Raw genomic sequence first — 45,073 nt, 5'->3', positions numbered from 1 at the left:
ATTTTTCATGACTCCCCAACGTTTTCTGGGACGGATAACCATGGCCGTCCTGTTCATACTGCTGCCGGCTGTCTCGGCACAGGCTGCAACGCTGTCGCTGGATGATGCGCTGCAACTGGCTGAACGCAACGCTCCCTCTCTACAGGCCCGCCAGGAGCAGGCATCAGCTGCGCGCAGCGCAGTCATTCCAGCGGGCGAACTACCCGATCCGCGCCTGAATCTCGGGGTACAAAACCTGCCGATTGAAGGCACCGATCGCTGGAGCATGAACAGAGACTTCATGACCATGCAGGTGGTTGGCCTGTCCCAAGAAGTACCGAACCGGGACAAGCGCAAAGCTCGCATAGAGACAGCGCAGGCCACGGTCGAGCGAGCCGATGCCGAGGCGATCTTCGAACGCTTGAAGGTAAGGGCGGCAACCGCACAGGCTTGGATTACTGCATACACCGTGCAGCGAAAGCTTGAGCAGTTCGACGCCTTCTACAAAGAAAACCAGCTGCTGGCTTACACGGTGCGGGCACGCCTTGCCGGAGGCGCAGGCTCCAGCGCCGATACGCTGGTTCCCAAACAAGAAGCCGCGCAGTTGGACGAGCAGAAAGATGTTCTGTTGAGTCAGTCAGCGCAGGCGCGAGCCGCGCTGAAGCGCTGGATTGGGCAGGACGCCGAAGTGGGCGCGCCGACCTTCCCTGTCTGGCCTGTAGACGCAGCTGAATACTTGCACTCCGTCCATGCCCATCCGGAGCTCAATACCTACAACGCCATGACACGCGAGGCCCAAGCCCAGGTACACCAGGCTCAGGCGGAAAAGAAATCGGATTGGTCCTGGGGGGTGGATTATCAGCGCCGTGGCCCGGATTTCAGCAACATGGTCAGCCTGCAAGTCAGCTTCCAGTTGCCGTTGTTCACCAGCTCACGGCAAGACCCGATGATTGCGGCACGACGCGCACAAGTTCGCCAATTGGAAGATGAGCAGGACGCTGCCCTGCGCGAGCATCAAGCCCAGCTTGAAACAGACCTTGCCGAGTACCAACGCTTGCAACGGGCTGTACGGCGCAGTCGCGAAACGCTTCTACCTCTGGCAGAGGATCGGGTACGCCTCGCTCTGGCGGACTACCGCGCCGGTAAGTCTCCCTTGAGTGAAGTGCTGTCGGCACGCCGGCAGCGTGTGGAAGCACTGCTACAGGATGTGGACCTGCAAGGACAGTTGGCGGCAACAGCAGCACGTCTGCATTTCGTTTATGGAGAGGTGCGGGCATGAGAAATAGGTCGATTGGTTTGCTCGTGGCTGCTGCCCTTGCTATTGGGATAGGCGCGGGCTTCTGGATAGGTGGAAGAGGTGCGTATTCGCCATCGCAGCCAGTAGGTGAGGAAAAAAAAGCGCTGTACTGGTACGACCCGATGTATCCCCAGCAGCACTTCCCGGCGCCCGGAAAATCGCCGTTCATGGACATGCCGCTCGTGCCCAAGTATTCGGATGACACGGCTGGCGAGGAGCAGCCTGCGGTTCAGGTCTCGGCTGGGCTCCAGCAAAACCTTGGCATTCGATTGGCAACGGTGACGGCTGGCCGGCTGGAACGGACCCTGAGTGTGAGCGGCGTTCTGACGTTCGACGAACGCGACTTCAGTGTGTTGCAGGCCAGAACTGGCGGTTACGTCGAACGCGTCTATGGCCGAGCGACGGGCGACATCGTTGCCAAAGGCGCTCCTCTCGCCGATGTGCTGACCCCGGAGTGGGCTGGTTTGCAGGAGGAATATCTGGCGCTGCGGCATTCCGGTGACGCTCAGCTGACGGCGGCGGCACGACAGCGGCTCGTGCTCGCCGGCATGCCGGCCGACCTGATCAACCGGGTCGCGAGCACTGGGAAGGTGCAGCTCTCGGTCACACTCTCCGCACCCACTGCCGGTGTAATCCAGGCTCTCGATTTGCGACCCGGCATGACGCTGACGCCGGGGGCTACTTTGGCAAGGATCAATGGAGTGGCCAACGTCTGGCTAGAAGCGGCTGTGCCGGAAGCCCAGGCTCAAGGCCTTCGCGAAGGCCAGCCTGTGCAGGCGCAATTGCCAGCGTTCCCAGGCGATCCCATACCGGGCAAGTTGACTGCGCTATTGGCCGATGCCGATTTGCAGAGCCGCACGTTGCGCCTGCGTATCGAGTTGCCCAACCGAGATGGGCGGCTTCGTCCTGGGATGACCGCTCAAGTGGCTCTCCATCCCGGCGAGTCTGCCGAGCAAAGCCTCTTGGTGCCTGCCGAGGCGGTCATCCGCACCGGCAAGCGAGACCTGGTGATGCTGGCTGAAGACGGTGGTCGCTTCCGGCCGGTGGAAGTCGTGTTGGGCCAGGAGAGCAAAGGCCAAGTTGCGGTGTTGCAGGGTCTTCAGGCAGGACAGCGCATCGTCGCGTCCGGGCAATTCCTGTTGGACTCCGACGCTAACTTGAAAGGCATCGAGGCGGCAACGGTGCAGGATAGTCAGCCTAATGCGGGGCCAGCCCTGCATGAAGCGGATGGCCGTGTCGTGCAGATAGACGGCACCCAGCTCACCGTTGCCCACGGTCCTTTCATCACCCTGGGCATGCCAGGGATGACCATGACCTTCCCTGTGGCTGAGCAGTCTCTCCTTGATGGCCTCAAGATCGGTGCGCAGATTCGCTTTGGCATACGCGAACGCGACGAGGGCATGGTAGTTGAGCAGATCAAAGTGTTGGAGGGCCAACCATGATTGCCAAACTGATCCGCTGGTCGGTAGGCAACCGTGTGCTGGTGCTCCTCGCCACGCTGTTTCTGGTGGCATGGGGCTTCGTCTCGGTACGTAGCCTGCCAATCGACGCCTTGCCCGACCTGTCGGACGTGCAGGTGATCATCCGCACGTCCTACCCAGGCCAGGCTCCCCAAATCGTTGAGAATCAGGTGACCTATCCGCTGACCACTACCATGCTCTCGGTTCCGGGGGCCAAAACGGTACGCGGCTTCTCTGCCTTCGGTGACAGCTTCGTCTACGTGCTGTTCGAGGACGGCACCGATCTTTATTGGGCGCGCTCACGGGTGCTTGAGTACCTGAGCCAAGCGCAATCGCGATTACCTGTGGCAGCCAAGCCGGTACTGGGCCCGGACGCTACCGGAGTGGGCTGGATTTATCAGTATGCGCTGGTCGATCGCAACGGCGGCCATGACCTGTCGCAACTGCGCAGCCTGCAGGATTGGTTCCTGCGCTATGAGCTCAAGACCCTGCCGGATGTCGCTGAGGTGGCCACTATCGGCGGTATGGTCAAGCAGTATCAGGTCGTGCTCGATCCGCTGCGTATGGCCAGCCTCGGTATCAATCAGGCTGAGGTGGTGGAGGCTATAGGCAAGGCCAACCAGGAGACCGGTGGCGGTGTATTGGAGCAAGGCGAAGCGGAATTCATGGTACGTGCGGCCGGCTACCTGCGATCGTTGGATGATTTCAGAGCGATACCCCTGCGACTGGCTACCAAGGGCGTGCCGGTGACATTAGGCGACGTCGCTATGGTGCAGATAGGTCCGGAAGCCCGCAGAGGTATAGGCGAACTGGACGGTCTCGGCGAAGCCGTAGGAGGTGTGGTGATTCTACGCAGCGGGAAGAATGCTCGTGAGGCCATCGGGCACGTCAAAGCCAAGCTCGAAACCCTGAAGAAAGGCCTGCCAGCCGGGGTGGAGCTTGTCACCGTCTACGACCGCAGCCAGTTGATCGACCGTGCCGTGGAGAACCTCAGTCACAAGCTGATCGAGGAATTCGTGGTCGTGGCGTTGGTCTGCGCAGCGTTTCTCTGGCACCTGCGCTCGTCGTTGGTGGCCATCGTGTCGCTGCCCGTGGGAGTTCTGATTGCGCTGATCGTCATGCGTCATCAGGGCATCAACGCCAACATCATGTCCCTTGGCGGAATCGCTATTGCCATCGGTGCAATGGTGGACGCTGCCGTGGTCATGATCGAGAACGCCCACAAACGTGTGGAGGCCTGGCATGCCCGGCATCCTGGTCAACCTTTGCGAGGCGAAGCGCATTGGAAGGTAATGACGGAGGCGGCCGTCGAGGTAGGGCCGGCACTGTTCTTCAGCCTCATGATCATCACGCTTTCGTTCATCCCGGTGTTCACGCTGCAAGCCCAGGAAGGGCGCCTCTTTGCACCCCTGGCCTTTACCAAGACCTACGCGATGGCTGCGGCAGCTGCGCTATCGGTGACCCTGATACCGGTGCTGATGGGGTACTGGATCAGGGGGCCACTGCCTGCGGAACAGCGCAACCCGCTCAACCGGGGCCTCATCCGGCTGTACCGTCCGGCATTGGAGGTTGTCCTGCGCCGGCCTCTGGTTACCCTCGCTGGAGCATTGCTCATCCTGCTCAGCAGTCTGTGGCCCTTGAAGCATCTTGGGGGCGAGTTCCTTCCTCCGCTCGATGAAGGTGATCTGCTCTACATGCCTTCAGCCTTGCCTGGACTCTCGGCGCAGAAAGCTTCAGAGCTCTTGCAGCGAACGGATCGGCTGATTCGAACCGTTCCCGAAGTGGCCACTGTCTTTGGTAAAGCCGGCCGCGCCGAGACGGCTACCGACCCCGCACCGCTGGAGATGTTCGAGACCACCGTTCGGCTCAAGCCCAAGAGTGAATGGCGTCAGGGAATCACAACGGAGAAGCTCATCGAGGAGCTTGATCGCACTGTGCGTGTGCCTGGGCTGACCAACATCTGGATACCGCCCATCCGCAACCGCATCGATATGCTGGCCACCGGCATCAAGAGCCCGATCGGGGTCAAGGTTGCCGGCAGCGACCTGGACCAGATAGACCGGGCTACCCTTGCTGTAGAGCGGGCAGCGAAAAAGGTGCCTGGAGTGACTTCGGCGCTGGCAGAGCGTTTGACTGGCGGCCGCTACATTGATCTGGATATCGACCGCCATGCCGCAGCCCGTTACGGCCTGAACATCAACGGCGTACAGGCCATTGTCGCCGGCGCCATCGGTGGCGAAACCATCGGGGAAACAGTTGAAGGATTGGCCCGCTATCCCATCAGCGTGCGCTATCCACGCGAATGGCGTGATTCGGTGGAGGCGTTGCGTCAGCTGCCGATCTACACCTCGCAGGGCGGCCAGCTGACGCTCGGCAGCGTGGCCCGCATACGTATTGCCGATGGTCCGCCCATGCTCAAGAGCGAGAATGCTCGCCCCTCGGGCTGGGTGTACATCGATGTGCGCGGCCGGGACCTTTCGTCCGTTGTGGCAGACCTACGTCAGGCGATCAACAGCGAGGTAAAGCTCGATCCAGGCATGAGCTTGAGCTACTCCGGCCAGTTCGAATACCTGGAGCGAGCGAACGCCCGTCTGGCCTGGGTGGTGCCGGCGACGCTGGCCATCATCTTCGTGCTGCTCTATCTGACTTTTGGCCGCCTCGGTGAGGCGCTGCTCATTATGGGCACGTTACCGTTCGCGCTAACGGGAGGCGTTTGGCTGCTGTACCTGCTGGGCTACAACCTGTCGGTGGCCACAGGCGTTGGCTTCATTGCCTTGGCCGGCGTAGCGGCGGAGTTCGGAGTGATCATGCTCATCTACCTGAATAACGCTTGGGCTGAGCGTCAGGCCAACGGCGAAACCACACGAGCAACGCTGCTCGACGCGATCCGTGAGGGCGCGGTGCAACGCATCAGGCCCAAGGCAATGACTGTGGCGGTCATCGTTGCAGGCCTGCTGCCCATTCTCTGGAGCAGCGGTACCGGCAGCGAGGTCATGAGCCGCATCGCGGTGCCCATGGTGGGCGGCATGCTCACCGCCCCCTTGCTTTCCCTTTTTGTAATCCCTGCGGCGTACTGGCTGATCCGTCGCCGCGAACTTGCTGTAGCTACCCCCAACCTCTCAGGAGAAATCCAATGAAAAAGCTAATTGTCATCGCAGGCCTGGTCACCGCTTTCGCTGTCAGTGTGCATGCCCAGGACATGGATGGTATGGACATGAAGAAAATGCCAGCTTCCGCCGAGGGTGGCCAAGGCAGCCAGGCGGCACCCACTGCGCATGCTGAAGGGATAATAAAGGCGCTGGATCCGCAAAGCGGGAAAATCACCTTGGCGCACGGCCCGGTAGCAGAGCTCAAATGGCCGGCGATGACCATGGGATTCCAAGCTGAGCCTGCACAGATGAAGGGCTTGAACGTAGGCGACAAGGTGAAATTTGGGTTCCGTATGGAGGGAAGCGTCGCGAAAATCGTGAGCATCCAGAAGCAGTGATTGAAAAGCCTTGAATGATCGGGCACGCCTTCATACTGAGATGATTCGGACAAGCTTACAGAAATGTAATCAATCTTCAGGAACCCCTCAGGTCGAACGCTACATACCGTCATGAGACGGTGCACTGGCATCACATCGACCCGATACCGGAGATATGATCATGAACAGTAGCTTTGATGAATGCATCTCGGAATGCCTGCGCTGTGCGCTGGCCTGTGAAGGCTGCGCGTCAGCTTGCCTGCAAGAGCAGGACGTAAAAATGATGGCTGACTGCATCAAGTTGGACAGGGATTGCGCAGATATGTGCAGGCTGGCGGCTACCTTGATGGCACGAGAAAGCATGCTCGCCAAGGAATTTTGTGCGTTGTGCGCAAGGATTTGCCGCGCCTGCGGGGAGGAGTGCAGTAAGCATAAGGCAGACCACTGTCAGCATTGCGCACAAGCCTGTTTGGCCTGCGCACAATCCTGCGAAGCAATGGCTGCCTAATTAATTTCGACCGACCGTCGTTCTTTTGCAAAGTACTTAGGGAAGACCTCGGTCGGTCGATCACAAGCCCCTTGGCGGCCGATCAGCTGTGGCGCTGCTGGTGATCAGCTGACTTCAAGAATTAACTTGTGCTTCGGTCAGTTTTGACCCCTGCAGTTAATTCCGGCAGTGCGATATTCAAGGATTTTCAGCTCTCCTGTTGAGTCCTCGTAATTCATCTGTGCCGGCATCACGTCGCAGCTGCCGTTGGTCGAAGTCCTGCTGATGACTCTCGCCACGTCCAGCTTCATTCCATAGCGATAATGGATCACCTCAGGTGGCTTTTTTCCATTGGCCGCTGCGTATGCACGCATAGCCTGCTCATTCGCCTGAATCATTTTTCCGTGCAAACGATCAGAACCTCCTTCGGAAAAAGCGGATGAGGAGGCGATTAAGAGAAGTAGGCCGGCGATGCATTTGGCTTTGATCATTTCAGTTACTCCATGAAAACATGACTGCAGCCTAAGGCCCGGTAGCTGTCATCCATGTGATCCAGGCATTACATCTTTGTAAGGCTGTGCTGGGTTGACAGCGCTACGCGGGTATTTCTTTACCGAACGAAGGAAGCGTGGGTCTCCATGAGCGACTCGGCTTTCAGCACATCGGTACGTTTTCGCAGGTCGGGTTCAAACTCGATGCGTGGCATGACGTGGGATATTGGCGGTTTGATTTCGGTGGCGAGGGTTGTCGGCCTGAGGCTCCTACAAGCTTCTTATCCCAAATCCCAATGCCGCGTTAGAGCATGAGGTCCATTTTGAAAGGTCCATTTGAGCGGCCGCTGAGCGTTTCGTCACCAGGGCTTGAATCTGAGCTAGCGTGTTGCGAAGACACGTCGGCGGCCTAGAAGACTCGATGGAACCATCAGAGATATGATCCTGCGATCACAACTCGAAGGTGGCCTCTATGCCATACCCCGTAAAGCCATGGGCAGAAATAGCTCAGAATTATCAGCGCGGTACCATCTTGTTGGGCAACGGCGCGAGTATCGCTGTGTCGCAGAGTTTTGCGTACCGCTCACTGCTAGAACATGTCAGGGAAAATGAGCTGCTCCAGAACGACGTGGCGCGTCTGTTCGAGTTTTTTGAGACAGAGGATTTTGAGCTAATTCTGCGGGTCGTCTGGCAAGCATCCAACGTCAACAAATCGTTGGAGATCCCAGATCAGCGTACCCACGAAGCCTACGTGCGCGTCCGGGATTGCCTGATCCAGGCAGTGCGGGATGTTCACCCTGAGTATCACCAGATCACCGATCATCTGCCGAACATGTACCGGTATCTGAAGGAGTTCGACACGGTCTTGTCGCTAAACTATGACCTGCTGGTTTACTGGACGGTGGCCTATGGTCTCAACATCCCGGACGGTCATATGTTCAAAGACTGCTTCGTCGATGGCGGGGTATTCGATGACGACTGGCGTCGATTCCGGAAGCTGTACAAGGAGCGAGTGAATACGTTGGTGTTCTACCCCCATGGCAGCTTAGCTTTATGCCGCAACAACATAGAGGAAGAGTTCAAGATCCGCGCATTGGGCGGCGGCTTGCTGGAAGCCATTCTTCAGGAGTGGAAAAACGAGCGTGTGGTACCGCTGTTTGTCAGTGAAGGAACCATGCGTCAGAAGGTAGCTTCGATTCAAAATAGCTACTACCTGTCGACTGTCTATCGAGAGGTGCTTACGGCGCCCCGGAAGACACTGACACTGTTCGGTTGGGGCCTGGGGGAGCACGACAGGCATTTGCTCAAGCGAATGAAGGGGACGGGCATTGAGCGCGTAGCCGTCTCAGTCTTTCGGGGATATCAGCCTTATTGCAACATGGCTTACCAAGTCATTCAGGATGACCTGGGGCCAGTTGAGGTCGATTTCTTCGACAGTGAGAGCCCGGGCTGCTGGGTTCAACCCGAATAGCGGGCAGGACATCCACTCCTGAAATCTCAGAGGTGGCTGTAAGGCCCGTCATTACTGGGCTAGACAGTTTTTATTCTCTGGCGCATTTGTCCGAGTCAACGGTTTTGGGGGCTCGCGACAGTTTTGCGTTTCCTCCGAATCGGGCTGAAGGCCACGGAAACTGGGCCTCTTTGCGACAGTTTTAATTCTCTAAATCCACCCGGCCATGCCTACACTTTTCTCTGCTAACGACACCCAGCTGAGCTTTCAGGTGCTGCGAGTGGCTGAAATCTGATGCGCGCTGTCGACGAGTTGAAGGCGGTTAGGATTCGAGTCACCGAGTGCCTGGAGATGGCCGCATCCTACTTTTCCCGTGACATTCCCGAGATACCGGTCCTGTTTGACCTTACTGGTAAAACAGGTGGCATGTTCAGGTACCGCCAAAACAAGGAAACTGGCCGGTGCTACGACCTGCAGTTCCGATTCAACCGTATCCTGGCCCGAGAGAACCTTTCGGAGTACCTCAATAATATCTGCCCGCATGAGGTAGCCCACTACATCACTTATTTGATTTGGGGGGCGAAGGTTGAGCCGCACGGTGCTGAGTGGACCCAGGTCATGGTCGAGGTATTCCAGATCCGGGCCGATAGGTGTCACCAGCTCGACACGTCGCGATCGGTCAAGAGAGAGTTTCTGTATCGGTGCGGGTGTGAAGGAAAGCGCTTTCGGTTGTCGACGAAAAGGCACAACCGCATGGTCCAGAGGAAAGCGTTCTACAGCTGCAGAACATGCGATCAGGTCGTTGTGTTTCTCCGAGAGGCTGATAAAGCCGAAGCCCAGGTCATACCAAAGCTTTTCATCAGCACCGCAGGCCCCACGATCGATAAGGCTCAAGTCGACCGAATCGCCAAGTTCATCCTCGATCACCAGGTAAAACAGATCGTCCTTGACTGCTTGATCACGGGTGAGCGGCATCGTGAGCTGTTGAGCAAGAAGCTGAAGGTCCCGTCGAGCTCGGTGCTCAGGCATTTGAGCCCAGAAACTCTGCCAGGTGGAGTGACCCACGCCATTGTCTTCAGCGATGGCAAAGATGAGCGTCAAGTACGCGTAGCCAGGGCTTTCGAGCAACGAGGGGTGAAAGTGCGAATGGTGCGAGCGGGTGTTGGCTGACGTCATCCGCCTTCGAGACCCTCCAATTACCACCCAGTGAATTTGCGTAGAGCCCCAACATGCAACAAGTCGAGCAAACCAATCAACGCCCCGCAGTCGCGGAGACTTTCCGCTTGAAAGCATTCCGAGTGGTCACCGGCGAACTGTTCGCTGCGGCCACCGCGCAGCATGCGCTCGACATGGCCAAGTCAGAGCTCTCTCGACCCCAGCTCAGCCTGAAGGATGTCGTCGCGGTGAGTCACAGCGATCTGGTGGTAGCGGAAGTGAATGGAGCCGAGCACGCAACTGGCGCTTCAGTGCTCCTCGCACGAGCAACCGCTCCGGGCTTGCTGGGACGTTGCCGAACTGACCATACCTACCAGACGGTGTTTGTCGAGGCGCTGAGCGGACCAAGCTTGGAGTGGGCCGTGCGCGAGGCGAGCTTCAAGGCTTTTGGATTCATGATGAGCGCTGAGCCAGGGTGCCCTGAAGATACCCTGCGGAATGCCGTGCGGCGATGGCTTGGGGATGTCGTAAGTGTCCCTGCAGATCTTCATATCCTGGACACACAAGCGGCCTGAGTTGTTTGCCCGCCGGCGCCGGGCATCCCATTGGGAGAGGGCCGCGAGGTCGTACATAACCGTGTGCGCCATAACCACCCACAAACCTAACGCACATGAGGTGCCGCGATCATGACCAATCCAACCCACGCTGTAGCAGTCTCCACTGAAGGCCGTGTGCCTGCTGATTGGACGGCTCCTGATTTCTATCAGCCGCTGGACCTTCTGCGCGCCAAGCTGGCGTTCCAGTTCGGCAATTTCGCTCATCTCATGCTCAGTGGGTATGAGAAAGCGAAGAAAGCCTACCTTGACCGCGACTTCTCGCAAGTACAGTTCCCACGAGCTGGCGAAGAGGCGATGGTCGAGCTTGAGGTTCGAGCTGAGACCATGCAATGGGTCGTTGAGATGGCTGGCCTGACAGGCAAGGCTGCAGACTATGCAGCCAATCGTTATCACGAGGACACCGCATTTTTGCTGGTCTACTCGGTGCCAAACGAAGATTCGCTTCAGACGTTCCGTTGTGGTGGTGGTAGCCCGGGCGCCGCCCTTGCTCAATTCGCGCAGCAGAATCCAGACCGGGTTCATCTCGTACAACAGATCTACGTAGATAAACGGAGCCTTCAGCCGGCAGCAGCATAACGATTCACCCAAACCCCACCGCTCAGCGCTGGGGTTTTTTCTTGCCCAACGGAAAGCCAGGGCGGTCGAGATGAAAATTTTTTCTGTCGCATGAATAACACGTATGTGTAATTTTGTGTTGTGCGTTTCAGATACTGGTCGTAATATCGATGCGTGTGAAAATGACAGCATGGTGCCATCAACCTGTCGTATCGATACCCGAGACGCTGGCGCGAGGCACATTGCCCCAACTAATCACGAGGCCCAACTGATGACCCCTGAGGAACTGTTGCAACAGCCCGAAGACCAGTACATGAACCCTGACCAGGTAGCGTTCTTCAAAAGCCTGTTGGTGGGTGAAAGTGCTACCGCAATGGGGCGCATCGATCAGCTGCGAGTCGACCTGACGGGTTTGGAAAAAGCCCCAGACGAAGTTGACGCAGCGCTGATCGAGCAAGAGCGTCAATCAATTCTGGGCAGCATCGAGCGCGAGAACCAAAGTCTGCGCGACATCAAACTGGCGATGTCGGCAATTGCCGACGGCAGTTACGGCTATTGCATTGATACCGGTGAGCCAATCGGCTTGCGGCGCCTGCTCTCCAATCCCCGGTCTTTGCTCACGGTCGAAGCCAAGGAGAGCCGCGAGAACAAGTCCCGGCACCTTCGCGCCGCATAATCACATTTCACCTGAAGCACCGACAGCCGGTCATTCCTGAGGTTATCCCCATGCCAAAGTCCCAGCCTCGCAATAACTCCCGCACAGCTGACAAGTTTGTTGTCCGCCTGCCGGATGGCATGCGAGAGAAGATCGCAGAAATTTCGAAAGAAAATCACCGCAGCATGAACTCTGAAATCATCGACCGCCTGGCTTTGAGCATTGAGCGGGATGAGCAGGGCGATCTGACGGTTCGTGCACTGGCTCAGGTTACCCGGCGCTGTGAGGAGCTGGAGCAAGAGCTGGCGGAACTCAAGGCAGCTCTGGCCAACGAAACCTCGAAGCCTGCTCTGCAGCAGGCACCAAGACTGTCGATCGCAAGCGCCCAGTGAGAGACGGACACCATGGGGAATTTGCTTGATGTAGGCCCCGGCGCTACCAGCGCCGGCACTGCTGACATTGCAGCTGTGCTCTTGAAGGCCGCCCAGCGGTATTTCTACTTGCGTGGTCCAGCCCTGCGGACTGGGAAAGCCAATGCCCCAATGGTGCGTATCGGCATCGACGCTCTTCTGGGCGGTGAGTCTCTCGATATGGCGCTCGACCAAGCAATGATCGAGGCGCATGTAACGGGGCTCAGTGTTCCGTCGGGCGCCATTGGCCATGTCGGCAGTCACCAGTTCTCCGCCGCTGAAGCGGTGTTTCTGCGAAAGCTGCTCACAGCGCCACAACCATCACAGGCTGCTCAGCTCTTGAAGTACGCGACGGCCGTGGGGGTGCGTGACACGGCCAATCTCTTCGCCAACTACATCGCGTACATGAACTCGCCAATGCCCTGGCTCCAACAGGTGGGTACTGAAGGGCTACTCACGCCCTGCAGTGGGTCGCCTACGTGCCCGGTGGAGATCGTGCATGAAGACCGGCCGCAGGATTCTGAAGGCCGTGCACGCCGGATTTGGTCTCAAGTGGCCCCCGAAAGTGCAGGCCGTTACTGGAACTGGAGCGGTAAGGACGGAATTGAGGCCTCCCTGCTGGCGGTCACCTGGTCGTCGGACGTAGGCAAGTTCTGCGTAGAGGGGGCGCCCGGCACATCGCGACCAGTCAGCTGTGAGGAGTGGGGAGGATGGTGGGCAGAGCTCGATCGGCCAAACCCCCGCGAAGAGATCGCTTGCCTTCGCTACACGGCAGCCAGCTGATCGGCATAGCACCTAGCAGCATCCCGAAGCACGTAGAAGCTTCAACCTCAAGCATCCAAGACAGTGCTCATGAGGGCACTGTCATCACCCAAATCACCTAACAAGGCATGACCATGTGGTTTAAGAACCTGACTGTTTATCGTCTGACTCAAGATATTGAATTTGCGGCGGAGGCGCTGCAGTCCGCCCTGGCGTCGAAGCCCGCCCGTGCGTGCGGTTCGCAAGAGCTGGTCACTTTCGGCTTTGTCGCGCCGCTGGGCAAGGGAGAGGAGGCTCCGCTCGTTCACCAGAGCGGTAATTTCTTCCTGATCAGTGCTCGGAAGGAAGAGCGCATCCTGCCAGCAAGCGTGGTGAATGATGCTGTGAAGGAAAAGGTCGAGGAGATCGAGAAAGAGCAGCAGCGCAAGGTGTACAAGAAAGAGCGCGACCAGATCAAGGACGAGACAATCCAGGCCATGTTGCCGAAGGCGTTTATCCGCCGCGGCGTGATCACGGCAGCCATCGCGCCAAAGCTCGGGCTGATCATCGTCAATAACGCGAGTGCCAAACGAGCCGAGGATCTGCTCTCCACGCTTCGTGAAGTGCTCGGTTCGCTGCCGGTGCGGCCGGTGACGGTCAAGATTGCTCCGACTGCAACCCTCACTGACTGGCTCAAGAACGAGCAAGCGGGCGAGGGCTTCCACGTCCTGGACGAATGTGAACTGCAGGACACCAGTGACGAGGGTGGGTCGGTGCGCTGCAAGCGACAGGATCTCACCAGTGGCGAGATCAAGAATCATCTTGCAACCGGCAAGCTTGTGACCAAGCTGGCGCTGGCCTGGCAGGACAAATTGTCGTTCATGTTGGACGACAAGCTGGTTATCCGGCGCCTCAAATTCGAGGACCTGCTCCAGACCCAGGCTGAGCAGGATGGGGGCGATGACGCCTTAGCGCAGGCAGATGCGACGTTCGCGCTGATGATGATGACCTTGGCCGAGTTTCTCCCGGCGCTTTACCTGGTGCTGGGTGGCGAGGATGTGCCAGCGTCGATCTGAGCCATGCTGGGTACCCAAGCCTCCGCGTTGACGGGGGCTTTTTGTTGCCCGAGAAAAATATCGGTCTCTGTTACGCATTCCAGGAAGTACAGACAACCAGTTTGTCATTTCCCCCAATCGGGCTCAGTCCCCGCCAGGGGAGCTGTGTCGACTACTTGGAGCAGCACAATGACCACCATCATCAACGCAAAAATCGGCGAATCGAAGGGCGTTTCACGTGTCTTTATGGAAGGCCGTCACCTCCTGACAGCCGGTATTCAGATTGGCAAGAAGTACTCGATTAAGTCAGACAAGATTGCACGGCGTCTCGAACTAATTGAGGTTCCAACTGGCTTTGCCGGGAAGTGCATCAGCGTATCTAAGCGTGAGCGTAATGGGGTTGTACATCCAGTAATCGACTTGCGCTCTGAGAAAATCCGTGAAGTCTTTGAAGATGACCATAAGGTCCGAGTCGCGATTCGTCGTGGCCGGATTGTGATTACTGCTTTGCAGATTCAGACAAAGATCCGCGAGCGCCTCAAGCGCATGAAGGAAAAGTTGGAGCGTGGTCAAAAACTCGCCGTAGCGTCGCTCTTCCACGGTGGCGGGGTGCTTGACCGAGCTTTGCACTCAGGCATGGTTAAGTCCGGTGTCGGCTCATTTGTGCAGGTTGGCGTTGAGATGGAAAGTGATTATCTCGACTGCTCAATTCGAAACAATGGCGATATTTGGACAGAGGACTCGATCGCTATTCATTCTGATGTTCGGGACGTATATCTGAGTGAAAATACACCTTTGTGCGAGATACTTGTCGGAGGTATCCCTTGCGTAGGAGCGAGCAAGAGCGGCAGGAGTAAAAACAAACTTGCATTTGCAGAGAGTCATAATGACGCCGGCGCACTGTTCGTCGAGTATCTGAACTGGCTGCGTCATGTAAATCCATGTATTGCCATCATTGAAAATGTCGGGGAGTATGCTAACACTGCATCGATGTCGGTTATTCGAAGCGTTTTCACGCATCTGGGCTATGTGGTGCATGAGGCTGTTCTGGACGGCTGGGATTTCGGGACACTCGAACATCGTAAGCGGCTTGTGGTGGTAGCAATTACGCCCGGGATTGGAGATAGTTTCTCATTCGATAATCTCAAGGTTAACAAGGTGCGTGAGTCATGCATCAACGCCATCATTGATCAGGTTCCTCTCAATGACGGATCTTGGAAGGAATACTCATACCTTGCGGAGAAAGAAGTTAGAGACCTGGCTGCAGGGAAAGGGTTCGCCCGCCAGCTTTTAACTGGTGAAGAAGATGGTTGCGGGACATTGGGCCGCGGATACGCCAAAGCCCGGAGTACCGAGCCGTTCCTGGTGCACCCAGAGGATCCAAAGCTCAGCAGGCTTTTCAACACGGCCGAGCACGAGAGGCTGAAAGGAATTCCAGCTGGATTAACCGATGGTGTTTCTGAAACTACTGGGCATGAGATCTGTGGTCAAAGCGTAAGCTATCCAAAGTTTGTCTCTGTAGGTGAAGAAATCGGCAGGGCTGTCATGGCCTCACGCAATAACGTAGTCAACTTTCCCATTCGATCTGCTCACGCCTGCAAGGATGAGTCCGTCGGTGCGGATGTCGACAAAATCCAAACTGGATCATTGGCTTTGCTGATCTGATTGGTAGATTTTCCGCTTCTAACGCAACACAAACCCGGCTCGCTTATGCGAATCGGGTTTTTCTTTGCCTGATGAAATTTTTTCAGGCGCTTGATGGAGGTCACTTAATTTGCTATACAGAAGTCACTAGTTTTCCCATGAGGGGCAAGCACATGAAAACAACCACTTTCACTTCTGAATTTCTGAGTGCGGCTAAGCAAGCACCTCGCATATACTTTGCGCCTGTGATTGGTGCCTATAAGGCCATCAAGGCTGAAATGGCTAAGGCTGGCGGCGGCGACCGCTCAACCAAGACCACCCCCAAGCACTGACCTTCCCAAAGAACCCGCCGATCGAGCGGGTTTTTTGTGCCTGTGGTTTACTGGTTTCTGTGAAGCATCCCCTTGGAGCAAGTTAACTTTCAGGGGGCCATCATGCTTCTCGCAATCAACGATCCAGCTGTGCAATCCGCTTTGATAAATGCTTTCGCTGCTGTAACCAGCACTGTCCTGGCAGCGGCGTCAGCTGCACTGATCGGAAAGAAATTTTCAGACCGGAAAAAGCTGGAGCAGTCGCTGGAGCTGTGCCAAAAGGACGTCGAGTTTCTGCTCCAGGTAGAAGCCGAGCATGTCGAGCTCCACAAGGAGCGGGGCGACAAATCCAACAAGCTGAAGGTCCGTGAGCGAGTAAGGGATCTCGGCTATTCGTTCTCTGGGAAATTCACGCCCGGCCGGCTGCGGCAGGCACGGCAGAGCTAAGCGAATTGTTCCACCAAGCCAGGCACTGCCTGGCTTTTTTGCGTCCTGCAGATTACAGGCCCGCGTTACGCATCTCCAGGGGCTAGGTCTACCGCAAGAAGGCCTATGGGATTTCTCAACGACCGCCCCAGGTCCTTTCAGGAGTAACAGATGTCAAAAACGCACAAAAAACCTTGGTGGAACCCGATCGCACACTTCGCAGCCCATGGCTTCGTTGGTACTGTCATCTTTTTCATCATCATGGTGCCAGCAGTTCTGCTCAACCATTTAGTCCACTACCTTGCTGATTTCGGTATTAGCAAGTTCACGCTGGATATACTGACGCTACTCGAACAAGCCTTGGTTTTGGCTGATGCGAGTCTCTTCTTTATATTTATCTGCATTGGCGCATATCGTGCCGTCAGGGAGTTTGCTGAATGAATTCGACATTTGGGTCTGAGTTTGCTAACGCTGCAAGGCAAGCACCGCGCATCTTTTTCGCGCCCTTGATGGGAGCTGTTGCTGCCATTAAAGGTGAGTTCAGACGCGTAAAATACGGTGCAAACCAAAACAGCAAGCCGCTGCAATCCAAATAAACGCTCAGCAGAGCCACCTATAAAGAAACGCTAAATCCGACCCACCATCCTTGATGGTGGGTCTTTTTTTGGGTTCGATTTCCGGGACCCGGCGTGGGCCTCCTGAACCCTGTCACCTACTCCTAGGGAAACGTGTAGATTTACATTGATCTCTATCGCCGTATGCGTACGCGTTATGTATTATTGATGGCGCCCATTTTTGGAACCGATAGGAGCGTTCAAATTGGCCAACTCCCACGAATTCGAGGTCGGCGCCGGCTACGAGGTAGCCAACCCGCCCATGCTTGCTGTCGGCGACGATGAAACCCACCGACTCTCCCGCTTTTTTACCGTGCTCACTACCGATGAGCACGGGGTGACAGTTTATGACGGTTGGTATGGTGACGGCCTTGCGAGCTTGCATCTCTCACATGAGGTCCTTGCTCAGCTGGATGTGACCAGGCTGCCGCCCCGTGGTGAAGCGGTGGCCGCAGAGCTGGCCAACGCTATTGCCACTTCTGCTGCCGCTGCCATCGAGAGACGAAACCAGGTGAAGGAGCATGGCGACTCTGTACAGAGCGAGCACGCTTCCCAACGTTTCTTCGTACAGTTTTTCTCTGGCCAGGTCAGGGGGCTCGCGTCGAAAGGACTGATCAACCCAGATCTCGCAGTTCAGATGATCAGCCTTTCGACCGGTTTGGAGTTTGCCGCTGGTGCGTAATCCAAGGCGTCTCCGCTCCTGGCGTACTGCTCTTGCCGCCTTTGCCACGGTAAGCGCTGCTGCTGGCCTGATCATGTTCAAGCCGGTGGCCCAGCCTCACTTCGGGGCAGCAGTCTCCAAGCCGTTAGGGCGTTACTGCTTGATCAAACCAGGTGAGCGCCATACCCATTGTGAGGGGCAAGATGCTAGCCCCAGGGATCCAGTGCTCGCAGCCATTAAGACCATGCGTGAACAAGGGAATCGGCAACCTTGACGCCGTTTCTCGCTGACTCACTCGCTCTACCTGTTCTGTATTAAATCCAACCTGAGGAAACGCAATGACTATCACTCCTGACATGCTTGCTCGTATCGCTGTCGTGGTGCTGGCTGTGATCATTTCGATCGCGATCAAGCGCCGCAAAGCCCTTTTCACCGTGAAAAATGCCTCCGGGCCTGAGCAGATCCAGGCAATGCAAGGCTTTACCGATCGCTCGCTGCGCGACGTAAAAATTCTGATCTGGCTGTGCTCGGCGCTTTGCGCGGCTGCATTGGCGGTGTGTATCTACTCGATTTTCTACCCGCTGTGAGGCTCTCCCGGCCGTAGATCAAGGCCTCTGTCCATCCCTGTGGACAGAGGCCTTTTTTGTGGCGCTATCATGACATCGCATGGCTGGCAGGCGTGCAAATCTTCTGGTATTATGCGTACGTGTTATCAATCATTCTGAGGAGCTTGTAATGCCGAAAATTCAATTCTGGGCCATGCGGACTTTGAACATTGTTGGTCAGTTGCCGGCGGCTTTGGCCCTGGCAGCCTTCGTATTCGTGTGGGCGAAGATTGGTCACATCAGTCCCACACCCGCGTTTATGCTGATCGCGATTCTGGTCATGGTTGTGCTCTTCGTGCAGCTGCTGAAAGTGGCCGATCGTAAAAAGGCCAAGGCCAGTGCGCAGGGCCGTGTTGGTACCGGGCTGCGCTGAGCTGCATCATGCCTGCCGGCCTAACGCAAGTGTCGCGGTGTCGTCCGCATGTGCGGAGCCGAATAGATACCGGCTTCTACAGCGAAATTCCAATGCATCACGGCCTGGTTGAGCGCATGGAGCTCGCAGGTGACTACTCCGTAGAGCTGAGCCTTTCAGGGGATGTGTTTGATGGCTTTGCGGTATGTGAAGGGCGACTGGTTACAGCCTGGCTTCGGTTACAGTCAGAGGCTGTGCCAGTCGCTGTCCTGGACGCGGTTCTGTTGTCCAGCGGCGATGGAAAGCGATATTCCTTGGCTGATGCTTGCGACCTGGTAAGTGAGGCTCTCCAGAAGGCTGTGCAGGAGCTGGTCTGGACCTGCCGGAATGACTTCTCTGCTGTGCTCGAAGCTGGCAGCGTACTTTTCATTAGAAGACTTGAAGTGAGGGATGAATTCAGGTCATCACAACTAAGCCAAAATATAGTAGACGCTGCCTGCGTCTGGCTGACGTCGAAGTGTCGACTCGCGCTTCTTACCCTTAAGCCGTTTCCTCTTCAATACGAGAATATAGAGCCTGTGCTGGGTAGTCGCCATTACGAAGCGTATTGCCGGGGCTTACGAGAAGATTTGGAAAAGCTTTCTCTATATTACAGCTATCACTTCGGGTGCTTAGCTGCGTCACTTGAATCCACATTGTTGATCAAGCCGTTGAACGGACACCGATGCGCGCTAAGCCGGGCAGGGTGGTCGTTTATTGCCGCGGAGTAACTATGCTAGCGACACAGAGCCGGTCTAAAGGCGTGAAGTATAATGTACAGCTGCTTTTGAATGGTTGGGTATTTGCAGCGCTCCTCTGGGCTCTTGGATCTTTGATTGAATTCCTTTTGGAAGAGCTAGAAGTTTCCATTCCCCATAGTTACGGCCTGTGGGTCAAGGCTTCTGGCTGGGGTTTGGGTGGTATATTCTTTCTGCTGTTCGTTGTCCGTATCGCTATCTATGGCTACAACAGAAAATCAGGTAAGTATCTATGAGCCTGTTTTGGGTTGGGCTTGGTTTAACTGCGGCTGCTCCAGTGCTTTGCAGCAAGAGGTACCGGTTACACGGGCCTGCCTGGATGTACTCTTTAGGGTGTGGGGCCGCTGTCCTTGGTCCATACATCTTGCTGTGCACCTTTCTGGATGTTGCTACCTTGCTCGCCGCTGCTGCGATCATCGGAGTGCCTTTCTGGGGCTATGAACGGTATCGAGCAGCTAAGGGTCAGCAGCACTATACGCAAGGCATTATGGGCTACATGGTGGAGCTGACCCCGGTTGCCGTGTTCCTGCTCTTATTCCGATCCTTCGTAGCAGAACCCTATCTTGTTCCGTCCTCCTCAATGCGTCCTACTCTAGAAGTAGGCAGCGTGGTTGTCGTAGACAAGTTCAGTTATGGTGTGAGGTTGCCTTTCGTTTCAAAACCGATCTCGCATGGGGGGGCGCCGAAGTTTGGTGATGTTCTGGTATTCCGTTTTCCTCTTGACCCGGCTAAGCCTTACATTAAGCGAGTGGTCGGCGTCCCGGGCGACAATATCACTTATCAAAGTGGTGAGTTGTCTATCAATGGTGCCCCGGCGGTGCGCGAAATGGAAATGCCATATGATTACGAAGATGAAGCCAGCGGAAAGCTTAAGCACGCCACCTATACGTTGGAGCGAATTCAAGGCTTGCAAATTGATACTCTGCAGGACAATGGCAGCAGTGATTTTGGTGTGAATACAGACTTCCCTGCCATCCCAGGCTGCGTGAGGAATGTTTCAGGGATTTCATGTGTTGTACCAAAAGGCTCTTATTTTGTGCTGGGTGACAATCGCTCCAATAGCCTGGATAGTCGCTATTGGGGGTTCGTAACAGACAAGGAAATTATAGGTCGGGCCATTTTCGATATAAATATCGATAACGGCAGTTTCCAGTTCAGCCGGCTCTCACGATGAGTGGCCACCAAAAGGATGCCGCCATGGAGTGCCGATCCAATACAAGTCCGTGTTTCTCATACCTCCTCTGTAAGGCAACGCAAGGCCTTGCACCCATCATTCAGGAGAGAAACGCATGAACTTTCATGAAACAGCCATCAAGTACGCTCAACTAGCAGCTGCACCGGTCGATTCCCTCGGCAACCTGGTACAGCAGGTGGGCTCGTATCCTGTTGGAACAGTACGCGATGCCGAACTCGCAGAGCTTGAGCAAGCGTATCGATCGACAGTCATCGCCCAGTTGGTCAGCTCCAGCGAGCTGAAGGCCACTGCTCACGTTGTGTTGTCCCAGGACGATGATGAGTCTGGCGCGGATGCCGAGGTGATCGGTATCTGTTTCGACTCCGCTTCGGCTGAAAGTCTTGCCGACGAAGCTGCAGCTGAAATGGCTGCACGCATCAACAAACTGCTGGCCAATGACATGGGGGCGGATTTCGAACCTGTCGCAGTAACGCAGACTGCCCAGGAGCGCATCGTCCACAATTCCAATGTCGGAATCTTGGGTGCGATTCGCGTCAAGACCGCATCGGTAAGCGTCGAAATGAACGGATTCGGACTGCAGAACGTTACCTCGCCAATCATCCCGCTTGGGGTGCCCGGCTTGTAAACCTGCTACACGCCCGGGCCAAGTGCCCGGGTTTTTTTGCCTGCTGATTATTAGCCTCTGTCTTTCCAAACACGACATTGTGCTGATCTATAGTCATCCAGTATTATCAGTACACGTTACGTATCGATAAGGCGCTTGTCATGGATACCCGTCCTTCACACTCTCTGATCACCCGCGTCGTTGTTGCTCTCTGCGTTGTCGTCATGGGCTTGCTGGCCACCATGGCTGTTGGCGCTGGCCTGGTGAAGATTTCCCCGGTCCTCATTTTCAAGGGGGTTTTTCTCTGCCTTGTCGGCGGAGCCCTCTACCTCATGATCCGCGCCTGCGTCGCAGCTCACATGGAGCAGGACGAGCAGGGTGCGGCAGAAGTTGATGGAAGCAAATAGATGTTCGACATTCATGCCGGGGACGGCAATCCCGAGGTGCCAGCCGACCTGAGCTCTCGAAATCTCTTTTTTGAATCTGCAGACACCGGATTGAGCAGTGTCGCCTGGGCCCAGCTGATGGACCGGTTCCGCGAGGAGCAGGGCTGGGCGGATACTCGGCTTAGCAAGGAGATTGGCATCAGCATCTCCATGATCCGCCAATGCCGAGTGAACATGCGCCCGTTGCCGCCCCCGGCGCGCATACGCACGCTCGGTGCGATGGGGGTAGAGGTGACCCTGTCGACTCTGCTCGCTGCATTGCCTGAACCAATTCGAGAGGCGGTTGAGGCGGCCAATCAGCAGTCGCAGGTGGTCCGTGAGACTTTGCTCTACGGATTCTTCGATCGTCTGGATGCTGGCGGATCACCAGATTTGGTCAGCGCCTTCTTTGATGGTCTGGCAGAGATCTCAGGCCTCAGTGAAACTGAGCAAGCGTCCCGGATAGGCCTATCCCTGGAGGATTTCACCTCTATCCGAAAAGGACGAAAACCCATCCCGTTTCGAGTCAAGATGGCTATCTCTGGCTCTTACACCGCCAACGAGTTAGGTCCCCTGATCCTATCGCTGCTGCCGGCCGCATAGGAATAGCGAAAAATGTGAGGACGATTGCGCCTTTAAAATATACATACGTGTTATGCTTCATTAAGATTCTGAATGCGTTTACTGGTGTGTATTCTGGAGGTGTCCATGGGGGCTCACATTACCGCTCCAACCAAGTGCCTTTGTGGGCACCTTGATCTGTTCAGCTTCACCTCGCCAGGGATGGGCGGGCGCAGGCAGGATCGCCTCTACGCCAGTAGCACGATCTGTGGGGAATGCAGCGCCCATATCCGCGAACTCGTTGCGCCGCAAGCCAAAGGCTTCTATCAGATGAGCTTGCCCCAGTTGGCGGGGCACCCTCGCTCTGTTTCTTGGGCTCAATCTCTTCGTCTAGCTCACATACGCACCCTTGGCCCTATCATGGCTCATCTCAAGTGCAGCACAGATCCTGTGGCCGTCGCTGCGCTGGCCGTCTTTGAGATGCTCTTCAAGATCACTGATGCGCAGTACTGGATTGCGGGGAGAGACCACGCGTTTGGCGCTGGTCACTGGGTGGTCTCGGAGATCGAGCACCTGATGCGCAAGCGTGACCTGGCCATGCACGAGAACTCTCGATCGGCCTACTGCTACTGGAAGAGAGTCAATCCCGCAGTGATCGATCAAGCGAAGCAGGATGCGGCTGTGCTGCTGTCTTCATTTGCTTTGGCGCCAGGCAAAACGACGACACCGCAACCAGCACAGGCAAAGCCCTCTGAGGCTGGCACTTCTGTGTTCCTTTGATCAGTGATTCAGGTGGATTTGTGCAAGTAGAGAATTCGAGTGCGCACCTCGACTCAGGTGCGCGTCCAGCGGGCAGCGCTACCCAGCTGGCAGGGGCCTCGCCACAGGATGCGACTGGGGGCTGCATGATGATCAGCGGGACCCTTCATTGTGAAGGATTCGGCTTCATGGCGAGTCAAGGCAGCATTCCCAGCTACAACGAGTCAATCCCTTGTCCTGCTTGTAACACGATCTTGTGGCTGGCCAACGCGAAGAACCAGGCCTCTGCCCCCATGGGAGCCGGCAGCGACATGCCAACCGAACAGATCTGGTTGGAGGCACTCCGGGTCGCTCACCGAGAGAACCCCGGCGGCGTGCACGCTGCTTTGGAGGCGGTCGGTGAGGTCCAGGTCAGAGTGCAGGCTCAAGAACAAACGGCGCTTGTTGTTCGTACCTACAACTCACCGAGCCAGTTCGGCGAGGCTGTGCTTGATGATGCGGCCGTCGACGCTATCGCACTCAACATGAAAGTGAAGATGGCCCGAAACCGGGCAAAAGGGCGGTCTGGCTGGAATGACGAGACCACATGCACTGCTGATTTCCTTTCAACGGAGCTGCGCGAGCACGTCGCAAAAGGAGATCCCCTTGATGTCGCTATCTACGCAATGATGCTGCATCTACGCGGGGAGACCATTTCTGCACCGGCCTGCAGCACTCACTTACCAACTGAAAATGACCCCGCTTGAGTAATCCTCCCATGATCAAACTGACAAAACTGGCCCTCCTCGCAATTATGGTCTTCGGCTCTAGTAGTGCCTCTGCTGTCGAGCTCGTGCTTTCTGCACATGCCGCTGAGATCTCCCAGGATCTGATCAAGGAGACGATTTCATCTCACCTGCCAAAGCAGGTTGTGAAGCTGGATGGCGGCTACAAGATCTACGCTTACCTGGAGACGGCCGACTATCAGCCGGGGGAGCGTCTTTTCAGCTACTCGGTTCAGCTTCACAAGCGTGTTGTAGAAGCCGGTACGGGGAAGGTGTATTGGGTCAGCACAGGCGGCGTCCGCGGGCACGGGGTAGCGGTTTCTGGGGATACGATTCTAGCCAACCTAGGCAATGATCTGGTTGCCGGCGCCGAGTCATTTAAGCTCGATCAGATGTAGTGCAATCGTCGAGGCGTAATTCTCAGCCTTTCGGCCAGTTGGGGCTACAGGATTCCAGAAGCGGCGCCGTCCGAACATAGCCAACGCCCCTGCCACAGCGAGGCCAGGGCGTTTTCTTTTATGCATTTCGGAACGCCGCAGCAATGATCAACTGTTAGCTTTGGCCTCTAAAGCGCGAAGTTTTTCATCAACTTTCTCATTAAGTTCGGAAACTTTAGCTTTGACCTCGGGCGTATAGGTTTGTTGTTGTGTTTCGTAAATTTTTATAGATATACGCCTTGCGTTATCTTCGCTTCCTGCAATCGATACGGCATTAGCAGGATTTTGAATCATTCGCGCTACTACCTCTAGCTCTTCATCTGACCAGTTCAATTCACTCCATTGCTTTTGCACTAGCTCTCTATTCAAGGTCTCATTGGCCCTAAAACTTTCCTCAATGACAGCCTTGGCTTCAAGAGGAGCAATGTGAGGGTAGCTAACAGCATAGACTTTATACAACTGCTCTGTTCCGCTCTGGATGCGTTTCTCGGCCGGAAATAGGCGGTCAATTTTATCTTCACGACTTTCCTTACACCCAGTCAGCGCAAAGGCTGCAATGAAAATACAAAAAAACGAAGTAACCGAACGCATGATACTCTCACCTCATGATTGAATATTGAAATCATCGGAATAGAATCCAGGGAGTCATTATGCCATTATCTCGTTTAAACAAACAATGATTGCTGGCAACGGTCTGGTTTAGAACCAACTGATTGTGCAATTGAATTATTTGCTGCAAAGCTGCAGCGTAGCGATCGAACTCTCCCCCCGCTTATGTGGGAAACCGCTCATCGACGGTGGCTCCGTTGAGGGGGCTCCGATTCAGTGCGGCTCAGGCCGGTTTGGCCTGCGCTGAATTATGCCTCCGTTCAGCCTCCCCAATATTTCAGTGTCACAACAAGGCGCCAAGAGATACTATCTACGTACGTGTACGCGTTCTGTATCCCTAACGCAAAGTGATGCTGTCTGCGCTGGAGCCTGAAATGACTGCTAAACGTCAATTGCTTTTGTCACTGTCAGGGGCAGTAGCGCTGCCCCTGGTCTCAGCTGACTCGTTCAGTTTCAATCTCGTGCCAGCCCCTCCCGCAAGCCAACTGCCAACGTACCTGGTTGCATCGGCGGCTGGCCTTGCCCTCCTTGGTGCCTGGTACTGGTTCAATCGGTCTCGAACCACGGCACAAGCGGCTGAGTTGCGGATCGAGCGCCAACTGCAGGCTCTTGAGAAGCTGGCGACCCAGGTCGGAAGGGCGGAGCAAGTACTCTCCTTGAAGTGTGAGTTCATGACGCACCAGATGCGGACCGAACTCAAAGACGCCCTGTACGCCATCACCACTGACACCATCCGCAACATGGGCGGGTTACGCCGCAAGGAGCCCATGTCAGACAAGCAGTTCAGCAAATTAATGGCCAAGTCTGACGAGTTCTTCAGCAGCCTGGAGAGAGCGCAGGCGAGCGAGGTCACACTCAACCTGGATGATGACGTGCCGCTGCTTATGCCGGAGCGGGGTAACCCACTTCCGAAGCCAGTTCCTCAACGGCGCCCTGCGGAGCCCATGATACTCCAGGCCCCTGCACCTTCGTCTCCCGCGAGTATCCCTATGCCGGTGAAGCCTAGGCCCAAGGGCGCCAACGCTGATGCTGGAGATTCTGATGGGGTTCCGGCGCTGGGGCTTAACTCAGCTCTGGTTCTGGGCGGTGGTTTGCTTTCCGGCAGTGGACTACTCCTCGACCGAGATGATGGTCCGGACCCAGATCAGTCCGATTTCGCGACGGACTGAAGTCCTATGGATATCCCAAGCCTGCAGCCTGCCACCTCCACCTCTACAACTAGGCGCATTTCGGACACTGAGATGCAGGGCATTACTCGTGACAATCGACCGTCCAAACCTTCGGACGCGGGCTGGCGTGTGCGGTTGATGAAGGCTGGAAAGTTTGTCGCCGATCGCCATTTTCGCGACTTGGCCTACCACGGTCGTTCCCGGGCAAAACACGCAGCGCAATGCTACCGCGACGACATGGCCAGGGAGCACGATATCCAACTCCCCCCGACCGTGCAGAGTGAGCTTGCACGCCAACGCCATTCGGCGGGCCTGACACAGAAAGCTATAGCCATGATGCTATCCGTCTCGCCCGGGCTGATATCGAAGTGGGAGAAGGGGGCCGAAATGCCAGCTGCAGCTCGATCACTCTATCGCGCTGCTGTTGAGGGCCAATTGCCCGCGTGTGAACCGACCCTCACCGGCGCAGATGTCAGGCGCATCAGAGTCGAGGTTCTAGGTTGGTCTCAGGCACAGCTAGCCAATGCCCTGGGCTGGGCCTATGCCGCTGTGGGCTATTGGGAGAGAGGGCAGCGGCCTGTACCAGGATGGGTCAAGGTGTACGTGAACGCAGTCAGCAAGGGGTGGGTCAGTGGAGAGCAGTGAGCGTTTAGATGGCAATGACCCTGTAGGGGACGCAGTTGCTCAGTGGAGGCAAGTCATGCCGTTGCATCACAGCCTGCCGATCGTATTTTCAGATGGCACTGAGCTTGCCCGCTTTGCAGTGGATTGTGCCCAATGCCGGCGTAGCTTGGCCGGGGATCTGGTGCGGGGGGAGGTCAAGCCTCAGTCGGGAGATCGCTTCGCGCTGACTGGTCTTGCTGCCTGTGCGGCCTGTGCGTCGTTCACCAGGTTCGCGTTCATGTGCACAGGCTCAACAGGCTCGGTGCAGCTTGAGTGGGTATCAAGGGGAGAAGTGAAGAGGCATGAGGTGCACACTACCTGGTGGTCCAAGCTTGTGGCTATTTTCCGGTAGGCAAAAAAAAGCCCCTACCTCGCGTGTAGGGGCTGCCCGGAAGGCATGGTTATTCCTCAGTTGTATTGAGGTTGAGCTGTTGCTCGGTGGACGGGTTCACGTTCAGTTTCTCTTCTTCTTCTTCGGCCAGTCGAAATTGCTCCAGAATCGCATCCAGCTTTTGCTGATTTTCCAGCGTCAGGTGCTGAAAACCACTGTCCTGACGAATGTCTTGAATAGCCGTTCTCATTGTTGGAGCAGCGTTTGTGACTGCCTTCTTGATGACCTTGCCCGGAACAAAGCGTGGCATGAGCTTTTCAGTTTTACCGCCTGCAGCAGCGGAGCGGGCGAGGCCTTGCTCGATCACTTGCAGAGCTTTCGGCCCGTGCTCCTGAAGAATTTGAACAGCCAGTGTGAACGATACAACTTCATCGCGGACATAGTTCCTGATCTCGATGGGGCCGTTGATCATCAGAAGGTAGTCCGAAACTTGGGCCGGCCAAAGATTCAGCTTCCTGGCGATCGCGGCGTGGTCATCGGGATGAAAGCGTGTCATGCGCTTGCAAACGACAGCCGTCGCATATGGGCTCAGCGGCGTTCCGTTGTTACTAATGACCAGGTCAGCGGTCATGTCCTCTTCAGAACAATCATCTGCAGCGATGATGCAAGGAACGGTTGGAATGCTCTCGCCCTCAGCGATCGCCTCCATCGTGGCCTCCAGGCGCTGATGACCACGTTTCAAACAGATCGACTGCTCGCCATTTTCATCACGCCTGATGATGACCGACAGAGCAGAGTCTTTCTTGAAGCCATTGTCTTTGATGGATTGCTTCAGCTTTTGAACGTTGGCCAGGTAGGCAGCATTGCGCTCCCTGACGTTGTAACCCGGGATGACCTTGATGGTGCTAGGGGCCACATTCCACAGGTCTCCCGCAGTAAACCTCTGTTTTCCATCACCTTTTTCCATTGCCTTCTTGATGTTGCCCGTGGAGATGATCATGCGGAAATCAAGGTCAAGCTGGTGTTCGGTGCTGCTGTTTTCGATGGCTTCGGTCATGAGGTAGCACTCCTGAAAGGTCAGAGATCGTTGAACTTGCTAACAGAGATGACTGACACCTGCGCATAACCCAGGACACTGCCGACACCAGCCATCCGGACAGGATCTATCATCCATCCGGCGCGGCAATAATACAAAACGCGTACGCATACGCACTATGAAATATTAAAAATATCACAGGCTTTTGAGCGCCCAGCTCGTAGCACGCTGACCAGCATCCAGCAGCCCTTTTGCGGTGATGCCTTCGACGAGCGATACCTCAACCTCAACTGAGCCGCGGACGGCTGCCTCCAGCTGGCCAAGGCCCAACTCAGCTTGATAGGGGGACACGGCCACCCCGATCGTGCCTGTCACCATGAACAAATCGCAGCCAGGGCTGCGGGGGTTCTCCCCAACACGAGTGATTGTCAGGCCACGGATACCACCATCGGTAATCGCCACGGCCAAAGATTCGTGGCTTTGCTCGATGACGCGCAGAGACGCACCCACATGGCTTTTCATTTCCCCGTCGATCGACCGGCTAGCGTCGACTGAAATGAGTTTCCTGAAGATGGCGGTGAACCCTGGCCAAGTGTCGGGAGCTGAAATTCGACCGTGCTTTGATGACCAGACTGGGTGATGACTCACCAGGAGCTTTGACACACCATGGTCAAGGCTGTCTGCGAACGACCAGTGCTGGTCGGTGCTGTCTTGAACTTTTGCAACCCGCCACAAGGAACGAAACGCCCATAGTTCAAGGGTCGATGAAGCATCGATCTGGTAAAAATCGCATTTGCTTTGAGCGTGCGCCAGAGCAGGTGCCATCACCGCGTCACCGTGCCATTCGAATTGGTCGAGATTCTTGAGCCTCTGGTTCCCGTGCCAATACGACAGCTCGACAGTAACCTGGGAAACCCACCGAACAGCTGAGGAGCTTACGGCCGGCAGGTGGGCGGAAGAAGAAGCGCCTTGCTGGCGCTGGCTCGTGAGCATGTTGAGACCCTTTTGGTTATGACGCGGGGATCATACACGAACACATACGCCGCCTGTATCGCAAGGCCGCCATCATGAATGCCGAGCGAAAAAAAACCGCCCTCAGAGAAGGGCGGTTTGGGTGGGGTTAATGTGCAGCAGGGGCTGCATGCTGTGACACGAGCTCCTCGACGGTTGCGCCGGCGAGGGCTGCTTTCACCATGCTGTTGATGACAGCTGCGGTGGTGCCTGGCTCTGTTTGCTGGATGCAGCTGCTGTATGCGAAGAGCAGTTGGTCGCCAATCAGTGGGATGCCGTTTTCGTCGGCGTCTTTCTCGTGGTCGAATTTCCCGCAGCCATCACCGATCTTCAGTTTCAGGGCTGCCGAATTAGCACAATAGGCGGGGTCACAGATGCCGCGAACGTTGAACCGGATGCAGAATGCCTCTGCAAAGGTGCGGAGCTTTGCCGGCACGTTGTAGTTTTTGAAGGCCTCTTCGAAAAAGTCGGGTCGTAGAGCAGGGCGCTGCGGTTTAGCGTCGAGGGTAGTGGTGGTCATGAGACATCTCCTGGTCAGTTGAACTTGCACCAGGAGATGCACTGCAGGGATCTATATTTCTAAAGGGCTAGGGTTATTGCCACAATAGTGGCCAGGCCAACACCCATCAATAGGCGCTTGTTTCTGTCATCAAAGTAGATCCCGCGGCGGTTCAAGAAATGCTCGACGATCGTCCAGCCATCCATGGGGGGCAGGGGGATGATGTTGGTTGCCGCTAGCAGGATCGAGCCTTGGGCCGCCACGAGTGTCGGCCAGTTTGGCGTAACGTAGTGAATGCCGAAGAACAATAGGCCGGTGGCCAGGGAGATCAGGGGGCCGCCCGCAGCGATGATCGCTCGGCGGTCTGACGGGGCCTTCTCATAATCGGAGCTGACCACATACGCCCAAAGCGGGATCAAACCGATTTCATGGATGATTCCTGATTTTCGGAACGAGAATAGCTTGTATCCACCGAGAATGAGTTTGTCTGGCTTAATACCGTAGCGTTGCATTGGTATTAAATGGCCGGCTTCATGGGTCAAGAGCAAGAACACCAACATCAGCCAGATGACGAAAAATGCGATGGCGAACATCCCGATAGTTACCAGTGCGTCAGGCAGCATGGTTTTCATTCCTAGAACATGATGCATGTGATTCTTTAGCAAAGCTTCAAAACCTTCAAGCCTATAGCCGCATATTTACCTGATGTGTGTACTGTGCAGTGCAAATTTTGCCTCTAGGGCTATACAGGCCCGTGTAATTCATTACAGGTGGTTATGAAACTACTCTGGTGAACGTATGAATACCTGTTTTCAGCTGGCGGCTTACGCTCGATCTCAATGGGCATTAGCTGTACTCCTCATGAAATCGCCTGAGAGCAATCAACTAGCAGCTAACGTATTTCAAGATGCAAAGAACGCTGCCTGGGGATACGGATGGGGGGCTTCTGAAACGCCGCATGCACTCCTCGAAGATATTCCGGAACTATTAAACGCTTTCTATGAAGGCAAATCCGCGCTTCAGCAAGACATGAAGCTAGCGGGCTAAATTAAATTCGAAAAAGGAACATGCATCATGAGCAATAATGAAGTTAAAGCTAATCAGTCCTCGCTTGATCTGTACGCAGTGACTCTGAACTGGGGGATGGCAGAAGAAGGCACTTACAGCGACAACGTCTTTGCGACGAGTCAAAACGAGGCTTGCTTGAAAATCGCTGAGGACATGGCAAATCAGCGTGAGTATGTTGACGAACTGGAAACCCCGAAAGAAAGGCAAGAGTGGATAGTTAGCCGAGCCTGCGACCTAGTGGATTGTCACTTTGTCGAAGATAGCCTGGCTGCCGATCTTGCTGCACTGTACGGTGACGTTTTGTTCCCGGATGGCGTAACGCGCTCGATTGATCTGGGTGCATTGCGAGCGCTGCTCGTTGAGCATCGTCACTGTTTGGTTCCGCCCGCTGAAGTCAAAGTCGTTGAACAGCTGGCCCTGCATACTGTGGACTCTGGCTATTGCCGGGTGTACTACAAGCGGCAGAACGGAGCACTGTGCTGCTTCCAGCTCGATACACGAAACACCTTCAAGCTCTATCACTGTTCGCGTGATGGTGAGCCGGAGCATGAGATCAGTCACCAGAACAAGGCAGTTTTTGCGTTACCTGAAGACAGTGGATGTTCTTTCGTAGCTAGCTTCCGTGCATGGTGGGAGCAACAGAGCCTGCAGCCTACTGCTTAGCTTTAACGATACCCGGCCACTCTTCGGAGTGGCTTTTTTATTGCCTGGCGAAAACTCGCGGCCCAAATATAAACGCCCCACTGGAAAGTGGGGCGCATGGTGAATCAGATTCCGGTCAGAAACCGATCGAAAGGGAGAGCGTTGCGACGTCCGAGGCTACGGCTTTGTCGCTGCCGAAGCGGTGACCGTAGGTGACGCCCACGCGGGAGGCTTTGAACGGGCCGGCAACCTGCAGGCCAACGCCGACTTCGTTCCAGCGCTCGGTGGTGTCCTGCTTCATGTCGAAGCGAGAGACGCCGATCACATCACCGGTCAGATCGTCTTGCGAGTTGTTCAGGCGGCTAACGTGCTTGATGTTGGCCGAAACAATGGCCTTGTTTGCCAGGTTCATGCTGGCGTTGAGGCCGGCGGTGCCGTAGATGTTCTCCTCAGTACGCTTGTCGAAACGCGCCGGGAAGGAGCCGCTGGTCTCGGTATAGGAGTCCAGTTTGGTGTTGAGGTAGTCCACGCCCAGGAACGGCATCACAGCGATGTTGTCCTGCAGGATGAATACGTAGCCGACCTGGCCCGAAACCGCACGCTGGCTGACATCCGACTTACCTTTCGATTCGTCGTCGCCGGCACCGGTTTTGTAGGAGCGTTTGATGGTGGCATCGCCTTCGGAAACTGCCACGGCGCCGCGGGCAAACACGCCCTTGCGCAGACGATTGCCGTACTCGACGAAAGCACCAATCGTGTTGGTATCGCCCTCTACGCGGTCGTCGTTGATCTTGAGCGAAGTGCTTGGTCCTTGATAGCCGATGCCGGCAACCAGGTCAGGGGTCAGTCGATATGCCGCGGTAACGCCGCCGTACACGTTGTCACCTTGGACAGTGCCCGAGTGATGGGTCATCTGGCTGCTGACGCTGACGCAGACGCCATTGGTATCGAAGGTCGAGCAGGTCAGTTGGTCCTGGACGAAGCCTTGCAGCTGATTCTGCATGGCTTGTGCGTACAGGGTCGCGTTCTGCAGAGAGTCGCCGAGGTCCAGCAAACCAATCACGCCAGTCGGCAGATTGGTAGCGCCAGCATCACCAGCGCTGGCGCCGGTATCGGTTCCACCAGTGCTGCCGGCATTTGCACCAGTACCGGTACTGCCAGTGCTGGCGCCAGAATTAGAGCTTCCAGTGGAAGTGCTGCCAGTACTCGATGAACCACCGGTGCTTGGGGTCGAAGTGTCGGTAACCGGAGGTGTAGTGACGACAGGCTCGGAGATCGGGCCGTAAGAGCGTGCTACGAACGGCTGCGACCGGCCGTTCAGGAAGCCCAGGCCGAAAACGGTGTTGCCGTCCGCGGACACAGCGGTAGCGGAGTTGAGGGTATTGTTTGCGAGCAGGGTGTAGGACGGGTCGTTGTCCTGCAGCCACTCAACAAGGGACTGCATGCCTGTCTCTGCGGTCCAGCGGAAACCCGAGTAGACACTGCCAGTGGTATCAGCCATACCGACGACTACAGCGCCGTTAGCAGATACTCCCTCAGCGATCGACATGGTGCCGTCGGTCAGCAGGCCCAGGCCCTGCATACCGGACAATTCGGACCAAATCATCGCTTCGACAGATGCGACCGATGACTGACTCGCGCCGACGATATAGGTGCCGTCAGCACTGGCCGCCAGGGCAATGGATTGAGTGCCGCCAGCCAGGGTGCCAAGACTCTCAGTGCTCCCGCCGTCTACCCAGCGAGTGGCGACATCACCATTCCCGGCACCGTTTTGGGCGTAGCCCACCACCACCTTCCCGTCAGCTGAGATGCCCATGGCATAACTGTAGGTGCCGTCGTTCAGGTAGCCCAGCTGGGTGATCGCGCCCGACAGATCCCAGGTAACCGCCGAACGGTTGCCGGTCAGGCCGTCGTCGGCGGAACCCGCGATGACGCTGCCGTCAGCCGATACAGCACGGGCTTCGGCCTCGGCGCCACCGTTCAAGAAATCCAGTGTGTGAATGCCGGTGCTGTCCCAGTACACGGCGGTCTCGTTGTCCGTGAGGCTGTCGACGGAGCTGCCGACGATGATGTCTGCTTCGTTCGATGCTGCGTACGCAGCGGCATTGGTGCCGAGGTTTGCCAGCAACTGCTTGCCACCCAGCAAGGTCCACTTGAAGGCCTCGGTGGTGTCGGTGCTTGGGTCGTATTGGGCAGCGACAAGGGTGGAGCCATCACCCGACCCACCGATGTGAGGATCGTAGGTGATCGAGGAGGAGCCCAGCGTCGGTGCATACACGTCGATGCCGGCGTAAGCGGCATGCGCAGCGCCTGCGTTCATGGCCAGTGCGATGGAGGCGACCAGTAGGGAAATACGAGGCTTGAAGGGGGTTGCATTGTTTTGCATGGGCTTTCTTGTCCTGACCTTGTTAGGTGATAGCAATTGGATGGCCGGATAATACTTTCGGATTGCAAAACAGATCAACCAGTATCTTATACGTACGTGTTATTTTTCTTTGGAGGGATACTCCTCCCATAGGGTCAGCGGTTTGCGTACCGGTGTTGTGCATCTCCTGTCACAAGGTCTTCGCAAGAGGCCGTCATCCCCACAGGAGAAACGTCATGCTGCAAATCCCTAAAGCGCTGCTCGAAAAACGCATCACTAAAGAGACCCTTCATCGCTCGGGTAAGCGGTTGCTCAAAGAAATCGCTGGTCGCCTGAAGCTCCCAGAAGCCAGCTACGACATTCGTTCGTGCAAAGGTGGTGATGGGGTGATGGGCGAAGTGATCCTGCATAGCGATCATCTGTATCTGATGGTTCATCTCGGATCCGGAAGCGTGCTTCGGGTGCTGTACCGAACCTGCGAAGGCCGTAAGGACTACTCAGGCGGTATGAACCACTATGCGTCGGTCTCTGAGTTGGCCAGCACTACCGCGGCTGAGCGCTTCATCGCGAAGCTGGACAAGCTCAATGAGTTGGGCAAGCGCCAGCACGCCTTCCAAGCAGCTTGATCAGGAGGTATAAATGTCTTCAGTACTCCATGAGTTCCCGGAGGCCTTCGCCACCCGCATCAACAAGATCCTGGAAATGCCGGACCCGGTGCCTGGGAATCGCGTGAACGGTTGGTTCGGTGGCTACGGGTGCCGCTGGTGCAAGTGCTCAAGAGCTTGGTTCACCGTGTTGCCATTTGACATGCAGTCGGTGGCGGAGACGGTGGCGAACATGTTCATGAATGCTGGGCTGCACGATGTGACAATCACGCTTGAAGGAGGCGTGAGCAAGGCAGACGGGGGCAAGGGTTACCAGGTCTCTGCTCGGCTCTAAACCGCTACACAGCCGCTCCTCTGGGGCGGCTTTTTTTTGCCTGTCGTTACAGCTGACTGTGCTGCATCTCAGATCAAGATGACTAACCCAAGAGGCGCAGCACCATGGACGTAATTGCAAGCAACGCAGCTGATACACAAGAAATGGCAATGACCGAAATCCTGGCAACTGGCGAGGAAAGGAAGCGGCCATATTCGTCGTCGGACATGGCCTTTCAGTTTAACGATGTGGAGATTCGCAACCCGTATTTTTCACCCTGCGGGACAGCAGTCGTTGACCCCGTCCTAGCGTATGGATTTGACGTCTTCCACACCGGTGGTGGGCGCATGGCACTGCGGAAGGAGTTCTGCAATGGCAACTACCTGCTGTTGTCGAACGAGATCAACCTCGCTGAACCGGAAGATTGGGATGAGTGCACGCTGGGGCTGTACGACGCCGACGGCGATCAGAAAGCCTTCTGTGAGCTCCGTGACGTCCCGTATGCGCAGTTCGGCCTGCCAGAGCATGAGGAGAGTCTCGATGATCCTGTGCGCTTGTTGTGTCCGTGCTGTGGCGCTCGAACCACCGGCCGGCAATGGCGGAATCAGGATGTTGGGCACGGCCTGTGCAGCACCTGCATCGAGAGTGTGCGTGCCAAGATGGCGGCAGATGAGTTCATCAAATGCTATGGCTACCAGGGCATCCACTTTGGCCTGTCGCAAAGCGCTCCCTCTCCACAACTGCTCGACGAGCTCGCTCAAAAGAAATTGCTGGCGCAGGACAGTCCGGATCAGCCAGCACTGGACTCGAACGCACTGAAGGACCGTTACCGTTCATGGGCGCAGGACAACCTCGCCAATGATGATCTGCAGGTGAATGACGGTGCTCAGGTAACGCTGTGTGATGACGGCGCATTTGTCGAAACCTGGACATGGGTGCCGCGTGATTCCCTTCCGGAAGCTGCTGCTCCTGGAGGAGAAACTCACTAACGCTACACAACCGCTCCCTCATCGGAGCGGTTTTTTTTCCCGGGCGCCAGCTGGGTTTGTAGGTCGCTGTGATTCATCCCGAAGCATACGACCAACCTCTCTGGAGATTGCCCATGGCAAGCAAACTAGCACGCTCGGTACCACCTACCATAAAACCAATGGCAGATGCATTGTGTGACGGCCACCGGTACCCACCGGCGGAGATGTTTCGATTCTTCCTCGGAGCGGTGATGGAGGTCTGGGGTTTCCAGCCCTGGTATCCCGTGCCGGATGATGTCCGCGGTAAAATAGGGCGGGTCATCTCGCTGTACGATCAGGCGGTAGCGAACGCAGAGCCTTTCCAGGACATCCTTGGGCCGCTTTATGAGGCGCTAGCAAGTCATGGTGGCAAGCAGATTCTGGGGCAATTCTTCACCCCCTGGTCTTTGGCATCCATGATGGTCAGGATGAGTGATAGCGATACCGACGTACCTCGCGCTGGCGGACTCAAGGCATGCTCCGATCCGGCCTGTGGCAGTGGGGTTATGCTGTTGGCAAAGGCAAATCACCTGCTCGAAACAAAGGGGCCTGGTGAGCTGCAACAATGGCTCTTCCATGCGTGCGATATCGACGGCATCTGTGCTCGCATGACTGCGATCCAGCTGGCAGCTAACTGCGCGGTCCACCGCGTGGTTGTAGGGGAAATAATTGTGCTCCAGGGCGACACCCTTTCTGCCTCAGACACCAAGCAGCGGATCTTGCACGCGACCTCACCGACGCTTATGCGTTCACGTCAAAACCCAATTCTGAAACTTGAGGTAGCCTCATGAAACTGTGGTACACGATCGCCGCGGCTGTAGCCTTCCTAGGGCTTGCCCATGCGGCAAATGCATCAGAGGCATCTGCTGCTGTTCTGTCAGTTGCAACCTCAAAAATGTCCTCGGTAGCTCGCATCAATGGTGCAACTCGGCCAGTCATCTACGTCGGTCAGTTTGACGGCTGTGATTCGGTCTCGATTCAAAATGCGCCCGGGCGCTATGAGCACTTTCGTGTCTGCGGGAACCAGGTCACAGCTCGCAACACGGTGTCACCCAGCTGGGCCGAAGACGATGGTGCCGGGGATGTTCTCCGCGCCGTGGTCGATAATGCGGTTTTGTTTGGTGCGGCTTCACAAGTGGACCCCAATGGTTACCTCATCACCGCTCGTGCTCTGGGCTCAGCCCAGTACTCGTGCACCAATGTTGAAGTGATCTTGAGTTACGAAGGCGACCTAGTCGACAGGGCCTTGAAGAGCATCTGCTCTCATCGCCGTTAACCCACCATCAAACCCCGTCCTTGCGACGGGGTTTTCTTTTGGGCGGCTTTCAGAGGTCGATGGCTCGGGCTGAGGCTTGCTAGCGCCGTTGTGTCGGGTGGCTCCGTTTCATGTTGGCTGTGATGCATCTCACATCACTAGACCAACACCTGAGGGTACCGCTATGAATGCTTCCAACATCGCAAAGAGCTACACCGTAGAAACCCGCGCAACCAACGGGGCTGAAGATGCACCGGACGTTGCTGTCTTCAGCATCGATCAGGCTGCAGCGCAAGGCATCAGTGACCTGGCTCGCTTGGTCAATGAAAACGGACTCTTCAAGGTTGAAAAGTTCGATAGCACTGCGTCTTTCCATCAGTATGCACCTGGTACTGAGGAGGCGGACGAGCTCGGAGAGGAGAACGAGGTGCTGTTGAAGGGTGGTTGTCTGAACGTTGACTCAGCCAGCTTCTGGTTCTCGGGCTTCATCAGAAATTCAGACACCGAGGTGGTTACCGCTCGCCAGCCTATTGATGAGCTTCTCAGCCATTTCGGTCTGAGTGGAAAACTTACTGATGCCGATGCTGGTCAGGAACACCAGTACCTGGTTACCTGGAGCGTCGATGCTGAGGTAGTTGGTGGTCACCATGCTGCAGCTCAAGCTGTTGCTGCCCGCTATTTCCGCAGCGACATTGCGGCTGGTGAGCAAGACACGGCGTGCACCTTCATAGTGACCGCTCGCTCTGATAGTAAACCTGTAGAGATTGACCTCTCGGCCCGTCAGCACACTTGCTGAGTTCGGCATCTTTGGCGAGCACAAACCAACTGGTCGACTGTGACCGAGGAGAGGAGATCCTAAATGTCACCCTACCAGGAGCAGAAGGTTGCTGAACTCAAACGCCTGGGCTGGACCGAAGTCGGGAAACGTTATCTACCAGGTCCCGGCCGGAGGCCTGCGCAGCACGTGTACGAACTGTCTTGCTTGACTGGCAAGCTGCAGGTCTTCGTCCACCCTGCCGAGATGATCTACCTAGCCGCTTAACGCAACACCAAAACCCGACTTTGTCGGGTTTTTTTGGCCCCGAATCTGGCGCGTGCGTGATGTCCGATGTGCGCCATCTCTACGCACTAGGCAAACAATCACGGGAGTAATACCGATGGCGCATACACCAAATCAGCAACGAACCGGTCAGAAAGCTCATGCCCTTAACAAGCTGAACTTCTGCCTAAGCAGGGCAAGGGAGAACTCTTTCTTCGCTCGCACCGAGCCGCACCACCAGAGAGCCGAGTACCGCCGGTTGCGTCGGGAATCGATTCAGGATGCTCGCTACTGGCACAGCCTTTACGTGGCGGCATAGGCAGTCCTCTTGCACAAACGTCAATGCGGTCAATGAACCTTCATGCCCAGGGGGCGACTATGTTGCAAACCTACACTGCAGCCCATGGGGCTACCGTAATTCCAACCGGATTTCACCTGGCGCGAGTTTCAGGCGAGAAGCCGAAGTTCAAATCCGAACCTGATCTGCGCGAGGTCGTCTTCTACGAGTGCTATCTGTCCCAGTGTCACGGTGAGAATGGCCTTGAGCCTTGCGAGTACCTTGCAGAGCGAAATCGCTACCTACTGAGCACTGCGCAGTACATGGTCAACACTGGCCTTTCCAGTAACCCGGTGATCCGGGAGTTGGTGCGGTCCGAGACTGAGGTTAAGTACCTGTCGGTCTAGACCGGATTAGCTACGAACGCAGCACCAACCCGACCAATATAGGTCGGGTTTTCTTTTGAAAGTGAGGGTTCCCGGGACTGATTGCGCCCTACATAACGATCAGCTACCATTTGCAGGTTCGACCGTTTCAGTACGCGCCAAGTGGACCTCTCAACTCACTCGGCCACGAAAAGCCGCCATTTCTCAGGGCGGCTTTTTTTGTGCCTGCAATTTACCCTCGACAGGTTCTGCCCCCCAAAGCTTGTACGGCCAAATTTTTCTACACAGGCGTGTAACGCATTCCTGAGGTACCAGGTCTTCGCAACACCTGGCTACCAATCAGGAGAATCAAGCAATGCAAACCCAAACTGTAAAAGCCGTAGCTCAAGCGGACACCAATGACGGTTTCAACCAGTCGAAGCTTCCGATCGATCGTGAGTCGATTCGCTCGCGCCGGCTTCTGCGCCTGATCGAGCTGGTGGAGGTGCTTCGCGTCCCGGACAACGATCGCACAATCTGGCAGATGCTGCTCGATGCTGGCGCAAACCCCGACTTCATCCTGTTGCGTGACTGCGACGATGATTCACGGCTCGCCCGCCGCCCCGCGCTGCAGGTGAATGTGAACACAAGCAAGCTGCATGGCTTTCTGGTGATCACTCACAACTCGGACGATACAGGCTTCAAAATCCTGCTCCAGGACAAGGGCCATTCGGTGGCTGTCAAAACGGTCAACGATGTTGTCGTGCGCAAACTTGCCGCAACGCTTGCTGATCTGATCGACGACGGCACCAGACGTGTTGAAATCCCTTCGCAGGGCCTGTCTACAAACGCTGTCATTGCCGGGGACTACCTGCTCAGTTCCTAAACGCTTCACCTGACCCACCGCTTGCGGTGGGTTTTTTATTGGGCGCTGCAAAGCATCCCCTGTGACCAAGAAGAGGGGTTCAGATGACCATCACCGTACAGTTCAACCACAGTTACAAGCCTCACGGCCGCATTGTGTTCCGCTTAACCGGAGGAGGGGGGACGGCTCTTGTGGGCGTGCTTCACTTCGACATCGCGTTCGATATCGCCGAGGGATCAGGTTACCTGGCACACATCGGCGCCAATGGGTTTGAGGTGTTCGACACGGTCATCGATGCTGATCTACCTGCGGACCTTGCTCCTTACAATATCGACTACCACCTGCGCGCTAGCATCTGGCGAAAGCCCGTTGCCGGCGGCACCATGATGGTGAGATTCATCCGCCAGTGGCCAGGTTCTCATAGCTGGCTGGTCTACGGCTGTGCACCAACCTCACCGATCAGTGAGGCTGCCTATTCAGCGACGGGCCATGCTTGGTATGACGTGGGAGGGTTTGAACTTTCGCCCATCGTTGCGCCGGCAGAAGAGGCGGGCCTAAACATGGCACAACTGGCGACTATTCCCTCGGTATGGCCTGACTCGGTTGGAGTGCCTCACACGCTGTGCGTGATCCCTCTCAGCTGGCGCCCAGACTACCTAGCGTACTCGAAACTGCAGGTCGCGCTAGGCCGTGGAGAAATGAGTCGAGAGGCGTTCAAGGCACATGTGCTGAACCACGAGCGGCTACATCACCTCTGGTCGAATCCCAATGATGAATACCTAAGTTACCTGGTCCGCCTCGATGACCTGGGCGGCCTTCGCGAGGTAGCGCCATACAACAACCAGCAACTGCGTGAACGCAAGGAGCTTAGCCGTATGGCCATGCTCTCTTGTCGCTGAAGCAAGCGTTATCTACCGGTCCTTGTGACCGGTTTTTTTATCCAAAAAAAACCGCTGACCTTGGTGGCCAGCGGTGGGGTGTTACGTTGATGCCTCAGGCGAAGCTGCGAGTGGCATAGGACACGGAGTCCATACACGCAAACAAGCTATGCGCCTTTTGCTGGAAGAGGCACAAAGCGATTTGATTGAAATGAGTTTTCTCATCAGCGCTCGGCTCCTCATCGAAGGTGAAGCTGACGGTGCCGCCGTATTGACCGCGGTTGTACAGCGTCTCGATGTCAACCAGAGCGATGAGGCGACCGCCTCGCTTGATGTGACGCCCCTCAAACTCATAGTGTTGGTGCCGCAACAAGCCACGCGCTTTCTCGATGGAGATAGATTTGATTGTCGCAGAGCCATCTTTCTGCAGGGTGATTTCGAATACCTGCAAAGCCTCCTTCATGTCGAGCGCGCACTCCACAAACTCAGTGAGCTTGGGATGCAGGCTGAGCGACGCCAGGTGTGTGCCGTTTTCGCGGATGACCCAGACGTAACGACCGCCGACCGTTCCAGTCTTGGTGAGGTGATCCAGGTCATACTGGTAAAAGTCTTGTTTGTAGGGGGCGTGCCGAGATAAGCCAAAAATTAGGACATTCGTTCTGTAAGTAACTGTTTTTAAGGGAACTGCTCATGTGCTGCGGAAGGACGGTCGAGAATAGAGGGTGGCCACTTGGGATTCTAACCAGCCCTGCTTACAAACCTTGGCTACGGTTTGCGTCGTAATAACGAGCCAGCCGCATTCTCCTCGAAAGCTCCAGCTTCCTCGATATAGCCGTGTACGGTGCCATCGTGCCGCCAGCCACCCTGTCGTTTGATCTCAAGGAAATCCGCCCCAGCCCGATGCGCACTGGTAGCCAGTCCCCGACGCAGACTGTGGCTGCTCAGTTCGGGCACATACAACAGCCCTGCGGCTTCGGCACGTGCCGTCAGGATGGTATTCACGCTGCCCTCGTGCAGTGCCACCTCGCCGAGTACGCCCCAGCGGCTGATGCGCCGGAACAGTGGCCCCTGAACGATCTGAGCCGCGTCCAACCACCGGCGTAGCGCTGTCGCGGGGCAGCAGATGCTGTCGCCGTATGGGATCGCCTTGTCGAGTCCCTCGCCCTCCTGATCGGTCTTGGAACGGGGCAGCGTGATCCGTAGACCTTCCTGCTCCCACTCGAGGTATTGCATCTCCAGCGTGACCAATTCGCTGCGCCGGAACGCACCAAAATACCCGACCTGGAGCAGTGCACTGTCCCGCAGTGTCGCCAGTCCGTCGAGCGTGTTCAGGTGCACCACGATGCGTTCGAGATCCTCTAGGACCAGGGCCTTGGCTTTTTGTCGAGGCCGCCCGTTCACCCGCTCAATACCGCGCAAGGTTTTGCCCACGGTGGCGCTGGCGGTAGGGTCAGGAAAACCCTGATAACGGTGCCATTGCGACAGCGCCGTGAGGCGCAGGGCCAGGGTGCGCGGGTTCAATACTTCCGCAAAAGACAATAGATAACGAATCAGCGCGGCTTCATCGCACGGCAGCACGCCGCCCCAGGCGAGAAAGTGGCGAATGGCCGAGCGGTAGGTGCGCCGGGTGTTGTCGGTTGTCGCGGCGGCGAGAAAACGCTGATGTTGCTCAGCCAATTGTTCGGGGGTGGTGAGCGTACCGGGGGTACGCGCAAGTACTGTCGGCTCTTCGTGCCGCCTGGTGGGGAGGTTTTCGTCATTATTGCCGGCTGTCATCACGAAGCGCCTGTTTAGGCCATGTGTACCGCAGATTATAGACACAACCCTCGATCGCGATGACTTAACTCACGATAACCGCGCTTATCGTGGGTCAACTGACGGTCTCAGTCGGCTGAACTATTCTGTACTTAAATCGAGGTATTACGTTTTCCATAATACGGTACGAAAAAATCCGAGGTGTTCATGGCCCGTTCCGGCGTCCTCTACCTGCATGTTGCCCAGGCGGCCACCCAACTGGTGGCTGCGGGCCACAACCCCACCATTGACAGCATCCGCGTCGCCCTGGGTGGGACGGGCAGCAAAAGCACGATTGCTCCGTTGTTAAAGCGTTGGAAAGCCGCGCATCCCGGCACGCTGGCCCAGGCCGAACTGGGATTGCCCGCGGAGCTGGTCCTGGCGCTGAAAGGACTGTACGAAAAAGTTCAGGCGGAGGCGGCCGTCCAACTCCAGCAGGCCGTAGCGGCTCACCAGGCAGAGGCCGACGCGTTGCAGGAACAGTTGCAGCAGGCATTCGTCGAGCGCGACGCGCAACTCAGCGTTCAGGAGCAGCAGGCCCAGGCACTTGCCGTAGCCACTACGCGCAGCCAGGGGCTGGCTGACACCCTGCAGCGTCAGGAGATCGCCCTGGCCAGCCTGGGCAGTGAAAAGACCGGGCTCGAACAACGTCTGGCTGACCGCGCCGCCGAGGCGGCCGCACTGACCCGGCAACTGCAACAAGCGCGGGAGCAGTTTGAGCACTACCAGGCATCGGTCGCGCAACAACGCAGCGACGAGCGCCAGGCCACTGAGCAACGCCAGCAGCGCCTGGAACACGAATTGGCAGCGCTCCGGCAGCGTCTGCTCGCGCAGCAAACCCGCCTGGGCGAACTGCAGGCGCAGGAACAACGCCTGGTGCAGGACCATGATCGTCTAGAGAGCACCCTGCTCACGACGCAAGCGACGCTCGCGCAGAGTCAGATTGCGCATGAACACGTCTTACTTCAATTCACCGACTTGCAACAGTCGCATCAGGCACTGGAGCAGCGCCATGGCCAAGGTGAGCAGCGTTTGGCTGAGACGCGGACTTACCTGGCCGTCAATGAACGGGAGCGAAGCCTGCTGGCGGAACGCTTAAGCCAAACTGAAAGCCAATTGAGCCAGTTGGCCACAGAAAAGCAGCTTCTCGTGCAAGACAACGCGGTGCTGTCAAGCCAGCTCGCAGAGTCCAGAGCGATGAAGCCGAAGACTTGTTGACCGAAAAAGGCGCCTACCTCAGGCGCCTGAAACCATCCTCCAAACCAAAGGAGCCAAACAGGAGGACAGTGGAGCAATCAACTCTTCAATACACAGCCTGGCTGGAAACCAAGGTCGTAGATGAGGAGAGTCGCCATGCGTAACGCCATTACCTACACCGTCCTTGCTACCTTCATAGCCCTTGGAACTGTTGCCACGGGATTTGCCGAACAGGCCAAAGCCCCCGCCCAAAGCAGTGCCGAGACAAATAAGGGTGAGGACATGCACATGATGGACGGCAACCATATGCCGATGATGGACATGCAGGAAATGTCCAAGATGATGAAAAACTGCAATACAATGATGGAGAACATGAACCAACACATTGGAATGGAGTCCCCGAAGGGCGATAGCAAGGCACAATAGCGATCTGGTTCACGTCGGCCGTCTCCGTCCCTCGCCGGTGTGCGCCCCGACACGGAGGCCGACCTTGCCGCTCCAGATATCGTTCTCAAAACTGCCGAGGAGCTGCTTCCCCTCATCGACGGCCTTGTAGTAATTCAAACCACCGACCAAGGCGACATCATCTGCAAGCGGGTAGCTCCAGGTAGTGCCGGTATAGTATTGGTTTCAGGCATCCTTGAGACAACTGGTGTAAAGGCTGAAGCCAAGGTTGTCGTTGGGTGTGTAATCACCGCCGACTATCCACGGAGAGCCGACTTCGCCTGCGTAGAAGGTTGCAAAATCATCCCGCATGCTGCTGGAGCTGGGTTGGCTCATCGCGTGCAGGCGTCCGCCCTGTAGCACCAAGCCCTCGACACTGGTGTTGTATGCGGTGACGCCGCGGAAGCTTTCCGGAAGCAGTCGCGAATCGCCGTACTGCACGACAGGCGTGACAGGGAAGACATCGCCTACTTTGATTTCAGTGTCCAGGAAACGGGTCTTTACGGCGCCGCCGAGCTTGGAGTAATTGTCCTCGGCCTGGCCGAGCCCGACTCGAATCGGCCTATGACTCCGTGGGCCCATTCTTCCGAGTAGCCATTTCCTGTACTGCTGGACTGGCCTTTGCGAAAATCACGGTTGAAGTAGAAATTTCGATTGAGGATGCTCAGGCTGCTGCCTTCGATGAATCCCTCGCCTTTTTCCTCGGCGGCCATTGCAGCCTGCGCAGCGCTGATGCTCAAGACGATCTGAGAAAGTCCCAACAGGGCCTTGTTGTTCATAAACGCTCTTGATGTTTTGGCAGATTTTTCATTGTGCGGTTGTGTATATGCCGAAGCGCGCCGGGCATAGCCGGGTGCGCTTCTTACATACTTCCACATGCAAAATAACGTCAGGGTGACGTGAAAATTACTTTTCCGTCAGCAACACGTCAACAATGCTCAGTGCTGGCTCCTGCAGTCCGTTCCTGATACGCGGTACTCCAGAATATGCAGGTTTCCGCTCGAATCCTCGTAGGTCATTTGCGCAGGCATCACATCGCAGTTGCCATTGGTCGACGTGACGTGAATGACCTTGGCGATGTCGAGCTTCATGCCATAGCGGTAGTGAGTGACTTCTGGCGGGTTCTTGCCTTGGGCGCTAGCGTATTCGCGCATGGATTGCTCGTTGGCCTGGATCATCTTACCGTACAGGCGATCGGAACTGCCATCGGCCCATACGGTGGATGACAGCAGAGTCGCACTCACTATCAGCAGCAGTCTTAGGTGTTTCATAACGGCGATCTCCTCTCGGGTTTTCGATCCACGATTCAACTCTACCTCCGTAGTTAAGTACGGAATCAAGGAGGGAGGAGATGAAGGTCCTGGTTTATGGCGCCGAGATAAGATGGTAGGGCTTAAGTACACTTTCGTCGGGTAACAGCAGCGCATTACTGCGCCACCGCCCCCAAAGAACCGGGCATGAGAGTCGCGCCTCATCCGGCTCAAGTCTTTCGTCAGCACCATGGTCTAGTACCGGGCAATCAATCCACGTCTATCGCAGCTCGACGTTGGGCAAAGTAAGACGACCACGCAGGATCACAGGGATTGGCCAAGTTACGTAGTGCCGTTTCTCGATCCGGCTTAGGTATGTGCGCCACGTAATCACGCTTGATGGGGAGCCCGCAGAATT

General features: G+C 56.3%; 53 protein-coding genes and 2 pseudogenes. 45 read left to right on the top strand and 10 right to left on the bottom strand.

Annotation, left to right across the window (positions count from 1 at the left end):
• The first annotated feature begins 7 nt into the window (after window positions 1-7).
• The 5 genes from RR51_RS24900 to RR51_RS24880 all read left to right on the top strand — a co-directional run bounded on the left by RR51_RS24900 (window position 8) and on the right by RR51_RS24880 (window position 6,710).
• Complete coding sequence (locus RR51_RS24900; protein WP_052261104.1) at window positions 8-1,258, top strand: TolC family protein; 1,251 nt, start codon at window positions 8-10, stop codon at window positions 1,256-1,258.
• On the top strand, window positions 1,255-2,718 hold the full coding sequence (locus RR51_RS24895; protein WP_039614981.1) for an efflux RND transporter periplasmic adaptor subunit: 1,464 nt from the start codon (window positions 1,255-1,257) through the stop codon (window positions 2,716-2,718). Before RR51_RS24900 ends, RR51_RS24895 begins: the two co-directional genes overlap by 4 nt.
• Window positions 2,715-5,873 (top strand): efflux RND transporter permease subunit, encoded by a 3,159-nt coding sequence (locus RR51_RS24890; protein WP_039614980.1) that lies wholly within the window; start codon window positions 2,715-2,717, stop codon window positions 5,871-5,873. Before RR51_RS24895 ends, RR51_RS24890 begins: the two co-directional genes overlap by 4 nt.
• On the top strand, window positions 5,870-6,223 hold the full coding sequence (locus RR51_RS24885) for a copper-binding protein (protein WP_039614979.1): 354 nt from the start codon (window positions 5,870-5,872) through the stop codon (window positions 6,221-6,223). The genes RR51_RS24890 and RR51_RS24885 overlap by 4 nt, the downstream gene beginning before the upstream one ends.
• Before the next feature lie 160 nt (window positions 6,224-6,383).
• Window positions 6,384-6,710 (top strand): four-helix bundle copper-binding protein, encoded by a 327-nt coding sequence (locus RR51_RS24880; protein WP_152619937.1) that lies wholly within the window; start codon window positions 6,384-6,386, stop codon window positions 6,708-6,710.
• Window positions 6,711-6,847: 137 nt separating this feature from the next.
• Here the strand turns inward: RR51_RS24880 and RR51_RS24875 are convergent, their stop codons facing one another.
• The gene (locus RR51_RS24875; RefSeq protein WP_039614978.1) at window positions 6,848-7,180 is read right to left on the bottom strand and encodes a DUF2790 domain-containing protein; all 333 of its coding nucleotides are present in this window, start codon (window positions 7,178-7,180) and stop codon (window positions 6,848-6,850) included.
• Between the two features lie 104 nt (window positions 7,181-7,284).
• On the opposite strand from RR51_RS24875, the pseudogene RR51_RS31660 reads away from it, so the two are divergent.
• From RR51_RS31660 to RR51_RS24760, 25 genes and pseudogenes are all read left to right on the top strand, one after another.
• A pseudogene (locus tag RR51_RS31660) lies at window positions 7,285-7,488 on the top strand (GNAT family N-acetyltransferase); the annotation flags it as partial.
• Window positions 7,489-7,652: 164 nt separating this feature from the next.
• On the top strand, window positions 7,653-8,651 hold the full coding sequence (locus RR51_RS24870) for a DUF4917 family protein (RefSeq protein ID WP_039614977.1): 999 nt from the start codon (window positions 7,653-7,655) through the stop codon (window positions 8,649-8,651).
• Between the two features lie 273 nt (window positions 8,652-8,924).
• Window positions 8,925-9,800, top strand: a complete 876-nt coding sequence (locus RR51_RS32045; RefSeq protein WP_023662058.1) for a SprT family zinc-dependent metalloprotease — start codon at window positions 8,925-8,927, stop codon at window positions 9,798-9,800.
• A gap of 59 nt (window positions 9,801-9,859) precedes the next feature.
• Complete coding sequence (locus RR51_RS24860) at window positions 9,860-10,360, top strand: hypothetical protein (RefSeq protein ID WP_023662059.1); 501 nt, start codon at window positions 9,860-9,862, stop codon at window positions 10,358-10,360.
• Window positions 10,361-10,471: 111 nt separating this feature from the next.
• Window positions 10,472-10,978: a hypothetical protein gene (locus RR51_RS24855; protein ID WP_023662060.1), complete on the top strand. Its 507-nt coding sequence runs from the start codon at window positions 10,472-10,474 to the stop codon at window positions 10,976-10,978.
• Window positions 10,979-11,228: 250 nt separating this feature from the next.
• Window positions 11,229-11,633 carry a TraR/DksA family transcriptional regulator gene (locus RR51_RS24850; protein WP_004577583.1) on the top strand — a complete coding sequence of 135 codons (405 nt, stop codon included), beginning with the start codon at window positions 11,229-11,231 and terminating at the stop codon, window positions 11,631-11,633.
• Between the two features lie 50 nt (window positions 11,634-11,683).
• Entirely contained in the window at window positions 11,684-12,004 is a 321-nt protein-coding gene (locus tag RR51_RS24845; RefSeq protein WP_023662061.1) for an Arc family DNA-binding protein, read from the top strand.
• Window positions 12,005-12,016: 12 nt separating this feature from the next.
• Window positions 12,017-12,805: a hypothetical protein gene (locus tag RR51_RS24840; protein ID WP_039614976.1), complete on the top strand. Its 789-nt coding sequence runs from the start codon at window positions 12,017-12,019 to the stop codon at window positions 12,803-12,805.
• A gap of 113 nt (window positions 12,806-12,918) precedes the next feature.
• Complete coding sequence (gene rdgC / locus RR51_RS24835; protein WP_031324887.1) at window positions 12,919-13,839, top strand: recombination-associated protein RdgC; 921 nt, start codon at window positions 12,919-12,921, stop codon at window positions 13,837-13,839.
• A 168-nt stretch (window positions 13,840-14,007) separates the two neighbouring features.
• Window positions 14,008-15,483: a DNA cytosine methyltransferase gene (locus RR51_RS24830; RefSeq protein ID WP_039614975.1), complete on the top strand. Its 1,476-nt coding sequence runs from the start codon at window positions 14,008-14,010 to the stop codon at window positions 15,481-15,483.
• Between the two features lie 152 nt (window positions 15,484-15,635).
• Window positions 15,636-15,794 (top strand): hypothetical protein, encoded by a 159-nt coding sequence (locus tag RR51_RS31095; protein WP_023662064.1) that lies wholly within the window; start codon window positions 15,636-15,638, stop codon window positions 15,792-15,794.
• A gap of 102 nt (window positions 15,795-15,896) precedes the next feature.
• Window positions 15,897-16,220, top strand: a complete 324-nt coding sequence (locus RR51_RS24825) for a hypothetical protein (RefSeq protein WP_031324888.1) — start codon at window positions 15,897-15,899, stop codon at window positions 16,218-16,220.
• Between the two features lie 150 nt (window positions 16,221-16,370).
• On the top strand, window positions 16,371-16,640 hold the full coding sequence (locus RR51_RS24820) for a hypothetical protein (RefSeq protein WP_039614974.1): 270 nt from the start codon (window positions 16,371-16,373) through the stop codon (window positions 16,638-16,640).
• Window positions 16,637-16,795, top strand: a complete 159-nt coding sequence (locus RR51_RS31340) for a hypothetical protein (RefSeq protein ID WP_164842895.1) — start codon at window positions 16,637-16,639, stop codon at window positions 16,793-16,795. Before RR51_RS24820 ends, RR51_RS31340 begins: the two co-directional genes overlap by 4 nt.
• Before the next feature lie 223 nt (window positions 16,796-17,018).
• A complete protein-coding gene (locus RR51_RS24815; RefSeq protein WP_023662067.1) occupies window positions 17,019-17,495 on the top strand; it encodes a hypothetical protein in 477 nt (158 codons plus the stop codon).
• 335 nt (window positions 17,496-17,830) lie between these two features.
• Window positions 17,831-18,061 carry a hypothetical protein gene (locus RR51_RS24810; protein WP_177328682.1) on the top strand — a complete coding sequence of 77 codons (231 nt, stop codon included), beginning with the start codon at window positions 17,831-17,833 and terminating at the stop codon, window positions 18,059-18,061.
• A gap of 148 nt (window positions 18,062-18,209) precedes the next feature.
• Entirely contained in the window at window positions 18,210-18,452 is a 243-nt protein-coding gene (locus RR51_RS24805) for a hypothetical protein (RefSeq protein ID WP_023662069.1), read from the top strand.
• 781 nt (window positions 18,453-19,233) lie between these two features.
• The gene (locus RR51_RS24795) at window positions 19,234-19,464 is read left to right on the top strand and encodes a hypothetical protein (RefSeq protein ID WP_172688339.1); all 231 of its coding nucleotides are present in this window, start codon (window positions 19,234-19,236) and stop codon (window positions 19,462-19,464) included.
• Window positions 19,461-20,402 (top strand): signal peptidase I, encoded by a 942-nt coding sequence (lepB, locus tag RR51_RS24790; protein WP_023662072.1) that lies wholly within the window; start codon window positions 19,461-19,463, stop codon window positions 20,400-20,402. Before RR51_RS24795 ends, lepB begins: the two co-directional genes overlap by 4 nt.
• Before the next feature lie 115 nt (window positions 20,403-20,517).
• A complete protein-coding gene (locus RR51_RS24785) occupies window positions 20,518-21,048 on the top strand; it encodes a hypothetical protein (RefSeq protein WP_023662073.1) in 531 nt (176 codons plus the stop codon).
• A 140-nt stretch (window positions 21,049-21,188) separates the two neighbouring features.
• Window positions 21,189-21,434, top strand: a complete 246-nt coding sequence (locus RR51_RS24780; protein ID WP_023662074.1) for a hypothetical protein — start codon at window positions 21,189-21,191, stop codon at window positions 21,432-21,434.
• The gene (locus RR51_RS24775) at window positions 21,435-22,055 is read left to right on the top strand and encodes a hypothetical protein (RefSeq protein ID WP_023662075.1); all 621 of its coding nucleotides are present in this window, start codon (window positions 21,435-21,437) and stop codon (window positions 22,053-22,055) included.
• Between the two features lie 72 nt (window positions 22,056-22,127).
• Entirely contained in the window at window positions 22,128-22,793 is a 666-nt protein-coding gene (locus tag RR51_RS24770) for a hypothetical protein (protein WP_144000629.1), read from the top strand.
• Between the two features lie 125 nt (window positions 22,794-22,918).
• The gene (locus RR51_RS31425; protein WP_023662077.1) at window positions 22,919-23,518 is read left to right on the top strand and encodes a hypothetical protein; all 600 of its coding nucleotides are present in this window, start codon (window positions 22,919-22,921) and stop codon (window positions 23,516-23,518) included.
• 11 nt (window positions 23,519-23,529) lie between these two features.
• Complete coding sequence (locus RR51_RS24760; protein WP_023662078.1) at window positions 23,530-23,934, top strand: hypothetical protein; 405 nt, start codon at window positions 23,530-23,532, stop codon at window positions 23,932-23,934.
• Window positions 23,935-24,081: 147 nt separating this feature from the next.
• Here the strand turns inward: RR51_RS24760 and RR51_RS24755 are convergent, their stop codons facing one another.
• Complete coding sequence (locus RR51_RS24755) at window positions 24,082-24,564, bottom strand: hypothetical protein (RefSeq protein ID WP_023662079.1); 483 nt, start codon at window positions 24,562-24,564, stop codon at window positions 24,082-24,084.
• Window positions 24,565-24,956: 392 nt separating this feature from the next.
• Here RR51_RS24755 and RR51_RS24750 point away from each other — a divergent pair, with 392 nt between their 5' ends.
• Together RR51_RS24750 and RR51_RS32040 are read left to right on the top strand one after the other, a co-directional pair.
• A complete protein-coding gene (locus RR51_RS24750; protein WP_039614972.1) occupies window positions 24,957-25,751 on the top strand; it encodes a hypothetical protein in 795 nt (264 codons plus the stop codon).
• A gap of 6 nt (window positions 25,752-25,757) precedes the next feature.
• Window positions 25,758-26,396, top strand: a complete 639-nt coding sequence (locus RR51_RS32040) for a helix-turn-helix domain-containing protein (RefSeq protein ID WP_023662081.1) — start codon at window positions 25,758-25,760, stop codon at window positions 26,394-26,396.
• A 419-nt stretch (window positions 26,397-26,815) separates the two neighbouring features.
• Here RR51_RS32040 and RR51_RS24735 read toward each other — a convergent pair whose 3' ends face one another.
• From RR51_RS24735 to RR51_RS24720, 4 genes are all read right to left on the bottom strand, one after another.
• Window positions 26,816-27,802 (bottom strand): ParB/RepB/Spo0J family partition protein, encoded by a 987-nt coding sequence (locus RR51_RS24735; protein WP_023662083.1) that lies wholly within the window; start codon window positions 27,800-27,802, stop codon window positions 26,816-26,818.
• A gap of 174 nt (window positions 27,803-27,976) precedes the next feature.
• Window positions 27,977-28,774 (bottom strand): hypothetical protein, encoded by a 798-nt coding sequence (locus tag RR51_RS24730; protein ID WP_023662084.1) that lies wholly within the window; start codon window positions 28,772-28,774, stop codon window positions 27,977-27,979.
• Between the two features lie 127 nt (window positions 28,775-28,901).
• On the bottom strand, window positions 28,902-29,312 hold the full coding sequence (locus RR51_RS24725; RefSeq protein ID WP_023662085.1) for a hypothetical protein: 411 nt from the start codon (window positions 29,310-29,312) through the stop codon (window positions 28,902-28,904).
• Window positions 29,313-29,371: 59 nt separating this feature from the next.
• Window positions 29,372-29,923: a M50 family metallopeptidase gene (locus tag RR51_RS24720; protein WP_236693303.1), complete on the bottom strand. Its 552-nt coding sequence runs from the start codon at window positions 29,921-29,923 to the stop codon at window positions 29,372-29,374.
• Between the two features lie 166 nt (window positions 29,924-30,089).
• On the opposite strand from RR51_RS24720, the gene RR51_RS30900 reads away from it, so the two are divergent.
• Together RR51_RS30900 and RR51_RS24715 are read left to right on the top strand one after the other, a co-directional pair.
• Window positions 30,090-30,338 (top strand): hypothetical protein, encoded by a 249-nt coding sequence (locus RR51_RS30900; RefSeq protein ID WP_128637225.1) that lies wholly within the window; start codon window positions 30,090-30,092, stop codon window positions 30,336-30,338.
• 27 nt (window positions 30,339-30,365) lie between these two features.
• On the top strand, window positions 30,366-31,022 hold the full coding sequence (locus tag RR51_RS24715) for a hypothetical protein (RefSeq protein WP_039614970.1): 657 nt from the start codon (window positions 30,366-30,368) through the stop codon (window positions 31,020-31,022).
• A 115-nt stretch (window positions 31,023-31,137) separates the two neighbouring features.
• On the opposite strand, the gene RR51_RS24710 is transcribed toward RR51_RS24715, so the two are convergent.
• Complete coding sequence (locus RR51_RS24710) at window positions 31,138-33,387, bottom strand: autotransporter domain-containing protein (RefSeq protein ID WP_039614969.1); 2,250 nt, start codon at window positions 33,385-33,387, stop codon at window positions 31,138-31,140.
• 215 nt (window positions 33,388-33,602) lie between these two features.
• On the opposite strand from RR51_RS24710, the gene RR51_RS24705 reads away from it, so the two are divergent.
• From RR51_RS24705 to RR51_RS24655, 9 genes are all read left to right on the top strand, one after another.
• Window positions 33,603-33,992: a hypothetical protein gene (locus RR51_RS24705; protein WP_004574510.1), complete on the top strand. Its 390-nt coding sequence runs from the start codon at window positions 33,603-33,605 to the stop codon at window positions 33,990-33,992.
• Between the two features lie 13 nt (window positions 33,993-34,005).
• Window positions 34,006-34,305 (top strand): hypothetical protein, encoded by a 300-nt coding sequence (locus RR51_RS24700; protein ID WP_004574511.1) that lies wholly within the window; start codon window positions 34,006-34,008, stop codon window positions 34,303-34,305.
• Window positions 34,306-34,454: 149 nt separating this feature from the next.
• Entirely contained in the window at window positions 34,455-35,273 is an 819-nt protein-coding gene (locus RR51_RS24695) for a hypothetical protein (RefSeq protein WP_144000591.1), read from the top strand.
• Between the two features lie 113 nt (window positions 35,274-35,386).
• Complete coding sequence (locus RR51_RS24690) at window positions 35,387-36,082, top strand: N-6 DNA methylase (protein ID WP_052261101.1); 696 nt, start codon at window positions 35,387-35,389, stop codon at window positions 36,080-36,082.
• A complete protein-coding gene (locus RR51_RS24685; protein ID WP_039614967.1) occupies window positions 36,079-36,567 on the top strand; it encodes a hypothetical protein in 489 nt (162 codons plus the stop codon). The genes RR51_RS24690 and RR51_RS24685 overlap by 4 nt, the downstream gene beginning before the upstream one ends.
• A 163-nt stretch (window positions 36,568-36,730) precedes the next feature.
• Entirely contained in the window at window positions 36,731-37,342 is a 612-nt protein-coding gene (locus RR51_RS31650; protein WP_223817436.1) for a hypothetical protein, read from the top strand.
• Window positions 37,343-38,603: 1,261 nt separating this feature from the next.
• Window positions 38,604-39,113, top strand: a complete 510-nt coding sequence (locus RR51_RS24665) for a hypothetical protein (protein ID WP_039614965.1) — start codon at window positions 38,604-38,606, stop codon at window positions 39,111-39,113.
• An 83-nt stretch (window positions 39,114-39,196) separates the two neighbouring features.
• Window positions 39,197-39,991, top strand: coding sequence for a hypothetical protein (locus tag RR51_RS24660; RefSeq protein WP_023662271.1), 795 nt, complete (start codon window positions 39,197-39,199; stop codon window positions 39,989-39,991).
• A 148-nt stretch (window positions 39,992-40,139) separates the two neighbouring features.
• Window positions 40,140-40,607: a hypothetical protein gene (locus tag RR51_RS24655; protein ID WP_039614964.1), complete on the top strand. Its 468-nt coding sequence runs from the start codon at window positions 40,140-40,142 to the stop codon at window positions 40,605-40,607.
• Window positions 40,608-40,735: 128 nt separating this feature from the next.
• Here the strand turns inward: RR51_RS24655 and RR51_RS24650 are convergent, their stop codons facing one another.
• A complete protein-coding gene (locus tag RR51_RS24650; protein WP_077747747.1) occupies window positions 40,736-41,746 on the bottom strand; it encodes a tyrosine-type recombinase/integrase in 1,011 nt (336 codons plus the stop codon).
• Window positions 41,747-41,932: 186 nt separating this feature from the next.
• On the opposite strand from RR51_RS24650, the gene RR51_RS29700 reads away from it, so the two are divergent.
• Window positions 41,933-42,982: a DNA-binding protein gene (locus RR51_RS29700; RefSeq protein ID WP_011154388.1), complete on the top strand. Its 1,050-nt coding sequence runs from the start codon at window positions 41,933-41,935 to the stop codon at window positions 42,980-42,982.
• A 135-nt stretch (window positions 42,983-43,117) separates the two neighbouring features.
• Entirely contained in the window at window positions 43,118-43,387 is a 270-nt protein-coding gene (locus RR51_RS24635) for a hypothetical protein (RefSeq protein WP_033979952.1), read from the top strand.
• Window positions 43,388-43,423: 36 nt separating this feature from the next.
• Here the strand turns inward: RR51_RS24635 and RR51_RS24630 are convergent.
• Both RR51_RS24630 and RR51_RS24625 read right to left on the bottom strand, forming a co-directional pair.
• Window positions 43,424-44,184: pseudogene (locus RR51_RS24630) on the bottom strand (OprD family outer membrane porin); the annotation flags it as partial.
• A gap of 159 nt (window positions 44,185-44,343) precedes the next feature.
• Window positions 44,344-44,676 carry a DUF2790 domain-containing protein gene (locus tag RR51_RS24625; protein ID WP_033979951.1) on the bottom strand — a complete coding sequence of 111 codons (333 nt, stop codon included), beginning with the start codon at window positions 44,674-44,676 and terminating at the stop codon, window positions 44,344-44,346.
• Window positions 44,677-45,073: the final 397 nt, after the last annotated feature.

This window comes from Pseudomonas sp. C5pp (assembly GCF_000814065.1).
Taxonomy (GTDB): Bacteria; Pseudomonadota; Gammaproteobacteria; order Pseudomonadales; family Pseudomonadaceae; genus Aquipseudomonas; species Aquipseudomonas asiatica.
Note: the sequence above shows the minus strand (reverse complement) of the source record. Positions and strands in the feature narration are given on the sequence as shown.

Excerpts from the sequence above, each read along its gene's own strand:
- RR51_RS24900 (WP_052261104.1), top strand. The coding sequence starts at position 8 with ATGACTCCCCAACGTTTTCTGGGACGGATAACCATGGCCGTCCTGTTC.
- RR51_RS24895 (WP_039614981.1), top strand. The coding sequence starts at position 1,255 with ATGAGAAATAGGTCGATTGGTTTGCTCGTGGCTGCTGCCCTTGCTATT.
- RR51_RS24890 (WP_039614980.1), top strand. The coding sequence starts at position 2,715 with ATGATTGCCAAACTGATCCGCTGGTCGGTAGGCAACCGTGTGCTGGTG.
- RR51_RS24885 (WP_039614979.1), top strand. The coding sequence starts at position 5,870 with ATGAAAAAGCTAATTGTCATCGCAGGCCTGGTCACCGCTTTCGCTGTC.
- RR51_RS24880 (WP_152619937.1), top strand. The coding sequence starts at position 6,384 with ATGAACAGTAGCTTTGATGAATGCATCTCGGAATGCCTGCGCTGTGCG.
- RR51_RS24875 (WP_039614978.1), bottom strand. The coding sequence starts at position 7,180 with ATGATCAAAGCCAAATGCATCGCCGGCCTACTTCTCTTAATCGCCTCC.
- RR51_RS24870 (WP_039614977.1), top strand. The coding sequence starts at position 7,653 with ATGCCATACCCCGTAAAGCCATGGGCAGAAATAGCTCAGAATTATCAG.
- RR51_RS32045 (WP_023662058.1), top strand. The coding sequence starts at position 8,925 with ATGCGCGCTGTCGACGAGTTGAAGGCGGTTAGGATTCGAGTCACCGAG.
- RR51_RS24860 (WP_023662059.1), top strand. The coding sequence starts at position 9,860 with ATGCAACAAGTCGAGCAAACCAATCAACGCCCCGCAGTCGCGGAGACT.
- RR51_RS24855 (WP_023662060.1), top strand. The coding sequence starts at position 10,472 with ATGACCAATCCAACCCACGCTGTAGCAGTCTCCACTGAAGGCCGTGTG.
- RR51_RS24850 (WP_004577583.1), top strand. The coding sequence starts at position 11,229 with ATGACCCCTGAGGAACTGTTGCAACAGCCCGAAGACCAGTACATGAAC.
- RR51_RS24845 (WP_023662061.1), top strand. The coding sequence starts at position 11,684 with ATGCCAAAGTCCCAGCCTCGCAATAACTCCCGCACAGCTGACAAGTTT.
- RR51_RS24840 (WP_039614976.1), top strand. The coding sequence starts at position 12,017 with ATGGGGAATTTGCTTGATGTAGGCCCCGGCGCTACCAGCGCCGGCACT.
- rdgC (WP_031324887.1), top strand. The coding sequence starts at position 12,919 with ATGTGGTTTAAGAACCTGACTGTTTATCGTCTGACTCAAGATATTGAA.
- RR51_RS24830 (WP_039614975.1), top strand. The coding sequence starts at position 14,008 with ATGACCACCATCATCAACGCAAAAATCGGCGAATCGAAGGGCGTTTCA.
- RR51_RS31095 (WP_023662064.1), top strand. The coding sequence starts at position 15,636 with ATGAAAACAACCACTTTCACTTCTGAATTTCTGAGTGCGGCTAAGCAA.
- RR51_RS24825 (WP_031324888.1), top strand. The coding sequence starts at position 15,897 with ATGCTTCTCGCAATCAACGATCCAGCTGTGCAATCCGCTTTGATAAAT.
- RR51_RS24820 (WP_039614974.1), top strand. The coding sequence starts at position 16,371 with ATGTCAAAAACGCACAAAAAACCTTGGTGGAACCCGATCGCACACTTC.
- RR51_RS31340 (WP_164842895.1), top strand. The coding sequence starts at position 16,637 with ATGAATTCGACATTTGGGTCTGAGTTTGCTAACGCTGCAAGGCAAGCA.
- RR51_RS24810 (WP_177328682.1), top strand. The coding sequence starts at position 17,831 with ATGCTTGCTCGTATCGCTGTCGTGGTGCTGGCTGTGATCATTTCGATC.
- RR51_RS24805 (WP_023662069.1), top strand. The coding sequence starts at position 18,210 with ATGCCGAAAATTCAATTCTGGGCCATGCGGACTTTGAACATTGTTGGT.
- lepB (WP_023662072.1), top strand. The coding sequence starts at position 19,461 with ATGAGCCTGTTTTGGGTTGGGCTTGGTTTAACTGCGGCTGCTCCAGTG.
- RR51_RS24785 (WP_023662073.1), top strand. The coding sequence starts at position 20,518 with ATGAACTTTCATGAAACAGCCATCAAGTACGCTCAACTAGCAGCTGCA.
- RR51_RS24780 (WP_023662074.1), top strand. The coding sequence starts at position 21,189 with ATGGATACCCGTCCTTCACACTCTCTGATCACCCGCGTCGTTGTTGCT.
- RR51_RS24775 (WP_023662075.1), top strand. The coding sequence starts at position 21,435 with ATGTTCGACATTCATGCCGGGGACGGCAATCCCGAGGTGCCAGCCGAC.
- RR51_RS24770 (WP_144000629.1), top strand. The coding sequence starts at position 22,128 with ATGCGTTTACTGGTGTGTATTCTGGAGGTGTCCATGGGGGCTCACATT.
- RR51_RS31425 (WP_023662077.1), top strand. The coding sequence starts at position 22,919 with ATGATGATCAGCGGGACCCTTCATTGTGAAGGATTCGGCTTCATGGCG.
- RR51_RS24760 (WP_023662078.1), top strand. The coding sequence starts at position 23,530 with ATGATCAAACTGACAAAACTGGCCCTCCTCGCAATTATGGTCTTCGGC.
- RR51_RS24755 (WP_023662079.1), bottom strand. The coding sequence starts at position 24,564 with ATGCGTTCGGTTACTTCGTTTTTTTGTATTTTCATTGCAGCCTTTGCG.
- RR51_RS24750 (WP_039614972.1), top strand. The coding sequence starts at position 24,957 with ATGACTGCTAAACGTCAATTGCTTTTGTCACTGTCAGGGGCAGTAGCG.
- RR51_RS32040 (WP_023662081.1), top strand. The coding sequence starts at position 25,758 with ATGGATATCCCAAGCCTGCAGCCTGCCACCTCCACCTCTACAACTAGG.
- RR51_RS24735 (WP_023662083.1), bottom strand. The coding sequence starts at position 27,802 with ATGACCGAAGCCATCGAAAACAGCAGCACCGAACACCAGCTTGACCTT.
- RR51_RS24730 (WP_023662084.1), bottom strand. The coding sequence starts at position 28,774 with ATGCTCACGAGCCAGCGCCAGCAAGGCGCTTCTTCTTCCGCCCACCTG.
- RR51_RS24725 (WP_023662085.1), bottom strand. The coding sequence starts at position 29,312 with ATGACCACCACTACCCTCGACGCTAAACCGCAGCGCCCTGCTCTACGA.
- RR51_RS24720 (WP_236693303.1), bottom strand. The coding sequence starts at position 29,923 with ATGAAAACCATGCTGCCTGACGCACTGGTAACTATCGGGATGTTCGCC.
- RR51_RS30900 (WP_128637225.1), top strand. The coding sequence starts at position 30,090 with ATGAATACCTGTTTTCAGCTGGCGGCTTACGCTCGATCTCAATGGGCA.
- RR51_RS24715 (WP_039614970.1), top strand. The coding sequence starts at position 30,366 with ATGAGCAATAATGAAGTTAAAGCTAATCAGTCCTCGCTTGATCTGTAC.
- RR51_RS24710 (WP_039614969.1), bottom strand. The coding sequence starts at position 33,387 with ATGCAAAACAATGCAACCCCCTTCAAGCCTCGTATTTCCCTACTGGTC.
- RR51_RS24705 (WP_004574510.1), top strand. The coding sequence starts at position 33,603 with ATGCTGCAAATCCCTAAAGCGCTGCTCGAAAAACGCATCACTAAAGAG.
- RR51_RS24700 (WP_004574511.1), top strand. The coding sequence starts at position 34,006 with ATGTCTTCAGTACTCCATGAGTTCCCGGAGGCCTTCGCCACCCGCATC.
- RR51_RS24695 (WP_144000591.1), top strand. The coding sequence starts at position 34,455 with ATGACCGAAATCCTGGCAACTGGCGAGGAAAGGAAGCGGCCATATTCG.
- RR51_RS24690 (WP_052261101.1), top strand. The coding sequence starts at position 35,387 with ATGGCAAGCAAACTAGCACGCTCGGTACCACCTACCATAAAACCAATG.
- RR51_RS24685 (WP_039614967.1), top strand. The coding sequence starts at position 36,079 with ATGAAACTGTGGTACACGATCGCCGCGGCTGTAGCCTTCCTAGGGCTT.
- RR51_RS31650 (WP_223817436.1), top strand. The coding sequence starts at position 36,731 with ATGAATGCTTCCAACATCGCAAAGAGCTACACCGTAGAAACCCGCGCA.
- RR51_RS24665 (WP_039614965.1), top strand. The coding sequence starts at position 38,604 with ATGCAAACCCAAACTGTAAAAGCCGTAGCTCAAGCGGACACCAATGAC.
- RR51_RS24660 (WP_023662271.1), top strand. The coding sequence starts at position 39,197 with ATGACCATCACCGTACAGTTCAACCACAGTTACAAGCCTCACGGCCGC.
- RR51_RS24655 (WP_039614964.1), top strand. The coding sequence starts at position 40,140 with ATGCGCCTTTTGCTGGAAGAGGCACAAAGCGATTTGATTGAAATGAGT.
- RR51_RS24650 (WP_077747747.1), bottom strand. The coding sequence starts at position 41,746 with ATGACAGCCGGCAATAATGACGAAAACCTCCCCACCAGGCGGCACGAA.
- RR51_RS29700 (WP_011154388.1), top strand. The coding sequence starts at position 41,933 with ATGGCCCGTTCCGGCGTCCTCTACCTGCATGTTGCCCAGGCGGCCACC.
- RR51_RS24635 (WP_033979952.1), top strand. The coding sequence starts at position 43,118 with ATGCGTAACGCCATTACCTACACCGTCCTTGCTACCTTCATAGCCCTT.
- RR51_RS24625 (WP_033979951.1), bottom strand. The coding sequence starts at position 44,676 with ATGAAACACCTAAGACTGCTGCTGATAGTGAGTGCGACTCTGCTGTCA.